We start from the raw sequence: 56,720 nt of genomic DNA on the forward strand, positions 1-56,720 counted from the left end.
GGCCGCCGCCAGCGGCCCGACGGCCCGTCGCCGATCGATGTCATCTCGGTCCAGTCGCAACTTGTCTACGGCCACGCCGGCAACAGCGCCGCCGTGCCGCCGATGCGCGCTCTCGGCGTGCGCGTAGCAGAAATTCCGACCGTGTTGCTCAGCAACGCGCCGTTCTACGACACCACGCGCGGTCGCGTGCTGCCCGCCGACTGGTTCGCCGACCTGCTGCTGGGCACCCACGAGCGCGGCCTGCCGCAGCGGGCGAAGATGCTGGTGTCCGGCTACTTCGGCAGCACCTCCAACGGTGCCGCCTTCGCCGACTGGCTGGATGACATCCTGCCGGCCTGCCCGCAGCTGCGTTACTGCCTGGATCCGGTGATTGGTGATACCCATACCGGCCCCTACGTGGAACCGGGCCTGGAAGCGATCTTCGCCGAGCGCCTGCTGCCGCATGCCTGGCTGGTGACCCCGAACGCCTTTGAACTCAATCGCCTCACCGGCATGCCGGCGCTCGCCGAGGCCGATGCCATCGCCGCCGCACGCACGCTGCTGGATCGTGGCCCGCACTGGGTGATCGCGCACAGCGTGGGCGGCACCCCGGGTGAACTGGTGACCCTGGCTGTCGGCCGCGAGGAGACCTGGCGCTGGACCTCGCCCCTGCTGCCGGTGGACGTGGCCGGTACGGGTGATGTGCTGATGTCGCTGGTGGTGTCGTTCCTGCTGCGCGACGAATCGATGCAGCAGGCGATCTCGCGTGCGATTGCCGGCACCCACGCGGCCCTGGAGGCGACCCTGGACAACGGCTTCGAAGAATTCGACGTGATCGCTGCAGCGCCTGCCGCGCTGGCCGAGGGGACGCGCTTCCGCGCCGAACGCGTGGCATGAGCGGCCTGCTCGAACGCACGCCGCGCACGGTCGGCATCGTCGGCAGTGCCGGCGCCTACGGGCGCTGGCTGACCCGCTTCTTCCAGCAGCACATGCAGCTGCGGGTCATCGGCCATGATCCGGCTGATCCGGGCTCGCATACGCCGGAACAGCTGCTCGCGCAGGCCGATGTGCTGGTGTTCTCAGCGCCGATCCGGCATACGCCCGCGTTGATCGCCGAGTACGTGCGGCAGTCGGCCGGCCGCGAGCAGGACCGGCTGTGGCTGGACGTGACCTCGGTGAAGGAGGCGCCGGTGCAGGCGATGCTGGCCTCGCAGGCCGAGGTGGTCGGGCTGCACCCGATGACCGCGCCACCGAAAGCGCCGACACTGAAGGGTCGGGTGATGGTGGTCTGCGAAGCGCGGCTGCGGCACTGGCAGCCATGGGTCGATTCGCTGTGCACGGCGCTGCAGGCTGAGTGCGTGCGGGCCACGCCGCAGCATCACGACCAGATGATGGCGCTGGTACAGGCGATGGTGCATGCCACCCACCTGGCCCAGGCCGGCGTGCTGCGCCAGTACCAGCCGCAGCTGGGCGACCTGGCCGCGATGATGCCGTACCGGTCGGCATCGTTCGAACTGGATACGGCGATCATCTCGCGCATCCTGTCGCTGAACCCCGCGATCTACGAGGACATCCAGTTCGGCAATCCGTACGTGGCGCCAATGCTGGAGCGCTTGATCGGCCAGCTGCAGGCCCTGCAGGCCCAGGTCGGACAGGGCAACGACACTGCACGCAGTGCATTCCGTGAGCAGCTGCTGTCGGCCAATCGCAGTGCCTTCGGCAAGCAGGCACTGGCCGAGGGCAACTACACCTTTGAACGCGTGGGCTATCTGCTGGCTGACCTGACCGAGCGCAATGCGTTGTCGGTGCACCTGCCGGAAGACCGGCCGGGCTCACTGCGTGAGCTGCTGAACGTGTTCGAGCAGCACCGCATCAGCCTGGCCTCGATCCATTCCTCGCGCACGCCTGGCGGCGAAGTGCATTTCCGGATCGGGTTCGTGGCCGGCAGCGACCCGGGGGCGATCAGTCGCGCGGCCGCTGAAGTGGACGCCAGCGGCATCGGGCGGGTGCTGGGCTGAGCACATTCATCCACAGGCGGTGTGGATGGTTTCTGAGCAAAGGTGTGGATAACCTCGCTCACCCCTTGGTAGCAAAGGCTGTCAAGATGGTTGGTCAAAAATTGATCAGGCTTTTTTGTAGGGTCGAGCCATGCTCGACCGCCTTTGGCAAAAAGCGTGTCGACCAAGGTCGACACCCACCAGAGCGGAGCGGTACGAAATCCGGTGGCGCCGGGCCATGCCCGGCGAACCTCAGATCGTCAGCCTCAGCTCACCGCCACTGGTGGTGAACTCGCGGCCGTCGCGTACCAGCGGCCGTCCATCATCCAGTTCGTAGCGTGGCGTGGCTTCGGAATGGTGCCCGCTGCCATTCGCCTCGGGCTTGAACTCGATGATGATGTGGCTTTCGCCGTTGCTGTCGACGGCGGGGAACTGACGGAACGACATCGTGCACCTCCTTCAGCGGATGCTGCTGTTGCGCGGCCAGCTTGGCCGCGCCGATGTTAGGCGGACGTCATCAATCGATGAACTGCAGGCGTGCAAGTTCAGCGTACAGTCCGCCTTCCGCCAGCAGCTGCGCGTGCGTGCCCTCGGCGACGATGCGGCCCTGGTCCATCACCACGATGCGGTTGGCCTTGAGCACGGTGGCCAGACGGTGGGCAATGACCAGCGTGGTGCGGCCGGCCATCAGCCGCTCCAGCGCCTGCTGCACGCTGTGCTCGCTCTGCGCGTCCAACGCGCTGGTGGCTTCGTCCAGCAGCAGGATCGGCGCGTCCTTCAGCAGTGCGCGGGCAATCGCCACACGCTGCTGCTGGCCACCGGACAGGCGGGCGCCGCGCTCGCCCAGCTCACTGTCATAGCCCTGCGGCAACGCGCGCAGGAATCCGTCCGCCTCGGCGGCGCGTGCGGCATCTTCCACCTCGCTGTCGCTGGCCTGCAGGCGGCCATAGCGGATGTTGTCGCGCGCGCTGGCGGCAAACAGCGTCGGCTGCTGCGGAACCAGCGCCAGCTGTCCGCGCAGTTCGGCCGGGTCGACCTGGCGCACGTCGATGCCATCCACGCAGATGCGGCCACTGGCCGGATCGTGGAAGCGCAGCAGCATCGACAGCACCGTGCTCTTGCCTGCGCCGGACGGGCCAACCAGGGCCACGGTCTCGCCCGGGCGCACGTGCAGGCTGAAATGGTCCAGCGCCGCCTGGTCTGGCCGCTGCGGGTAATGGAACACCACGTCGTCGAACCGGATCTCGCCCCGCAGCGGCTGCGGCAGCACGTGCGGCTGCGCCGGCGCGCGGATCTCGATGTCTTCCTGCAGCAGTTCGCCGATGCGGCCCATGCCGCCGGCCGCGCGCTGCAGTTCGTTCCAGACTTCGGCCAGCGCACCGACCGAGCCACCACCGATCAGCGCGTACAGCACGAACTGGCCAAGGGTGCCTGCGCTGAGGCGGCCGTCGATGACATCGTGCGCGCCCAGCCACAGCACGCCGACGATGGCGCCGAACACCAGCAGGATGGCGCTGGCGGTGACCAGCGACTGCGCACCGATGCGGCGGCGGGCGGCCTTGATGGCATCGCCCAGTGCATGGTCGAAGCGGCCGCGCTCGTAGGGTTCGCGTGCATGCGCCTGTACCGTCCTTACGGCGCCCAGGGTCTCGCTGGCCAGGCTGTTGGCATCGGCGATGCGGTCCTGGCTGCTGCGCGCGACGGTGCGCAGCTTGCGCGCACCGATGATGATCGGCAGTACCGCAAGCGGAATGCCCAGCAGCGACCACGCCGCCAGCCGCGGGCTGGTGACGAACAGCATCGCCAGGCTGCCGACCACCGTGACGCTGCTGCGCAATGCCACCGACATGGTCGAGCCCACCACGCTGCGCAGCAGCTCACTGTCGGCGGTCAGGCGCGAGACCAGCTCACCGCTGCGGCTGCGGTCATGGAAGCCGGCACCGAGCTGGATGAGGTGTGCGTAGAGGCGGCTGCGCAGGTCAGCCACGACCTTTTCGCCCAGCAGCGACACGAAGTAGAAGCGCGCGGCGGTGGCCAGGGCCAGCACCACGGCCACCAGCATCAGCAGGGCGAAGGCACGGTTGATCTGGCCGCCGCTGCTGAAGCCATGGTCGATCATCTGCTTGACCGCCGGCGGCAGGCTCAGCGTGGCCGCCGAAGACACCGCCAGGGCCATCAGCCAAGCGGTGAACAGGCCACTGTGGCGGCGCACGAACGGCCATAGCGTGCGCAGGCTGCCAAGGCGGCGCAGCGGCGGGGGCGAGGCGGGGGCGCCGTCCTTGTCAGTCATCCTGGTGGTCGTCTTCTATGCGGATACGGTCACGAGTGGCGTCGCGCAGGCGGATTTTCAATGCGTCGACCTGATCGGCCGGCAATTCGACCCGCAGGCACACCCCGTTCGCGTCGAACTGTTCATCGCGCTTCTCCGCGCCGAACCCCGGAAGGGCCGCATGCAGGGTGCCCAGGTCTTCGAAGCCGGCCTGCAGCTGCAGCCGTGCCATGGCGACCAGCGCCAGCCGCGGCGCGGTGCGCAGGCATTCTGCGGCGGCGCCACCGTACGCCCGGACCAGGCCGCCGGCGCCGAGCTTGATGCCACCGAACCAGCGCGTCACCACCACCATCACCCGGTCGAAGCCTTGCCCGTCGATCGCGGCCAGGATCGGCCGCCCGGCGGTGCCTGCCGGCTCGCCATCATCGCTGGAGCGGTAGTCCTGGCCATGCCGGTAGGCCCAGCAGTTGTGCGTGGCGTCGGCCACGGCAACCTGTTGCAGGAACGCCAGCGCTGCGGGGGCGCCGTCGATCGGCGCGGCATGGGCGATGAAGCGGCTGTGTTTGACTTCCAGCGTGTGGCTGACGGGCTGGGCGAGGGTATCGAGCATTCCCGCCATTCTACGGTGTTGCCGGGTACCCCCGCCCGTTTCAGTCGTCCAGCAGCGGGCGCAGGTCGCGCGGCAGGCGCGCTTCCGGATATTGCTGGATGTAGCGTTCCAGGCTGGCGCGGGCGAGGTCGCGCTGGTCCTGATCACGGCGCTCGCGGATTTTCTGCAGCCACTGCCGGCGTGGCAGGCGCGCGTCGGCGTCCACCTCGGCCTGTACGGTATCCGCGCTCAGGCCCGCATCGCTGCCGCGGCGCATGATGCCCGGAGCCGAACGGCTGGGGGCCTCACGCTTCATCGAGGTGATCTCCACCCGATCCAGCGCCTCCGCCCGCGCGACCTCGGCGGCATTGGCTGCCGGTGCCGGTGCAGGTGCAGGTGCCGCGGCCGTGCGTGCTTTCAGTGCCCCGGACGCTGCCGGCGCGAATGCCGGTGCAGGTGCCGGTGCCGAGTAGGCGGCGGATGCCGGTGGCGCAGGCGGCGCTGCGGCCGGTGCTGCCGTCGGCGCTGGCGGGAGGGCCGCAAAGGCGGTATCGGCGGCCGCATCCGCAGCCATTGATCGTGCAGCCTGGGCCGGCGCTTCAGCGGTCTCGGCCGGCGCCGGCTCGGGCGCGCGTGCGATGGCCGGTGCCGGGGCAGCGGCAACAGGGGCGGCCTCGGGTGCTGCGGGCGCAGCGTTTGGTTCGGCGGCCGCCACAGCGCTGTCGGCTGCACTGCGGTCAGCGGCCTGATCGGCAGCCGCAACGTCTTCTGCCGCTGCCGGTGCCGCAGCAACAGCGGCCTCACCGGCCGGAACCGGCGGAGGTTCCGGACGCAGCTGCCAGGCGATGCCGATGGCAAACACCATCGAGGCGGCGATGCCGAACACCGCCGGCCAACGCGAGCGTGTGCGCTGCGTGCGCGGCGCCTCGGGAGAGGCGACCGCATCGGCGGCCGGCGCGTCCACGGCAGCGCCGGCCGCGGCCAGGATGGCGGCGTCCAGTGCGGCGGGCGGAGCCTGCTCGGCGCGACGGCCGAGCAGCCGGGCCAGCTCGCGTTCTTCCGGCGTCAGCGGTTCGTCTCGGTTCATGCGTTCAATCCCGCACGCAGCTTGTCCATCGCATAGCGCAGCCGCGATTTCACGGTTTCCCGGCCTACGCCGGTGATCTGGCCGATCTCCTCCAGGCTCAGTTCCTGATCCAGCCGCAGTTGCAGCACTTCGCGCTGCTCAGGCGGCAGTTGTTCCATCGCCAGCTGGATGCGGCGACGTTGTTCGAATTCGGAAAGCTCGCCTTCCGGGGTCTGCCCATCCTCGATCGCGGCCAGGCGCAGATCGGCATCGGCCGGGGCAGCCGGGCGGTGGCGGGCGGCGCGCCAATGGTCGTTCAGGCGGTTGTGGGCGATGCGGAACAGCCAGGTGCTGAACGCCGCGTCCGGTTGCCACCCGGCACGGGCGCTGATCACCCGCTGCCAGACGTCCTGGAAGATCTCCTCGGCCAGCGCGGTGTCGCGCAGTTGCCGCAGCAGGAAGCCGAACAGGCGCTTGCGGTGGCGCCCATACAGGCTTTCGAACGCGCGCAGGTCGCCACCGGCCCAGGCCAGCATCAAGGCTTCATCGGTTGGCAGTGCGCTGGCTTCCACGGCGTACAGGGTAAGGCCTGCAGGCGGTGGCGCATAGCCGGTGGCAGGGGCGGGCAGGGCGAGGTTCATGGCATGGAAGCAGCTACGGACAGCACGAAAAACGTACGGGCGCACGATTCGGGGTTTACGGGCTTCCATTGCCCCCCGGGTGGCGCGCTATGCTCGGCGGCTCAGGGGAGGCGACGCACAGACGGCGCCAAGAGATTGTCATTTGTCCACGCATGCTGAATCGGCGGAAGAGCCACTACACGAGGCCGTGTTGAGCACGGCGCTGGTGCGCGCGTTGCATGCGCTTTTGCCGGAAACGGCCGTGGTCCGCGTTGGCTGGGACGACCCGCAGCTGGGGAGTGGCCGAGGGGGCTGGCCCTTGCCTGCGATTGACAGCGCTGCGTCCGTGGAGCCCGCCACCGGCGATGGCCAGCACGGCTGGGAGTATGACGGTGCGCGGCTGCTGCTGTCGGTTGCGGGCGCGGTGCCTTCACCCGCGTGGTGGGGGCTGGCCCGGCAGGCGATGGAGCTGGCGCTGCAGCGCGGCCGCCAGGCCGGCCAGATCAAGGCACTGGAAGAGGCCGAACGGCTGCAGCAGGCCCTGTTCCAGATTGCAGATCTGGCCGGTGCCGACCTGGAAATGCCCGAGATGCTGCGCCACGTGCATGGTGTGCTGGGCACGCTGATGTATGCCGAGAACTGCTACATCGTGGAATACGACGATGTGCGCGACCAGATACGCTTCCTGTACTTCGCCGATCAGGTCGATGACTTCGTCGCCGATCCCACGCAGAGCCATGACGCCAGCGAGATGCCGCGCAGCCTGACCGTGGCGCTGTTGCGCCATGGCAAGCCGCTCAGTGGTCCCTCGCGCAGGCTGCTGGCGCAGGTGATGGAACAGGAGCACGACCCGCAGCGTGGGCCCGAAAGCCTGGACTGGCTGGGCGTGCCGATGCTGCGGGACGGCCGCGTCTGCGGCGCCATCGTGGTTCAGAGCTATGAACAGGCAGCCCGCTATGGCGAGGCCGAGCGCGCATTGCTGGGCTTCGTTGCGCAGCACGTACAGACCGCGATGGACCGGCGCCAGGCGCAGGTGCGGCTGGAGCAGCAGGTGGCGCGGCGCACCCAGGAACTGCAGCGCGCCAACCGCAGCCTGCAGGATGAGGTGGCAGAGCGTCGCCGTGCCGAACAGTTGCAGACCGCGCTGTACAACATCGCCGAGATGGCGATGTCTGCCGACAGCCTGGACCAGTTCTATGGTCAGGTGCATGGGGTGGTCGGGCGCCTGCTCGACGCACGCAATTTCTACATCGCCCTGGTCAACCCGGCCGGCAACGGCCTGGACTTCGTGTATTCGGTGGACGAGCACAATGCCAGCCGCGCGCCACGGCCGTTCAGCCGGGGCCTGACCGAATACGTGGTGCGCAACCGGCGCCCGCTGCTGGCGTCACGCGCGCAGATCGATGCGCTGCTGGCCAGTGGTGAAGTGCGCGAGTCAGGTGCGCGCTCCCATTGCTGGCTGGGCGTGCCGTTGCTGCGCGACGATGAGGTGGTGGGTGCGATCGTGGTGCAGAGCTACAGCGAGAACAGCACGTTCAGCGTGCACGATCAGCGGCTGCTGACCTTCGTTGCGCAGAACATCGGAACCGGGCTTGCGCGCCAGCGCGACCAGCAGCGGCTGCGTTCGGCACATGCCGAGCTGGAAAAGCGCGTTGAGGAACGCACCCGCGAACTGGCCGAGGTCAACGAAAAGCTGCTTGGGCAGATCGGTGAGCGCCTGCGTGCCGAGCAGCGCCTGACCCACCAGGCCATGCACGATGCGCTGACCGGCCTGCCCAACCGCCTGCACCTGCTGGATCGCCTGCAGGATTCACTGGCGCTGGCCAAGCGTGAGGGCGGACCGGTGTTCGCCGTGCTGTTCCTCGATCTGGACCGCTTCAAGCTGGTCAACGACAGCATCGGCCATGCCGCCGGCGACCGCATGCTGGTGGAAGTGGCCAAGCGCATCGTGTCGATGGCAGGTGCCGAAGATGTGGTGGCCCGGCTCGGCGGTGATGAGTTCGCTGTGCTGCTGCAGTGCCCGCAGGGCCTGGCGCAGGCACTGGATTTCGGCCAGCGGCTGCTGCTGGCGTTGCAGGAATCGATGTGGATCGCCGGGCGCGAACTGTTTCCGTCCGGCAGCCTGGGCATTGCCCTGTGGAATCCGCGCTACCGCACCGGAGAAGAGCTGCTGCGCGATGCGGATGCGGCCATGTACCGGGCCAAGGCGCAGGGCCATGACCGCTGTGCGATCTTCGACGAGGACATGCGCGAAGAAGCCATGCGCAGCCTGGACCTGGAAGCCGACCTGCGCCGTGCGATCAACAACCGCGATTTCGTGCCGTTCTACCAGCCGATCGTGCGCTTGTCCGACGGCGAAGTGGTCGGTCACGAGGCGCTGCTGCGCTGGCAGCATGAGCGCCGTGGCCTGCTGCTGCCCGGCGCGTTCCTGGAGCTGGGTGAAGAGAGCGGCCTGATCGAACAGGTGGACTGGCTGATCTACGAGCAGGTCATCGCGGGGCTGGCACGGGGAGGCGAAGGCTACGTCTCGGTGAACGTATCGCCCCGGCATTTCCGCTCGGCAGAGTTCAGTGATCGCCTGTTCGGCCTGCTCGACAGCTGTGGTGCCGATCCGCGCCGGCTGCGCCTGGAAATCACCGAGGTGGCGTTGCTGGACGACGGCCCGCACACGCTGCGTATCCTGCAGGGCCTGCGCGAGCGCGGCATCCAGGTGCAGCTGGACGATTTCGGTACCGGGTTCTCCGCGCTGTCCTACCTCCACCGTTTCCCGATCAGCACGCTGAAGATCGACCAGAGCTTCATCGCTGGCCTGCACGGTCCGGAAGTGCAGAGTACGCGGGCGCTGGTGGAAGGCGTGCTGTCGCTGGCGCGCACGCTGGGCATTGAGACCATCGGCGAAGGCATCGAGACCGACGCGCAGCGGCAAACCCTGCGTGAACTGGGCTGCGACTACGGCCAGGGCTACCTGCTGGGGCGGCCCGCGCCGTGGGCGCACGCGGCGGGCTGAGCCACCGCGTGCAGCCGCATCATCGCAGGGCGGCGCGGCGCTTCTCGTCGATCCACTTCGAGGCCTGGGCCGGCTGGTAGTTCTTCATCCACTCCAGCATCTCTTCGATGTCCGAGCCGTACCACAGGTCCTGGCGCTGGTCCGGATGCAGGAAGCGTTCTTCCACCATGCGGTCGATCATGCCGATCAGCGGGGCGTAGAAGCCGTCCACATCGAGGAATGCGCATGGCTTGTTGCCGATGCCCAGCTGGCGCCAGGTCAGCATCTCGAAGATCTCTTCCATGGTGCCGAAGCCGCCGGGCAGGGCGACGAAACCGTCGGCAAGATCGAACATGCGCGACTTGCGCTCATGCATCGAACCGACGATCTCCAGTTCGGTCAGGCCACGGTGGGCCACTTCCCAGTCGGCCAGCTGGCGCGGGATCACGCCGGTCACCTCGCCGCCAGCGGCGAGCACGGCATTGGCCACGGTTCCCATCAGGCCGACGTTGCCGCCGCCATACACCAGGCGCAGGCCGTCGCGGGCGATGCGGTCACCCAGGGCAATGGCGCGTTCGGTGTAGGCCGGCTTGCTGCCAGCGTTGGAACCACAGTACACACAGATCGATTTCATGGATCTTCCTGTCTCTTGGCCGGAAACGAAAACGCCCCGTCGCCAACCGCAGGGCGGTCGGGGACGGGGTGTTCTTGGATTATGAGCCCTTCTGTAGAGCCGAGCCATGCTCGGCTGCTCTTCGTTCAGATCGCGGCAAAGGCCGAGTCGAGCACGGCTCGACTCTACAAACGCCAAGCAGACTTACGCGGCAGCGGCCTGCTCGCGGCGCGGGCCTTCACGCAGGGCGCGGCCGACCATGCCCACCAGCAGGTCCAGCTCCTCGCTGTCCATGCCGAAGTGCGGGGTGAAGCGCAGCGAGTTCTCGCCGCCGTGGATCACGTTGATGCCGTGCTGACGCAGCCATTCCTCGGTCGAGTTGGCACCGTAGCACTTGAACTGCGGGGCCAGCTCGCAGGAGAACAGCAGACCGGTGCCCTGCACCTTGGTGATCAGCCCGCCCAGCTCGTTCTTCAGCTGTTCCAGCTTGTGCACGGCCTCGGCACCGCGTTCGGCGATGTTGGCGCGCACCTGCGGGGTCAGCTGGGCCAGGGTGGCGCAGGCCACGTCCAGCGCACGCGGGTTGCTGGTCATGGTATTGCCATAGATGCCCTTGCGGTACAGCTGCGCGGCATGCTCGGTCACCGCCAGCACCGACAGCGGGTACTGCGCGGCGTTGAGGGCCTTGGAATAGGTCTCCATGTCCGGCGGGTCGAGGCCTTCGAAGCCCGGGTAATCGACCACCGACAGCACGCCATGCGCGCGCAGGCCGGCCTGGATCGAGTCGAGCAGCAGCAGGCTGCCGTGGGCACGGGTCAGTTCGCGGGCAACGGCATAGAACGACGGCGGCACCGAACGCCCCGGGTCGCCTTCGCCCATCACCGGTTCCAGGAACACCGCCTCGATGAACCACTGGTTGCGTGCGGCGTCCTCGAACACCTTGCGCAGGCCGGCTTCGTCGTACGGCGCCACGGTGATCACCGAGTCCTCACCGCGGTAGCTGGCCAGGTGCTGCATGTAGCTCTTGCGGCTGGAATCGGAATACAGGGCAGGGCGGTCGGTACGGCCATGGAAGCTGCCCTTGACCACCACGCGCTTGATCGCAGCGCCAGCGTGGCGCGCACCCGGGTCGGTCTGCAGCTTGGCGTTGACATCGGCGATGCGGGCGGCCAGGCCAACCGCTTCGGAACCGGAATTCAGGCACATGAAACGGGCGAACGGGCAGCCGCCACGGCGGTGGCCGATCTCGGCGCGCAGGGCGGTGATGAAGCGCTGCTGCGACAGGCTGGGGGTCATGATGTTGGCCATCACCTGCGGGCGGGCCATCGCCTCCAGCACGGCGTCAGGGGTGTGCCCGAAGCCGAGCATGCCGTAGCCGCCGGCGTCGTACAGCACGGCGCCCTTCAGGGTGACCACCCATGGGCCGCGCGCAGCCAGTGCCACGTACGGGGTCACCGCGTCATCGGCATAGAAATTGACGAAACCGTCCTGCATCGCGTCGATCTGCGCCTGTTCGTCCTGCGCCAGCAGCGGCCCCAGGTCGGCCTGCACGCGCGCGAATTCCTCGGCAGCGGCGTCCACCGCAGCGATCAGCTGCGGGTGGTTGGCGGACAGGGCGGTCAGGGTGGCATCGTCCAGCCCGGTGGTGAGACGGGTGCCGGGCTGGCTGCGCAGGGGGGCGAGGCGTTCGATGAAGCTCATTGCAGATCTCCTGAAACAATGGGTCGCACGGGTCTTCAAAAGCAAAACGCGCGTCATCACGCGCGCTTGGGGGCAGGCTCGTGCAGCGGACTTCCGGCTCGATGCTAGCACTTGTTTTTTTGCGCGATAACCCCGCAGAAACCTGTTGCATAGCAGCATTTTCCGCGACGTTCGCCGCGAAGCACGCCGGCTCGCAGACGCTGGACGTACAATGCGCGCCATTGTCGACCTGTTGCCGCCCACTGCCTTGAAGAAGTCCGATTTCCATTACGACCTGCCGGCTGAACTGATCGCGCAGGCCCCGCTGGCCGAACGTTCCGCAAGCCGCCTGCTGCTGGTACCGCCGGCGCCCGATGCCTTCACCGACCTGCAGGTGCGCGACCTGCCGTCGCTGCTGCAGCCGGGCGACCTGCTGGTGTTCAACGACACCCGGGTGATCCCGGCGCGCCTGTTCGGGCAGAAGGCCAGCGGTGGCCGCGTGGAGATACTGATCGAGCGCCTGCTGGGCGGCCAGCAGGCACGTGCCCAGGTGGGCGCCAGCAAGTCACCGAAGGCCGGCAGTCGCATCGCGCTGGATGCCGGCGGTGAAGCAGAAGTGCTGGGCCGCGATGGCGAGTTCTACGTACTGCAGTTCCATGTGCCGGAATCGCTGGAACAGTGGCTGCTGCACGCCGGCCGCCTGCCGCTGCCGCCGTACATCCAGCGCGAGCCGGGCGTGGACGACCGCGAGCGCTACCAGACCGTGTTCGCGCGCGAAGTGGGCGCGGTGGCGGCGCCGACCGCCGGCCTGCATTTCGACGAACCGCTGCTGGCCGCGCTGAAGGACAAGGGCGTGGAGTTCGGCCACGTCACCCTGCACGTGGGTGCAGGCACCTTCCAGCCGGTGCGTGCCGATGACCTGAAGGACCACGTGATGCACCGCGAGTGGCTGAACGTCGGCGCCGAGCTGGTGCAGCAGGTGCGGCGCACGCGCGCCGCCGGTGGCCGGGTGATCGGCGTCGGCACCACCGTGGTGCGCGCGCTGGAAAGCGCGATGCGTGATGGCGAACTGCTGCCGTTTGCCGGTGAAACGCAGATCTTCATCACCCCGGGCTACCGCATCCGCAGCGTCGACGCGATGGTGACCAACTTTCACCTGCCGGAAAGCACCCTGCTGATGATGATTTCCGCGTTTGCCGGCAAGGAGCGCGTGTTCGAGGCCTACCGGCACGCGATCGAGCAGCGCTACCGCTTCTTCAGCTACGGCGACGCGATGCTGCTGTTCCCGCAGGCGGGGTAGGGCGCTGACCTCTGCCTGCTTGTGGTGGGTGCGCACCGTTGGTGCGCACTTGCAGGTGCCTGGAGACCAGGAAAGCCACGCATGGCGTGGCTCTACTGCCGTGCCGTTCCGGCCTGAATGGGCGGCCGGCCCGGTTTTGGGAGACAATAGGCAACTATTTGCCTGAACGACCGCTCCATGTCCCGATTGCAGTTCCAGCTCCAGACCCGCGACGGCCGTGCCCGCCGTGGCCGCCTGACCTTCCCGCGTGGCACGGTGGAAACACCGGCCTTCATGCCGGTCGGGACCTATGGCTCGGTCAAGGGCATCCTGCCGGACCAGGTGCGTGCGCTGGGCGCCGAGATCATCCTCGGCAATACCTTCCACCTGTACCTGCGCCCGGGCCTGGACATCATCGCCGACCACGGCGGCCTGCACGGCTTCTGCCGCTGGGATGGCCCGATCCTGACCGACTCCGGTGGCTTCCAGGTGTTCTCGCTGGCCCACCGCCGCAAGATCACCGAGCAGGGCGTGACCTTTGCCTCGCCCACCGACGGCGCCCGTGTGTTCCTGGGCCCGGAAGAGAGCATGAAGATCCAGAAGGTGCTCGATTCGGACGTGGTGATGATCTTCGATGAGTGCACCCCGTACCCGGCCACCGAGGATGTGGCGCGCCGGTCGATGGAGCTGAGCCTGCGCTGGGCCCAGCGCAGCCGCAACGCGCATGACGAGCTGGGCAATGACGCGGCCCTGTTCGGCATCGTCCAGGGCGGCGTGCACACCGACCTGCGCAGCCGCTCGGCCGAGGCCCTGCAGGCGATCGGCTTCGACGGCTATGCCATCGGCGGCCTGGCTGTGGGCGAGCCGGAGCACGAGCGCAACGCCATGCTCGACCACCTGGACCCGGAGCTGCCAAGCGACCGTCCGCGCTACCTGATGGGTGTGGGCCGGCCGGAGGACCTGGTCGAGGGTGTCGCACGTGGCGTGGACATGTTCGACTGCGTGATGCCGACGCGGAACGCCCGCAACGGCCACTATTTCACCTCGTTCGGCACCGTTCGCATCCGAAATTCCCAGTACGCGCGGGACATGGACCCGATCGAGCCGGGCTGCGGCTGCGTGGCCTGCACCGGCGGTTACACGCGTTCCTACCTGCGCCACCTGGACCGCTGCAACGAGATGCTGGCGCCGATGCTCGGTACCCTGCACAACCTGTTCTATTACGAAAAGCTGATGGCCGACATCCGCGCGGCCATCGAGGCGGGAACCTTCCTGGCCTTCCGCGAGTCCTTCTACGCGGCACGCGGGGCGGTGGCCCCGCCCCTGTAACCCGAACGCCCCTGCCAAACGGCCCAAGGACGAACGCCCGGGGCCGTGGCATACTTCAAGGCTGACCCAGATCCGCGGTCGACACCTCGTGCCCGTGAAAGGGCCGAAGCGCCGCCCAACCAAAGGACCAACGATGAACCTGCTTGCTTTCCTGATTCCCGCCGCCCACGCCCAGGCCGCCGGCGGCCAACCGCAGGGCATGGGCCTGACCACGCTGCTGTTCCCGGTCATCCTGATCGCCATCATGTACTTCCTGATGATCCGCCCGCAGATGAAGCGGCAGAAGGAGCACAAGGCCATGCTGGAGAAGATCAAGCGTGGCGATGAAGTGCTGACCAACGGCGGCATCGCCGGCATCGTCACCGACATCGGCGACAACTTCATCACCATTGAAGTGGCTGACAACGTGCGCATCCGCGTGCAGAAGGGCGCTGTCGGCAACGTGCTGCCGGCCGGTACCCTGAAGTCGGCCCAGTAAGCCACTCCCTTTCCGATGCACAACCGCGGCGCCGGGGATGGCGCCGCGCGGGACCCAAGCAATGCTCGAATTTCCACGCTGGAAGTACGTCGTCATCCTGATCGTACTGGCGCTCAGCGCGCTGTACGCGCTGCCCAACATCTACCAGAAGGACCCGGCCCTCCAGATCACCGCCAACCGTGGCGGGCAGATCGACGATGCGCTGCGCGACCGTGTGCTGGCCGACCTGAAGACGGCCGGTGTCACCCCCGTCGGTGTCGAGAAGGAAGGGGAAAGCCTGATTGTCCGCCTGCCGGACCTGAAGGCGCAGTCCGCTGCCAGCGACGCCCTGCGCGACACCGTCGGCGAAAAGTACACCGTGGCCCTGAACCTGGCCTCGACCGTGCCGGACTGGCTGGCCAACCTCGGCGGTCGCCCGATGGTGCTGGGCCTGGACCTGCAGGGTGGTGTGCACTTCGTGCTGCAGGTCGACCAGAAGGCCGCCCTCGACAAGCGCCTGGACGCCTACACCGAAGACGTGCGCAGCACCCTGCGTGACGCGCGCATCGCGTACCAGTCGGTGGAGCGTCGCGCGGACAACAGCATCGTGGCCAACCTGAGCCCGTCCGCCGGTGATGACGCCGCACAGCGTGCCCGTGCGGCGCTGGTGAAGGCGCAGCCGACGCTCGGCTACGACGTCAGCGGCAACCGAATCACGGTGACCGTGCCGGAGACCGAGATCGCGCAGATCGCCAATGGCGCCATCGAGCAGAACATCAACACCCTGCGCAACCGCGTGAACCAGCTCGGCGTCGCCGAGCCGATCATCCAGCGCCAGGGTGCCGACCGCGTGGTCGTGCAGCTGCCCGGCGTGCAGGACACTGCCGAAGCCAAGCGCATGATCGGCGCCACCGCCACCCTGGAATACCGCGCGGTGGTCGAGGGCAATGCCCAGGACGCCATCGACTCCGGCCGCATTCCGCCGGAAGCGAAGGTCTATCAGCGCCGTGACGGCGGCGGTCCGATCCTGCTGAACAAGCGCGTGATCGTCACCGGCGACCAGATGGTCGGCGCGCAGGCGGTGACCGACTCCACCAGCGGTGCCCCGGCGGTCAGCGTGACGCTGAACAACGTCGGCGGCCAGCGCATGTTCGACTTCACCAGCGCCAACGTGAACAAGCCGATGGCGGTGGTGTATACCGAACGCGTGCCGACCGTGACCCTGGTTGACGGCCAGGAAGTGCGTGGCTTCAAGGTCAACGAGGAAGTGATCTCGGTGGCCAACATCAACGGCGTGTTCGGCAAGAACTTCCAGACCACCGGCCTGCAGAAGAAGGAAGCCGACGACCTGGCCAAGCTGCTGAAGTCCGGCTCGCTGGCCGCGCCGATGGACTTCGTCGAAGAGCGTGTGGTCGGCCCGAGCCTCGGCGCCGAGAACGTCAAGAACGGCATGCGCGCAGTGGTGTTCGCGTTCCTGTTCACCCTGGTGTTCTTCAGCGTGTACTACCGCATGTTCGGCGTGATCACCTCGGCAGCGATGCTGTTCAACCTGCTGATCGTGGTGGCGGTGATGTCGCTGTTTGGCGCGACCATGACCCTGCCGGGCTTCGCCGGCCTGGCGTTGTCGGTGGGCCTGTCAGTGGACGCCAACGTGCTGATCAACGAGCGTATCCGTGAAGAGCTGCGTGCCGGCGTGCCGGGCAAGACCGCGATCGTGACCGGTTACGAGCGTGCCTCGGGCACCATTCTCGACGCCAACCTGACCGGCCTGATCGTCGGTGTGGCGCTGTTCGCATTCGGTACCGGTCCGCTGAAGGGCTTCGCACTGACCATGATCATCGGTATTTTCGCCTCCATGTTCACCGCGATCACCGTGTCGCGTGCGCTGGCGACGCTGATCTACGGCCGTCGCAAGAAGCTCCAGAACGTGGCCATCTGACGGGACGACACGCACAATGAAACTGTTTCCGCTGCACATCCTCCCGAACGACACCAAGATCGACTTCATGCGCTGGCGCCATGTCGCCATGGCAGTCACCATCGTGGTGTTCCTGGCCTCGGTCGCCATCATCGGCATCAAGGGCTTCAACTACGCGCTGGACTTCACCGGCGGCACCCTGATCGAAGCCCGCTTCGACAAGCCGGTGGACGTCGAGCAGGTCCGCAACAAGCTCGAGCAGAGTGGCTTCGAAGGCGCCCAGGTCCAGAGCGTCGGTGGCAACACCGACCTGCTGATCCGCCTGGCCCCGCACGGTGAGCATGCGCCGGGTACCGGTGACGCCGCCGCCGAGGACAAGGCCACTGCTGCCGCAGTAGTGAAGGCGCTGTCTTCTGCCGACAACCAGGCCACCGTGCTGCGCAACGAGTTCGTCGGCCCGCAGATCGGCAAGGACCTGGCGATGAATGGCCTGTACGCGACCATCTTCATGCTGGCCGGCTTCCTGATCTACATCGCGGTGCGCTTCGAGTGGAAGTTCGCGGTCACCGCCAGCATCGTGGCGATGTTCGACCTGATCGTGACGGTCGCTTACGTGTCCCTGCTGGGTCGTGAGTTCGACCTGACCGTGCTGGCCGGCCTGCTGTCGGTGATGGGCTTTGCGATCAACGACATCATCGTGGTCTTCGACCGCGTCCGCGAGAACTTCCGCAGCCTGCGCGTGGACTCGATGGAAGTGCTGAACCGTTCGATCAACCAGACGCTGTCGCGTACGGTGATCACCGCGGTGATGTTCTTCCTGTCGGCGCTGGCCCTGTACCTGTACGGCGGCAGCTCGATGGAAGGCCTGGCCGAGACGCACATGATCGGTGCGGTGATTGTGGTGCTGTCCTCGATCCTGGTGGCGGTGCCGATGCTGACGATCGGTTTCCTGCGTGTCAGCAAGCAGGACCTGCTGCCGAAGGCGAAGGACGTCGAGGCCCTGGCCCGTCGCCCGTAAGCGTTCGCGCTGCACGCAATGCACAGAGAACCCCGCGCAAGCGGGGTTTTTTGTTGGCAGGGCTTGCAGCCCTGCACCTGCAGAGGCAGCAGCAACAGCAACAGCGGGCATTCCGTGGATTGGTGGGGCGGTGTCGGAGTGCGGGGGCGCCGCAAGTACGTCCCTGTAGGCTTGGCAGCCGCATCCATGCGGCTCACACCCCGCACTCCGACACCGCCCCACCTTTGACAGATTCCTGCGGCTGTCGGTAGGTGTCGACCTTGGTCGACACATCTGTCAGATATCGAATGAATTCAACCGTGTCGACCAAGGTCGACACCTACCAAGGCCGCACGCCGTTCCAACAGATCGCGGAAGTCTGTCGAAGGCGGGGTGGGTCCGGTTGAGGGGGCGTGAGCCGCATGGATGCGGCGACCGAGCTTACATGGACGTACTTGCAGCGTCCCCCGCAACCGGATCCACCCCGCCAACCCGCAGGAACCCAGCTTTTGACGTTGCTGTTGAGGTTGCCGGCCAGCGGCCGGCACTACCGCAGGTGCAGGGTGCAACCCTGCAAAACAAACCCCACCCTACGCCAGCGTCGGTTGTGCATTCGGCCCCCGCGCACTACGATCCTGCGGTTCGCGCGCGCAGGCGCGCACCCGTATTCCTGCTGAGCGCCCCGTGCGCCGCATCTGCCAACCCGAGGTATCCATGGTCATCAAACCGCGCGTCCGCGGCTTCATCTGCGTCACCACCCACCCGACCGGCTGCGAGGCCGCGGTCAAGCAGCAGATCGACTACATCCGCGCGCGTCCGCCGATCCAGAACGGCCCCAAGCGCGTGCTGGTGATCGGCGCCTCCACCGGCTACGGCCTGGCTGCGCGCATCACCGCTGCCTTCGGCAGCGGCGCCGCGACCCTGGGCATCTTCTTCGAGCGCCCGGGCAGCGAGAGCAAGCCGGGTACTGCGGGCTGGTACAACTCGGCTGCGTTCCACAAGTACGCCGACGAAGCCGGCCTGTACGCCAAGAGCATCAACGGCGATGCCTTCTCCGATGAAGTGAAGGCGAAGACCATCGAAATGATCAAGGCCGATCTCGGCCAGGTCGATCAGGTCGTCTACAGCCTGGCGGCGCCGCGTCGCAAGCACCCCAAGACCGGTGAAGTCATCAGCTCCACGCTGAAGCCGATCGGCGAGCCGATCACCCTGCGCGGCCTGGATACCGACAAGGAAGTAATCACGGAAACCACCCTGCAGCCGGCTACCCCGGAAGAGATCGCTGGCACCGTCGCGGTGATGGGTGGCGAAGACTGGCAGATGTGGATCGACGCGCTGGCCGACGCCGACGTGCTGGCCAACGGCTGCACCACCACGGCCTTCACCTACGTGGGCGAAGAGATCACCCAGGCGATTTACTGGAACGGCTCGATCGGCGCCGCCAAGAAGGACCTGGACACCAAGGTGCTGGGCCTGCGCGAGAAGCTGGCGAAAATCGGCGGCGACGCTCGCGTGTCGGTGCTGAAGGCCGTGGTCACCCAGGCCAGCTCGGCCATTCCGACCATGCCGCTCTACCTGTCGCTGCTGTTCAAGGTGATGAAGGAAAAGGGCACCCACGAAGGCTGCATCGAGCAGCTGGACGTGCTGTACGACATCCTCTACGGCGGCAAGGCCGACGGCGTGGCGATCAATCGCCTGCGCCACGATCTGGTCGATGGCGATGGCCATACCGTCGCGCTGGTCGACGAGGAAGGCCGCCTGCGTGCCGACTACAAGGAAATGGCGGCAGACGTGCAGGGCAAGGTAGTCGCGCTGTGGCCGCAGGTCACCAACGAGAACCTGTACGAGATCAGCGACCTGGCCGGCTACAAGGCCGACTTCCTGCGCCTGTTCGGTTTTGGCGTGGAGGGTGTCGACTACGAGGCCGACGTCAATCCGGACGTGAAGATCGATAATCTGGTCGACATGACCTGACCAATGAAAAGGCCGGCGAAAGCCGGCCTTCTCTTTTGGTGGGGCCGGCCGCTGGCCGGCAACCCTGGGTACCAAAGGCTGCCGGCCAGCGGCCGGCACTACCGCGGTCACCCGAACTCGAACCCCATCTCCGGCAGCGCCGGGCCGACGAAGTCGCCCTGCACGTAATCCACGCCGGCACTGAACAGCAGGGTCATCGAATTGGCGTCGCTGACGAACTCGGCGATGGTGCGGATGCCGGCCTCCTGCGCGCGTGCGGTGATCTGGCTGATGCGGTCGATGTTCTCGCGGGTGGCCGCCAGATCGCTGGTGAAACCGCGGTCCAGCTTGAGGAACTGCGGCTGGAAGTGGGCGAGCAGCTGGAACGAGTCCAATCCCGAACCGAACTGCTCTAGGCCGATGCGGCAGCCCAGTGGCGCCACTTCGGCAAGGAACTGTTGCGCACTGCGCAGGTGGGTGAACACCTTCGCTTCCGGCGCATGCAGCCACAGCCGTTCGCCGGGCACGCCCTGCGTCTGCAGCTCGCGCCGCAGGGTGGCGATCATCTCGGGGTCGTCGAACGATTCCGGCGTTACCTTCACCAGTACCTGGGTGGCGTGGCCCTGGCGTGCGCGCTGACCCAGTACGGCGATGGCCTGCGAAACCACCCAGCGGTTGATCTCCGCCAGCAGGCCGTACTCCTCGGCGATGCCCAGGAACGCGGTCGGGCTCAGCAGCTCGCCGTTGTGCTCCAGGCGCAGGTAGGCCTCGTACAGCTCCAGCGGCTCGCCCTGCAGGTTCAGCACCGGCTGGTAGTGCAGCTGGAAGCCGTCGCCGGCAAGTGCTTCACGGATACGGGTGACCCAGCGCAGCACGCGTTCTTCCTCGACGCGGTCGGCCGCAGCCGGGTCGAAGATGCGGCAGGTATTGCCCAGTTCGGCGGCGGCATGCGTGCACTCGCTGGCGCGTGCGAGCACCTGGCCGATGCTGGCGATCTTCTCGCCCACCTGCACGCCACCGATGCTGACCGTCACCGTGGCCGAGCGCGCGCCGATGCTGAACACATGCGCCGCATACGCTTCGCGGATGCGCTCGGCCAGTGCCACGGTCTGCGCGTAGGGCCCGGCCTGCAGTACGGCGAAATTGTGTTCGCCGAAGCGGGCCAGCTGCGCGTCCTCGCCAACGACCTCGGCCAGCAGGCCGGCAAGGGCGCCGATCAGCGCGTCGGCCGAGGCCAGGCCGATGTCCGGCAGCAGGCGCGCGTAGTGGTCCGGCTCGATCAGCAGCAGGCCGAACTGGCCTTCGCTGCGGCCGGCCTGTGCCACTGCGCTTTCCAGCTGCAGCATGAAGGTCGGGCGGTTGAGCAGGCCCGTGACCTGATCGCGCTGGCGCAGGTCCTCGACCTCGCGGGCCAGCTCCGGATCGAACTCCATGCGGCGGCGAAGCACCACCTGCAGGCAGGATTCGCCTTCGTAGGTGGCAGCGGTGAATTCCATGGTTGCCGCGAACGTACTGCCATCCTCGTGGCGGGCATCGAGCTGGTACTGCGGCGGCGGCGCCTCGCCACGGCTCAGGCCCTTCAGCAGCTGCTTGAAGCCTTCCACATGCTGCGCGGCGACCATGTCCAGCAGCGAAATGCCTTCGATGTCGTCGAACTGCTCGTAGCCGAACATTTCCAGGTAGGCATCGTTGGCGCGGATGTGCATGCCTTCGTGCACGTAGGCGATGGGATCGCGCGAAGAGGCGATCAGCGCATCGCAGCGGCGCTCGGTCTCGCGCATCTGCGCCTCGATGCGGCGCAGGCCGCGACGGGCCTGCAGGTCCACCCATTGGTCGCGGACCACGGCCAACAGATGCTCGGAGCGCTGGCGCAGGGCGAGGGCACGGATGCCGTGGCTGCTGGCCTGCACCAGCTCGTCCTCGTCGATGCGATCGGCCAGCAGCACCAGCGGAATGTCCTTGCCGCTGGCGGCGATGTGCTGGGCCACCAGCGGCAGCGGGATGCCCTGCGAGGGGGACGCCAGCACCAGGTCGATGGCCTGGCTGGACAGCACCTGGGACAGCTCGGCCGCATCCTGTGGACGCCAAGGGCGCACCGCGATGCCGCTGTTGCGCAGCGTGCTGACGATGGCTTCGGCATTCTCGCCGCTGTCATCGACGATCAGCAGGCGGATGGTGATGTCGTTCGCGTTCTGCATGCACTGCTCCCCAATCTGCGAATCTAGATACACGATGCGCGGCGAACCGTCCATGCGCGCGCCCCTTGCACGCATCGAACGGCGATCTGGTTCACACCACGCCACCGGCCGCGTGGCCGCTGGCCCAGGCCCACTGGAAGTTGTAGCCGCCCAGCCAGCCGGTCACATCCAGCACCTCGCCGACGAAATGCAGGCCGGGTACGCGCTTGGATTCCATCGTCGAGGACGACACCTCGGCGGTATCCACGCCGCCCAGGGTGACTTCGGCGGTGCGATAGCCCTCGGTGCCGCTGGCCACCAGCGGGAACGCGCCCAGCAGCTGCGCGGCCTGGCGCAGCACCGGCTCGTCCAGCTGGCGCACGGGCCGGTCGGGCAGCCAGTGCTCGCACAGGCGCTGCGCCAGCCGCTTCGGCAGTACTTCGGCCAGCACCGTGCGCAGCTCGGCGGCCGGGCGCTCGCGCTTCATCTGGCGCAGCCACTCGCCGGCATCCTGGCCGGGCAGCAGGTCCAGCTCCAGCACATCGCCGGGTTGCCAGAACGAGGAGATCTGCAGGATCGCCGGGCCGCTCACGCCGCGGTGGGTCAGCAGCATGAAGTTCTGGAAGCTCTTGCCGTTGCAGCGCGCCTCGATCGGCAGGGCGACACCACTCAGATCAGCCAGCCGTTCCTGGTGCTTGCCGCTGAGTGTCAGCGGCACCAGCCCGGCGCGGGTCGGCAGCACCTGATGGCCGAACTGGCGGGCAATCTCGTAGCCAAAGCCGGTGGCGCCCATGCTCGGAATCGACAGGCCGCCGGTGGCAACCACCAGCGAGGCGCAGTGGAACAGGCCCTGCGTGGTGTGCACGCGGAACCCGTCGCTGCTGTGCTCGATGCGCTGCACGCTGCATTCGGTGCGGATCTGGGCACCGGCCGCCTGGCATTCGTCCACCAGCATCTTCACGATCTGCTTGGACGAGATGTCGCAGAACAGCTGGCCAAGCTCCTTTTCGTGATAGGCGATGCCGTGCTTGCTGACCAGCTCGATGAAGTGCCAGGGCGTGTAGCGCGCCAGCGCCGATTTGCAGAAGTGCGGGTTGGCCGACAGGAAGTTGGCCGGGGTGGTGCCGGTGTTGGTGAAGTTGCAGCGGCCACCGCCGGACATCAGGATCTTCTTGCCGACCTTGTTGGCATGGTCGATCACCTGCACCTGGCGGCCGCGCTGGCCAGCCGTGATCGCGGTCATCAGCCCGGCCGCGCCGGCGCCGATGACCACCACGTCGCAACGGATCGTGCTCATGCCTTGGCGCGCTTGCGCCAGTTCGGGACCACGTCGAGCTGCATCTGATCGTTGAGCAGCTGCACTTCACCGTCCTGGATCAGCACGCTCCAGCGCATCGCGCGCTGGATCTGCTGGCCCCACAGTTCGACGAAGGCACCATCGAGGTCAACCACCGACAGGTTGTCGAAGCGCGCCAGGCCCTTGCCCTGCTTGCCCCACCAGATTTCCGAGGCGTTGCCGCCGTAATTGACCACCTGCACCTGTCGGCTGCGGTTGCTGGCCTTGCGGATGCGGGATTCGTCGGGATGGCCCAGGTCGATCCATTGCAGGATGTCGCCGGTGTAGTCGTGTTCCCACAGGTCCGGCTCATCGTCGGTACTGAGGCCGCGGCCGAATTCCAGGCGGTCGCCGGCGTTCAGCGCGAAGGCGAGCAGGCGCACCATCAATCGTTCGTCGGTCTCGGACGGGTGCTGGGCCAGGGTCAGGTTGTGGGTCGCGTAGTAGCCGCGATCCATGTCGCTGATCTGCAGTTCGGCCTTGCGGATGGTGGCGGTAAGAGCCATGGGGGATCCGTGGACTAAAGACGTCAATGATAGAGGTTTGCTCCAAGGGTGTCCGTTGCCGGGCTGTCTGCGCAGTGTCAACGGTGGCACTCTTGGCGCTCTTTCCCGTGGCCGGAATGGACGCCATGACCCTGCCCAGCCACCTGCAGCTGCCCCCCGGCCACTGGCCCAGCCTGCTCGATGGCCTGTGCGCGCGTTTCCCGCGCATCGGTCGCGCGCGATGGCAGGACCGCTTCGCCCGAGGCCGTGTGCAGGATGCGCAGGGCAGGGCACTGGCGCCGGACATGCCCTGGCAGGTGGGGCTTGAGATCCAGTACTTCCGCGAGGTTGCCGACGAGCCGGTGATTCCCTTCGCCGAGACCATCCTGCATCTGGATGCGCACCTGCTGGTGGCCGACAAGCCGCACTTCCTGCCGGTGACGCCGGCCGGTGGATATGTGCGCCAAACCCTGCTGTCGCGCCTGGTCACACGCACCGGCAACACCGAACTGGCGCCGTTGCACCGCCTGGACCGGCTGACCGCCGGCCTGGTGCTGTTCTCGACCCAGGCGGCCACGCGTGATGCCTATCAGCGGCTGTTCCGCGAGCGGCGCATCGAGAAGACCTATGAGGCGCTGGCACCGGCGCTGCCCGGGCTGGCGTTTCCGTTGCAGCGGGACAGCCGTCTGGTGCCGGGGGAGCCGTTCTTCCGCATGGCCGAAGTGCCGGGCGAGCCCAATGCGCGCAGCCTGATCGAGCCGATCGAAGCCGAAGGGCCGATCTGGCGCTACCGGCTGAAGCCGGAAACCGGTCGCAAGCACCAGCTGCGCGTGCATATGGCTGCGCTGGGCGCACCGATCGAGGGCGACGACCTTTACCCGCAGCTGAGGCCGCGCCGGGATGACACGTTCGAGTCGCCCCTGCAGCTGCTGGCGCAGGGGCTGGCCTTCGATGACCCATTGAGCGGGGAGCCACGGCGGTTCAGCAGCCAGCGCCGCCTGTGCCGAATGGAGCAGGGCGGCTAGCGCGGGTCAGCGGGCCGGGCGCCGCGCCAGCCAGCGGTCCAGCTCGGCGGCGAACAGCTGCCGGTCGCGCTGGCCCAGCGGCGGCGGGCCGCCGGTCTGGACCCCGGCGCCGCGCAGTTCTTCCATGAAATTGCGCATCGACAGCCGCTCGGCCATGTTGTTCGGCGTGTACAGCTGGCCGCGCGGGTTCAGCGCCACAGCCTTCTTCTCCAGCACCAGCGCGGCCAGCGGGATGTCCTGGGTGACGACCAGGTCTCCGGCAGCGACCCGTTCGACGATGGCGCTGTCGGCCACGTCCAGGCCCTGGGGCACCTGGATCGAACGCAGCCAGCGTGAGGGCGGGGTGCGAATCCACTGGTTGGCAACCAGGGTCAGTTCGATGCCAACGCGTTCAGCGGCACGGAACAGGATGTCGCGGATGACGGTGGGGCAGGCGTCCGCGTCCACCCAGATGCGGGGGAGCGCGGGTTCAGCTTGGGTTTCAGCTTCAGTCATTTACCCAGTGTAGGGTAGGAAAATCCTGAATGGGGACTCGGGGTTAGCCTCGATCGGCTGCCAGCCCTTGTCACGTCTAGCGGGCGGGGCCAGCCGATGAACGTCCGGGCTATCGCTTTTTGCAGAAAACACGCGTATCGTTCGTCCCACTGTGTTTGCTAGGGTCACCGTGAATCGTGGCCTGGTGCAGTTGATCTCACGATCCGCTCATCGATCCGCTTTACCAACGCCTGCAACTCAGTCTCGGCCCCGATACCCGGTGGCTGCGATTTTTTCAACATGTGTTTCAGGAGTTAGTCAAATGTCTGATCGTCAGACCGGCACCGTCAAGTGGTTCAACGACGCCAAGGGCTTCGGCTTCATCACCCCGGAAAGCGGCCCGGACCTGTTTGTGCACTTCCGTGCCATCCAGGGCACCGGCTTCAAGACCCTGCAGGAAGGCCAGAAGGTTACCTTCATCGCCGTCCAGGGCCAGAAGGGTATGCAGGCTGACCAGGTGCAGGCGGTCTAATCCGTCTGCTACCGTTTGGTAGCCAGAACGCCGGAAGCGAAAGCTTCCGGCGTTTTTTATTGCCTGCAGCTTTGTAGAGTCGAGCGTGCTCGACTGTCTCTGGAAAGCAGTCGAGCACGCTCGACTCTACAAGGGGCATGCAGCTGGCGCGGTACGATGTGGGCCTCCCCAAGGATCATCCCCATGCGCATCGTCCACCACCTGGAAAACTCCCGTTCCCTGCGTGTGCTGTGGATGCTGGAGGAGCTGGGGCTGGACTACGAACTGCGCCGTTATCCCCGCGATCCGAAGACGCTGCTGGCACCGCCCGAACTGCGTAACGTGCATCCGCTGGGCAAGTCGCCGGTGCTGCAGGATGGCGAGCTGGTACTGGCCGAGTCCGGTGCCATCCTCGACTACCTCGCGGATCGCTATGACACCCAACGCCAGCTGTCGCCGTCACCGATGCCGGCCGATGGCGCCGAGCGCATCGCCTACCGCTACTGGCTGCACTACGCCGAAGGCTCGGCGATGCCGCCGCTGCTGCTGACCCTGGTGATGGGCCGCATCCGCAACGCGCCGATGCCGTTCTTCGCCCGCCCGATTGCGCGCAGCATCGCCGACAAGGCCGAGCGTGGCTTCATCGGCCCGCAGCGACGACTGCACCTGGACTGGATGGAGCGCCGCCTGTCTGAAAGCCCATGGTTCGCCGGCGAACGCTTCAGTGCGGCCGACATCCAGATGAGCTTCCCGATCCAGGCGGCCGCCGCGCGCGGCGGTGGCCTCGACGACAAGCCGGCGCTGCGTGGCTTCCTCAAGCGTATCGGCGAGCGCCCGGCCTACCAGCGTGCCGAGGCCCACGGCGGTCATCTGCAGGCGCTCAGCGGCAATTGAGGCGGGCGGCGGTCGTCCCCATCTTCAGCACCATGGATACCGACAGCCCCCGTTTCGACAACCGCCTGCTGCACACCCTGCCGGGCGACCCCGAATCCGGCCCGCGCCGCCGCGAAGTGCTGGGCGCGGCCTGGTCGCCGGTGATGCCGACTCCAGTGGCGGCGCCCACGCTGCTGGCTTGGGCGCCGGACGTCGCCGCGATGCTTGGCTTCGATACGGCTGAAGTCGAAAGCGAAGGCTTCGCGCAGGTGTTCGGCGGCAATGCGCTGTACGCCGGCATGCAGCCGTGGGCGGCCAATTACGGTGGCCATCAGTTCGGCCACTGGGCGGGCCAGCTCGGCGACGGCCGCGCGATCTCGCTGGGCGAACTGGTCGCACCGGATGGCCGTCATTGGGAACTGCAGCTGAAGGGTGCCGGTCCCACGCCGTATTCGCGGGGTGCTGATGGCCGCGCAGTGCTGCGCTCATCCATCCGCGAATTCCTGTGCAGCGAAGCGATGCATCACCTGGGCGTGCCGACCACGCGCGCGTTGTCGCTGGTCGGCACCGGCGAAGACGTGGTACGCGACATGTTCTACGACGGCCACCCGCGTGCCGAGCCCGGCGCCATCGTGTGCCGGGTATCGCCCTCGTTCCTGCGCTTTGGTTCATTCGAACTGCCAGCGTCACGCGGCGAAACTGCCTTGTTGCGGCAGCTGGTCGACGCGTGCATCGCCCGCGACTTTCCGGAGCTTGAAGGGCAGGGTGAGGCGCTGTACGGCGACTGGTTCGCGCAGATCGCGGTGCGCACTGCCGAGATGATCGCGCACTGGATGCGCGTCGGTTTCGTGCATGGCGTGATGAACACCGACAACCTGTCCGTGCTCGGCCTCACGCTCGATTACGGTCCTTACGGCTGGGTCGAGGACTTCGACCCGGACTGGACGCCGAACACCACCGATGCGCAGGGCCGCCGTTATCGTTTCGGTACCCAGCCGCAGGTGGCGTACTGGAACCTGAGCCGGTTGGCGCAGGCGCTGTCGCCGTTGTTTGCCGATGTGGCGCCGCTGCAGGCCGGTCTGGCGGCCTACCAGTCCACCTTCGTGGCCTGCACGCGTCGCGATGCCGCAGCCAAGCTGGGCCTGGCCGCTGCCGACGATGACGACCTGGGGCTCTACCAGCGCTGGCAGCAGCTGATGCAGGACGGCGGCATGGACATGACCCTGGCCTGGCGTGCGCTGATGCGGGTTGATCCAGCGGCGCCAGACGTGGGCGTGCTGGACGCAGTGTACTACGACGAGTCGCGCCAGCAGGCGGTGCAGGCGCCGTTGCAGCAGTGGCTGCAGGACTACGCGGCGCGGTTGCAGGCCGATCCACTTTCGGCCAGTGAGCGCGCGGCGAAGATGGCCAAAGCCAATCCGCTGTATGTGCTGCGCAACTGGCTGGCCCAGGAGGCGATCGACCGCGCAGAGCAGGGTGACCTCGGCGGTGTTCACGCACTGCAGGACGTGCTGCGCGATCCATACACCGAGCGTGCGGGGCTGGAACACTTCGCCGGCAAGCGCCCGGCGTGGGCAGACAACCGCGCCGGTTGCTCGATGCTGTCCTGCAGTTCCTGAGGGTGGGTTTCGGCAGGGCTGCGCCCTGCACCTGCAGAGGCCACCGCGCAAGCAACGGCCAAAGCCAAAGCGGCTCTGGATTGCTGATGGTCTGGCGGGACGGTGCGGGGCTGCAGGACACGCCGTAAACCCGTCCATGGGGGCTCGATGGCGCCATCCATGGCGCCAACGGTCCTGCAGCCCCACACCGCCCCACCTCCGACAGATTCCCGCGGCTGTGGGTAGGTGTCGACCTTGGTCGACACGGTAGATCCACGCCATGCGTGGATGCTCTTCGTTCAATTCTCGAAATGTTCGATTTCGATAGAGATTCATCCACGCATGGCGTGGATCTACGACAGATCGCAGGAAACTGTCGAAGGCGGGGTGGGTCCGGTTGCGGGAGTGTCCGCGGCATGGGCCCGAGGCATGCCTCGGGCGGGTTGGGCAGGACGCCCAACCCCGGTCTTGCCGTGTGCGCAGGACAGCGCACACGAGCAAGCCGCGGCCAAGCCCCCACGGACGGGTTTACGGCGTCTCCCGCAACCGGACCCACCCCGTCATCCCACAGGAAACCCGCTGTTGCGCTTGCTGTTGCTGTTGCCCTTGCTGTTGCCCTTGCTGTTGCCGTTGAGGTTGCCGGCCAGCGGCCGGCACTACCGCAGGTGCCGGGCGCAGCCCGGCCGAACACCCCCAACAGGCAGCCGGCGCCCGGAACAGGTACCCTATGCCGCCATCAGATAGCCAACGTGACATGACCGACGCCCTCGTCGCTCCGCAGTGGGCCTCCCGCCTGCGCGACATCGCCGACTTCCCCAAGCCCGGCATCCTCTTCAAGGACATCATGCCGCTGCTCGCCCATGGCGAGGACTTCCGCGGTGCCATCACCGCGATGGCCGACCGTTGGCGCGACCAGAAGCTGGACGCGGTGATCGGTATCGAATCGCGTGGCTTCATCCTCGGCGCCGCGATGGCGCTGGAACTGGGCGTGGGCTTCGTGCCGGTGCGCAAGCCGGGCAAGCTGCCGGGACAGGTGCTGCGCGAGGAATACACGCTGGAATACCGCAGTGACTGCATCGAAGTGCACGCCGACGCCCTGCCGGCCGGGGCCCGCGTGGCGATCATCGACGACGTGCTGGCCACCGGCGGCACGCTGGTCGCTGCGCTGTCGCTGGTGCGCCGCCTGGGCGTTGACGTGGTCGGTGCCGGCGTACTGGTCGAACTGGACGGCCTGGGTGGTCGCGCCCGCTGGGAATCGGATCTGCCGCTGCACACCGAACTGGTGTTCTGATCGAAGGGCAGGTGCCAACCAAGGTTGGCATCTACCAGAGCGAATGGCCGGGAACCGGTAGTTGCCAACCTTGGTTGGCAGCGCTTTTCGCGATTGACGCCACGGATGGGCCAACCAAGGTTGGCCACTACCAGGTCAGATCATTGCCAACCGTGGTTGGCAACGCTGCTTCAATCACATCATCCGCACGCGGAAACGACGGCCCTTGATCTTGCCGGCTTCCAGTTTCGCCACGGCCTTGTTGGCCTGCTCGCGCGCGATCGCCACGTAGGAGCGGGTCGGGAAGATCGCGATCTTGCCGATGAACTTGCTCGACAGGCCGGCATCACCGGTCAGCGCACCGAGGATGTCGCCTGGGCGCAGCTTGTCGGTCTTGCCACCGTCGATCCGCAGCGTGCGCATCGCGGCCTGCGGCAGTTCGGCCGGGCGCGAGGTTGCCAGCGGCGTCTTCTGCCAGTCCAGCGGCTGCCCCATCTGCGCTTCGATGGCTTCGGCGCGGGTCTTCTCGCGGCCGGCCACCAGGCTGATCGCCAGGCCACTGGCACCGGCACGGCCGGTACGGCCGACGCGGTGCTGGTAGCTTTCCACGTCGGTCGGAAGCTCGTAATTGATCACTGCCGCCAGATCTTCCACGTCCAGGCCACGTGCGGCCACGTCGCTGGCCACCAGCACGTTGCAGCTGCGGTTGGCCAGCAGCAACAGCACTTCCTCGCGGTCGCGCTGTTCCATGTCGCCATGCAGGGCCAGCGCGGAGAAGCCGAACTGCTGCAGCGAGTTGGCTACTGCGTCCACGTCTTTGCGGGTGTTGCAGAACACCACCGCCGATTCCGGCGTGTACTTCAGCAGCAGGCCGGCCAGCGCCTTCTGGCGATGCGCCGGTTCCACCTCGCAGAACAGGTGGCGGATGGCCGGTGCCTGGTCGGCGCCTTCCACGGTCACTTCCACCGCATCGCGCAGCAGGTCACGCGCCATGGCGCGGATGCTGTCGGGGAAGGTGGCCGAGAACAGCAGGCTCTGGCGGTCCTTGTGGGTGCGGCCGGCGATCTCGCGGATCGGCTCCTCGAAGCCCATGTCGAGCATGCGGTCGGCCTCGTCCAGCACCAGCGTGCGCACCGCGCCAAGATTCAGCGCGCGCTTGCGTGCCAGCTCCTGCACGCGGCCGGGCGTGCCCACCACAACGTGTGGGTCATGGCCTTCCAGCGAGGCCAGCTGCGGGCCCAGCGGCACGCCGCCGACCAGCAGCAACAGCTTCAGGTTGGGGATGCCGGTGGCCAGCTTGCGGATCTGCTTGCCGACCTGGTCGGCCAGTTCGCGGGTCGGGCACAGCACCAGCGCCTGCACGCGGATCAGGCTGGGGTCGATGGACTGCAGCAGGCCCAGGCCGAAGGCGGCGGTCTTGCCGCTGCCGGTGGGTGCCTGTGCGATTACATCGCGGCCATCCAGGATGGCCGGCAGGCTCTGCGCCTGCACGGGGGTGAGGGTGGTATAGCCGAGGGCATCCAGGCCGGGCTGCAGGGCCGGGCTCAGCGGCAGGGTCGAGAAGTCAGTCATGGCGCATTGTACCTGCCTGCACGGCCGGTCCCGCCCAATGGGGTGGGGACGGATCCCTTTCCGCAGGAAAGGGCTCTGACCCCGTCGGAGTCGTCATCCACGCACGGCGTGAATCTACAGGTGCCGACCCTGGTCGGCACGCTCCTGATCAGCCCAGCACCGCCAGCACACCCTGGTGGATTGCCAGGCCACCGAACAGCAGCCAGGCGAACAGGATCAGCGCCAGCAGCAGCGGCTTCAGTCCTGCCTGGCGCAGCGCCGAGACGTGGGTGGTCAGGCCCAGCGCGGCCATCGCCATCGCCAACAGCACCGTGTCCAGCTGCACCAGCCCGGCCTGCAGGCCGGCCGGAAGCAGATGCAGCGAGTTGAAACCGGCCACGGCCACGAAACCGAACGCGAACCACGGCACCACGATGCGCGCCTTGCTGCCATCGGCGCTGGCCTTGCCGCCACGGGCCAGCCACAGTGACAGCGCGATCAGGAACGGCGCCAGCAGCATCACCCGCACCATCTTGGTGATCACCGCCGTGTCAGCTGCCGCTTCGTTGACCGCACGGCCGGCCGCCACCACCTGTGCCACTTCGTGCACCGTCGCACCGGTGAACAGGCCGTACTGCCGCGCGTCCATTGCCAGCCAGCCGTGCGACTGCACCAGTGCATACAGCGCCGGGTACAGGAACATCGCCAGCGTGCCGAACACCACCACCGTCGAGACCGCGACGGTGACATGCGCAGCGCGGCCACGCACCACCGGCTCGGCGGCCATCACCGCTGCCGCACCGCAGATCGCGCTGCCAGCGCCGATCAGCATGGCTGCCTCGCGCTCCATCTTGAACACGCGCACGCCCAGCCAGCAAGCCAGGCCGAAGGTGCTGGCAACCACCAGCACGTCCATCAGCACGCCAGTGACGCCGACATGGCCGATGTCCTGGAAGGTCAGGCGCAGCCCGTACAGCACGATGCCGGCGCGCAGCAGCCAGTGCTTGGAGAAGCCGACACCGGCCGCGCTGCCCGGTGCCAGCCGCGGGTAGAAGGTGTTGCCGACCACGATGCCGGCGACGATCGCCACGGTCAGCGCGCTCAAGCCATGTGCCTGCAGCCACGGAAGCTCGGCCAGATACAGCGACGCCGCCGCGATCAGGCCTACCAGCACGAGACCGGGCAGACGCGGCTGCCAGCGTTGGCGCAAGGCGGGCAGGGACCAGGGGGAGAGGGCAGGGGCATTCATGGCAGGGGCAAGGCTGGAGTGATGGGGCAAGCGTGCGCGTCTGTCGCTGACCTGTAAAACGAATAATATGGGTGAAACCTACCCATCAAGAAGGTAAGTGCCATGCGCCTGACCTTGCGCCAGCTGCAGGTCTTCGTCGCCATCGCCGACCATGGCAGCACCACCGCTGCCGGCCAGGCCATTGCGCTCTCGCAGTCGGCCAGCAGCGCCGCCCTGCAGGAGCTGGAGGCGCACTTCGGCACCCCGCTGTTCGACCGCATCGGCCGCCGTCTGGCGCTGAACGGGCATGGCCGCGCACTGCTGGAGCCGGCGCGCACCTTGCTGGTCAACGCCGCCGACCTGGAGCGTCAGCTGGCCGCCGGCGGCGACCCATCGCAGGGGGCACCGCTGCGGCTGGTGCTGGCCGCCAGTACCACCATCGGCAATTACCTGCTGCCGCCACGCATCGCCGAACTGCTGCGCCAGGCGCCGCAGGCCGAGGTCGACCTGCGCATCGACAACAGTGCCGGCGTGGTCGCTGCCGTGCAGCGCCTGGACGTGGACGCCGGCCTGATCGAAGGCCCGTGCCACGAGCGCGGCCTGCAGGTGACCGCCTGGCAGCAGGACCCGCTGGTGATCGTGGCTGCCGCCGATGCCCCCGCCAGCTGGTCGCTGGACGAACTGCGCCGCGCACGCTGGCTGCTGCGCGAGCCAGGCTCCGGCACCCGCGAAGCCGTCGAACAGGCGCTGCTGCCGCACCTGCGTGGCTTCGCCCAGACCCTGCAGCTGGGCAATACCGAAGCAATCAAGCAGGCCGCCATCGCCGGCCTCGGCCTGGCCTGTCTTTCGCGTCACGCGCTGGAAGAGCCATTGGCCCTGGGCCGCCTGCGCGTGCTCGAAACCCCGCTGCCGGCCCTGCAGCGCACGCTGTGGCTGGTACGGCATCCCGGCAAGCAGTGGCTGCCGGGGTTGCAGGCGCTGCTGGGGGACGTGGAATAAGCCATCAGATCCCCAGTCGATTCCAACCATCCCGCCATCCCACAGGAAACCAGCTTTTGACGTTGCCGTTGACGTTGCCGGCCAGCGGCCGGCACTACCGCGGGTGCCGGGTGCAACCCGGCCGACGCCCCCAACCCGTACAATATCCGGATGCCTCTGATTACTCTGCAGAACGTCGACTTCAGCGTCGGCGGCCCGTTGTTGCTGGAAAAGGCCGAACTGTCGATCGAGCCGGGCGAACGCATCGCCCTGATCGGCCGCAACGGCGCCGGCAAATCCACCCTGCTCAAGCTGCTGTCCGGCGACCACAAGCCCGATGACGGCGAAGTCCGCGTGCAGCAGGGCGTGCGCGTCACCCGCCTGGAGCAGGAAGTGCCGCACGGCGCGGCCGGCTCGGTGTTCGACGTCGTCGCCGACGGCCTTGGCGAGCTGGGCCAGTGGCTGGCCGAATTCCACCACCTCAGCCATGCCGAAGTCTTCGATGGCGAAGCCCTCGGCAACGTGCAGGCCAAGATCGATGCCGCCAACGGCTGGGGCCTGGACCAGCGCGTCAGCGAAACCCTGACCAAGCTCGACCTGGATGGCGAGGCCGAGTTCGGCCGCCTGTCCGGCGGCATGAAGCGCCGCGTGCTGCTCGCCCGCGCGCTGGTGTCCAGCCCCGATGTGCTGCTGCTGGACGAACCGACCAACCACCTGGACATCGAGGCCATCGACTGGCTCGAAGCGTTCCTGAAGGGCTGGAGCGGCAGCGTGGTGTTCGTCACCCATGACCGTCGCTTCCTGCGTGCCCTGGCCACCCGCATCGTCGAGATCGACCGCGGCCAAGTCACCAGCTGGCCAGGCGACTGGGCCAACTACGAGCGCCGCCGCGAAGAGCGCCTCAACGCGCAGGCGCAGGAGAACGCCCGCTTCGACAAGCTGCTGGCGCAGGAAGAAGTCTGGATCCGGCAGGGCATCAAGGCCCGTCGCACCCGCGACGAAGGCCGCGTGCGCCGCCTGAAGGCGATGCGCGTGGAGCGTTCGCAGCGTCGCGACCTCAGCGGCAACGTCAAGATGGAAGCCGCACAGGGCGTCAGTTCCGGCAAGAAGGTCATCGATGTCAAGGACATTTCGTTCGCCTTCGGCGAGCGCACCATGGTCCGCGATTTCACCACCACCATCATGCGCGGCGACCGCATCGGTCTGATCGGTCCCAACGGCAGCGGCAAGACCACGCTGCTCAAGCTGCTGCTGGGCGAACTGCAGCCGGCCAAGGGCGAAGTCAACGCCGGCACCAACCTGCAGATCGCGTATTTCGACCAGTACCGCGCGGTGCTGCGCGAAGACTGGAGCGCGATCGAGAACGTCGCCGAAGGCCGCGATTTCCTCGAGTTCAACGGCAAGCGCAAGCATGTGCATGCCTACCTGCAGGACTTCATGTTCACCCCGGAGCGCGCGCGTGCGCCGATTACCCGCCTGTCCGGTGGCGAGCGCAACCGCCTGCTGCTGGCCAAGCTGTTCGCGCAGCCGTCCAACCTGCTGGTGATGGACGAACCGACCAACGACCTGGACGTGGAAACGCTGGAGCTGCTGGAAGAGCTGCTGGGCGAATACACCGGCACCCTGCTGCTGGTCAGCCATGACCGTGACTTCATCGACAACGTGGTCACCTCCACGCTGGTGATGGAGGGCGATGGCGTGATCGGCGAGTACGTGGGCGGCTACAGCGACTGGCAGCGCTATGCGGCCAGCGTGGCGACGCCTGCCGCGGCTCCGGCAGCCAAACCGGCCGCCGCCGCACCGGCTGCAGCTGCGGCACCTGCCGCACCCAAGCGCAAGCTGGCCTACAAGGAAGCGCGCGAACTGGAGCAGCTGCCGAAGACCATCGAGAAGCTGGAAGGCGATGTCGAAGGCCTGACCTCGGCGATGAACGACCCGTCGTTCTACACCCGCAGCAGCGCCGAAGTGACCGCGCACACCCAGCAGCTGGCGAAGGTGCAGGCCGAGCTGGATGCCGCTTACGCGCGCTGGGAAGAGCTGGAAGGCTGAGTATCGGTCGGCGCCAGCAGTGCGCCGATTGATCGAGTCGAGAATCAGTAGATCCACGCCATGCGTGGATGGTGGCATCAGTGCGGACCAAGGTCCGCACCCACCGAAGCCGGTTACACCTCCGTACGGACCAACGGTCCGCACCTACCAATCAACGATCCGCACCCACCGGGGCCTGCGGTCATTTGACCCCGTGCAGATCCCGCAGCTGGCTCGGCCGGCTGCCGAAATACGCCGCCAGATCGGCGATGTCCTGATCACTCAGGTCCTTCGCCTGTGGCGTCATCAACATGTGCTGGCGGTCACCGGCGCGGTAGGCCTGCAGCGCATGCGCCAGGTAGTCACCGTACTGCCCACCCAGCTTCGGATAGGTCGGATCGATCGGCGCATTGCCATCGGCCCCGTGGCAGTCGATGCAGCTCTGGTTGGTGGCCTTGCCCTTCACCTTGGCGCGGGCTTCACCGGCGGCCTCGCGACCTGCAGGCAGGCCAGCCGAAGAAGAAGAGCCGTGTTCGCCACTGGCATGGCCCGGGTCGGCGGCGGATGTCTCGCTGTTTTCCACCTGCGACTGTGAACAGGCCGCCAGCAGCAGGGCAACGGACAGGGCGATGGCGTGACGCAGCGGATGCGCGGCTTTCGACATGGGCGGGCCTTACTTGACGGTGGACAGGTAAACAGAGAGATCGGCGATCTCCTGTTCGCTGAAACTCATCGACTGCGCCTGCATCGTCGGATGCCGGCGCTTGCCCTGGCGGTACTCGGTCAGGGCCTGGGCCAGGTACTGCTGGGTCTGGCCGCCGATCTTCGGCACCCGGTAGCTGGGGTAGGCGTTCTTGTAGCCGGTGATGCCGTGGCACCCCTGGCAGGTGTAGGCCAGCACGCGGCCATTGTCGAAGTTGCCGGTGGGCGCGGCAGGCGCCGGCGCGGCGGCAGGAGCCGGGGCCGGAGCGGGTGTGGCAGGAGCAGGAGCGGGCTGTGCGGCGGCCCCAAGGGGCAGGAGGACGGCCAGAGCGAGACAAGCGGCGAGCGGCTGCGGGCGCATGGTGTCGTTTCCGGGGATTCGGGTCTGGTCGTTCCGGCGTGGGGTACGGAACGCCCCGAGTATAGCCTCAGGTTTCATCTAGCTGAAATGGGGTCGGGCCGACCAGCGGCGTGAAGACACCATGACCTTTGGGATATGGTGTTGCCGTGAAGTGGTGCATTACTTTGCTACCACACCTGTCCACGCATCCTCCAGGGACCTGACGATGTCGCACCCAACCTTCCTGTCCGGCCGTCGCAGCGGAATCTGCGCTGCCGCACTGCTGATCTCCACCTCCCTGCTGCTGGGCGGTTGCGCCGCAGGGCCCAATTCCGAAGCCAAGGCCGCCGAGACCAAGGAGGAGAAGAAGGTCGATGCGGTCCCGGTCGAAGTGGCCGTGGCCAGCCATCGCGCGGTCGCGGCCAGTTACACAGGCACCGCCGCGCTGGAACCGCGCGCCGAGTCGCAGGTGGTGGCCAAGACCTCCGGTGTGGCGCTGGCGGTGCTGGTCGAGGAAGGCCAGCGGGTCACCGCCGGCCAGCCGCTGGTGCGCCTGGACCCGGACCGCGCACGCTTGGCCGTAGCCCAGAGCGAAGCGCAGATGCGCAAGCTGGAAAACAACTACCAGCGTGCACAGAAACTGGTTGGTCAGCAGATGGTCAGTGCTGCCGATGTCGACCAGCTGCGCTTTGATCTGGAAAACGTCCGTGCGCAGTACCGTCTGGCGACGCTGGAGCTGTCCTACACCACCGTCGTGGCGCCGATTTCCGGCGTGATCGCATCGCGCTCGATCAAGACCGGCAACTTCGTGCAGATCAACACGCCGATCTTCCGCATCGTCGACAACTCGCGCCTGGAAGCCACCCTCAACGTGCCCGAACGCGAGCTGGCCACGCTGCGTGCCGGCCAGCCGGTGACGTTGGCCGCCGATGCGCTGCCGGGCCAGAGCTTCACCGGCACCGTCGATCGCATCGCGCCGGTGGTGGATTCGGGCAGCGGCACGTTTCGCGTGGTCAGCGCCTTCGATGGCGCCGCGCACGCGCTGCAGCCCGGCATGTTCGGGCGCATCCGCATCGATTACGACCAGCGTGCCGATGCGCTCGTGGTGCCGCGCCTGGCGCTGCTCGACGACGGTGAGCCGGCGGTGTTCCGGGTGCGCGAAGGCAAGGTCGCACGTGTTCCGGTCAAGCTGGGTTACGCCGAGGGCCCGTGGGTGGAGATCCGTGATGGCCTGGCGGCCGGTGATCAGGTGGTCACCGCCGGCAAGGTCGCGCTGCGCGACGGTACCGCGGTGCAGGTGATCGCCGATCCGAAGGCAAAGGCGAAGACGGTCGCAGCGGCCGCCAAGCCGGCAGACAAGGCCGGGAGCAAGCAATGACCGCCCCGGGCCACGACCACGGTGCCTCGCCGGCGAGCGATGGCGCCGCCGCCGGCATGCGCGGCGGCCTGGTGGAATTCGCCACCCGCCGCCGCGTGACCATCGCCATGTGCACGGTCACCCTGCTGCTGTTCGGCCTGATCGCGCTGGGCAACCTCAAGGTCAACCTGTTGCCCGACCTGAGCTACCCGACGCTGACCGTGCGCACCGAGTACACCGGTTCGGCGCCGACCGAAATCGAAACCCTGATCACCCAGCCGGTCGAAGAGGCGGTCGGCGTGGTCAAGAACCTGCGCAAGCTGAAGTCGGTTTCGCGAACCGGCCAGAGCGACGTGGTGCTGGAGTTCGCCTGGGGCACCAACATGGACCAGGCCAGCCTGGAGGTGCGTGACAAGATGGAAGCGCTGAACCTGCCACTGGAGGCCAAGGCCCCGGTGCTGCTGCGCTTCAATCCGTCCACCGAGCCGATCATGCGCCTGGTGCTGTCGAACAAGGTGGCGCCGACCAGCGATGCCGATGCGGTCCGCGAGCTGACCGGCCTGCGCCGCTATGCCGATGAAGACCTGAAGAAGAAGCTGGAGCCGGTTGCCGGCGTGGCAGCGGTCAAGGTCGGCGGCGGCCTGGAAGACGAGATCCAGGTCGACATCGACCAGCAGAAGCTGGCCCAGCTGAACCTGCCGATCGACACCGTCATCAAGCGCCTGAAGGACGAGAACATCAACATCTCCGGCGGTCGCCTGGAGGAGGGGTCGCAGCGCTTCCTGGTGCGCACCGTCAACCAGTTCGCCGACCTGGAGGAGATCCGCAACCTGCTGGTCACCACCCAGGGCTCGAACGGAAGTGCAGCCGACTCGGCATTGCAGCAGATGTTCAACATCGCCGCGTCGACCGGTTCGGCCGCAGCCATCGCGGCGGCTTCGGCGGCGCAGAGCGCATCGTCCGGTGGTGGCTCCAGCGTGGTCGCCAATGGCGTGCCGGTGCGCCTGAAGGACGTGGCCACCGTTCGCCAGGGTTACAAGGAACGCGAAGCGGTGATCCGCCTGGGCGGCAAGGAATCGGTTGAACTGGCCATCTACAAGGAAGGCGACGCCAACACCGTCTCCACCGCCGAAGCGCTGCGCAAGCGCCTGGAGCAGATCAAGGGCACGTTCCCGTCCGACGTCGAGATGACCACCATCGAGGACCAGTCGCGCTTCATCGAGCACGCCATCGCCGACGTCAAGAAGGATGCGGTGATCGGTGGCCTGCTGGCGATCCTGATCATCTTCCTGTTCCTGCGTGATGGCTGGAGCACGTTCGTGATCAGCCTGTCCTTGCCGGTCTCGATCATCGCCACCTTCTTCTTCATGGGCCAGCTCGGCCTCAGCTTGAACGTGATGTCGCTGGGCGGCCTGGCATTGGCCACCGGCCTGGTGGTGGACGACTCGATCGTGGTGCTGGAGAGCATTGCCAAGGCCCGCGAGCGTGGCCTGGGCGTCCTGCAGGCAGCGATCGTCGGTACCCGCGAAGTGAGCATGGCGGTGGTCGCCTCGACCCTGACCACCATCGCCGTGTTCCTGCCGCTGGTGTTCGTCGATGGCATCGCCGGCCAGCTCTTCCGCGACCAGGCATTGACCGTGGCGATCGCCATTGCGATCTCGCTGCTGGTATCGATGACGCTGATTCCGATGCTGAGCTCGCTGAAGGGCCGGCCGCCGCTGGCATTCCCGGAAGAGGCGCCGAACGAACCGTGGCAGCCGCAGAACCGCTGGCAGAAGCCGGTGGCGCTGGGCCGTCGTGGTGCCGTCGCAACCGCGCGCTGGAGCTTCTATGCGCTGGCCTTGCTGGTCGTGCGTGCGTGGCGGGGCGTCGTGGCCGTGGTCGGCCCGGTGATGCGCAAGGCCAGCGACCTGGCAATGAAGCCCTACGCCGGTGCCGAGCGCGGCTATCTGCGCCTGTTGCCGAGCGCGCTGGCCCATCCGGGCAAGGTGCTCGGCGTGGCCACGATCATCTTCGTGGCGACCATGGCGCTGGTGCCGATGCTCGGTGCCGACCTGATCCCGCAGCTGGCGCAGGACCGTTTCGAGATGACGGTGAAGCTGCCGGCCGGCACACCGCTCAAGCAGACCGATGCGCTGGTGCGCGAGCTGCAGCTGGCCCACGGCAACGGCGAGGGCGTGGCCTCGCTGTACGGTGTCAGTGGCAGCGGCACCCGCCTGGATGCCAGCCCGACCGAGAGCGGCGAGAACATCGGCAAGCTGACCGTGGTGATGGAAGGCGGCGGCAATGCACGCACCGAAGCGGAGATCACCGAGCGCCTGCGCGACAGCATGGGCCAGCACGCGGGGGCACAGGTCGACTTCGCGCGGCCGGCGTTGTTCAGCTTCTCCACGCCGCTGGAAATCGAGCTGCGCGGGCAGGACATGGCGACGTTGGAAGTAGCTGGCCAGCGCCTGGCGGCGATGCTGCGTGGCAATGCGCACTACGCCGACGTGAAGTCCACGGTGGAAGAGGGCTTCCCGGAAATCCAGATCCGCTTCGACCAGGAACGTGCCGGTGCGCTGGGCCTGACCACCCGCCAGATCGCCGACGTGGTGGTGAAGAAGGTGCGTGGCGACGTGGCCACCCGCTACAGCTTCCGCGACCGCAAGATCGACGTGCTGGTGCGTGCCCAGGAAGGCGACCGCGCCAGCGTGGAGAGCATCCGCCGGTTGATCGTCAATCCGGGCAGCACCCGGCCGGTCACGCTGGATGCGGTGGCCGACGTGGTTGCCACCACTGGCCCCAGCGAGATCCATCGCGCCGACCAGACCCGCGTTGCGGTGGTCTCGGCCAACCTGCGCGACATCGACCTCGGCGCGGCCATGCGCGAAGTGCAGCAGATGGTGGCCGAACAGCCGCTGGGCGCGGGTGTCGGCCTGCACATCGGTGGCCAGGGCGAGGAGCTGGCGCAGGCGGCGAAGTCGTTGATCTTCGCCTTCGGCCTGGCGATCTTCCTGGTCTACCTGGTGATGGCCTCGCAGTTCGAATCGCTGCTGCATCCGTTCGTGATCCTGTTCACCATCCCGCTGGCGCTGGTCGGCGCGATCCTGGCACTGATGCTGACCGGCAAGCCCATCTCGGTGGTGGTGTTCATCGGCCTGATCCTGCTGGTCGGCCTGGTCACCAAGAACGCGATCATCCTGATCGACAAGGTCAACCAGCTGCGCGAGGCCGGCGTGGCCAAGCACGAGGCGCTGGTGGAAGGTGCACGCTCGCGCCTGCGGCCGATCATCATGACCACGCTGTGCACGCTGTTCGGCTTCCTGCCGCTGGCGGTGGCGATGGGCGAGGGCGCCGAAGTACGCGCGCCGATGGCGATCACCGTGATCGGTGGCCTGCTGGTGTCGACCCTGCTTACCCTGCTGGTGATCCCGGTGGTCTACGACCTGATGGACCGCCGTGGTGACGCCTACTACCGCGAGCGTGGCCGCAAGCACGCCGGCGAGATCGAGCCGGGCGCAGCAGGCAGCGCGGCGGGTGCGGAGGAGCCGGCATGAGTGTTGCCGAGTTCTCCATCCGCCGCCCGGTCACCACCATCATGTGCTTCGTGTCACTGGTGGTGATCGGCCTGATCGCCTCGTTCCGGTTGCCGCTGGAAGCGTTGCCGGACATTTCCGCGCCCTTCCTGTTCGTGCAGATTCCGTACACCGGTTCAACCCCGGAGGAAGTGGAGCGGACCATCATCCGCCCGGTGGAGGAATCGCTGGCGACGATGACCGGCATCAAGCGCATGCGCTCGTCGGCCACCTCCGAGGCGGCGCTGATCTTCATCGAGTTCAGCGACTGGGACCGCGACATCGCCATCGCCGCCTCCGATGCACGCGAACGCATCGATGCGATCCGCAGCGATCTGCCCGACGACCTGCAGCGCTACAACGTGTTCAAGTGGTCCAGCAGCGACCAGCCGGTGCTGAAGGTGCGCCTGGCCAGCACCAGCGACCTGACCACCGCTTACGACATGCTCGACCGCGAGTTCAAGCGGCGCATCGAGCGTATCCCCGGCGTGGCCCGCGTCGACATTACCGGCGCGCCGCCGAACGAGGTGGAGATCGCCATTGATCCGAACCGGCTCAACGCGCATGGGCTGAGCATCAACGAGCTGAGTGACCGCCTGCGCACGCTGAACTTCTCGATCTCGGCCGGGCAGATCGACGACAACGGCCAGCGCGTGCGCGTGCAGCCGGTGGGCGAGATCACCGACCTGCAGGAAATGCGCGACCTGGTGATCAACGCCAAGGGCCTGCGCCTGGGCGACATCGCCGACGTGCGCCTGAAGCCGGCGCGGATGAACTACGGGCGCCGCCTGGACGGCAACCCGGCGGTCGGGCTGGATATCTTCAAGGAGCGCAGTGCCAACATGGTGGAGGTGTCGCGCGCGGCGCTGGCCGAGGTTGAAGCGATCCGTGCCGAAGCGTCGATGCGCGACGTGCAGATCAAGGTGATCGACAACCAGGGCAAGGCGGTGACCTCCTCGCTGCTGGAACTGGCCGAGGCCGGTGCGGTCGGCCTGATCCTGTCGATCACGGTGCTGTTCTTCTTCCTGCGCCATTGGCCGTCCACGCTGATGGTGACCCTGGCCATTCCGATCTGCTTCACCATCACCCTGGGTTTCATGTACTTCGTCGGGGTGACGCTGAACATCCTGACCATGATGGGCCTGCTGTTGGCGGTGGGCATGCTGGTCGACAACGCCGTGGTGGTGGTGGAGAGCATCTACCAGGAGCGCGAGCGCATGCCGGGACAGCCGCGCCTGGCCTCGATCATCGGCACCCGCAACGTGGCCATCGCGCTCAGTGCTGGCACCTTGTGCCACTGCATCGTGTTCGTGCCGAACCTGTTTGGCGAGACCAACAACATCAGCATCTTCATGGCGCAGATCGCGATCACCATCTCGGTCTCGCTGCTGGCCTCCTGGCTGGTCGCGGTCAGCCTGATCCCGATGCTGTCCGCGCGCATGGCCACGCCCAAGCTGGTGCACTCGCAGACCGGACTGATCGCGCGGCTGCAGCGCCGCTACGCCATGCTGCTGGACTGGTCGCTGCACCATCGCGGCTGGAGCCTGCTCGGCATCGTGCTGGTGGTGCTGGTCAGCCTGGTGCCGATGAAGCTGACCAAGGTCGACATGTTCGGTGGGGATGGCGGCAAGGACATCTTCATCGGCTACATGTGGAAGGGCGCCTACACCTATCGGCAGATGTCCGAGGAGGTGGCGCGCGTGGAGAACTGGATCGACGCCAACCGCGAGCGCCTGCACGTCAAGCAGGTGTACTCCTGGTACAGCGAGCAGGAAGGCAGCTCGACCGTGGTCACCCTGGACGAGAAGTACGCCAAGGACATCAAGGCGCTGCAGGAAGAGCTGCGCAAGGGCCTGCCGAAGTCGGCCCGCACCGACTACTTCGTTGGCAACCAGGGCGGTGATGGCGGCGGTGGCGGCAACCAGGGCGTGCAGGTGCAGCTGGTGGGCGACTCCAGTTCGATGCTGCAGGAGATCGGCCAGGAAGTGGTGCCGCTGCTGGCCCAGCGTGCCGAGCTGCGCGACGTGCGCATCGACAATGGCGAGAAGGGCGGCGAGCTGAAGGTGCGCGTCGACCGCGAGCGCGCCGCGGCGTTCGGCTTCAATGCCGAGCAGGTCGCCAGCTTCGTCGGCCTGGCCCTGCGCGGTGCGCCGATGCGCGAGTTCCGCCGCGGCGACAATGAAGTACCGGTATGGGTGCGCTTCGCTGGCGCCGAGCAGAGCAGCCCGGAAGACCTGGCCGGCTTCAGCGTGCGCACCGGCGACGGTCGCAGCGTGCCACTGCTGAGCCTGGTCACCGTTGACGTCGGTTCATCGGCGACCCAGATCGGTCGTACCAACCGCCAGACCACGCTCACCATCAAGGCCAACCTGGCCGAGAAGGTCACCGCGCCCGATGGCCGCAAGGCGATGGAATCGGTGCTCAAGCCGATGAACTTCCCGGCCGGCTATGGCTTCACCTTCGATGGCGGCGACTACGGCAACGACGACGAAGCGATGCAGCAGATGGTGTTCAACCTGCTGATCGCGCTGATGATGATCTACGTGGTGATGGCGGCGGTGTTCGAGTCGCTGCTGTTCCCGGCGGCGATCATGAGCGGCGTGCTGTTCTCGATCTTCGGCGTGTTCTGGCTGTTCTGGATCACCGGTACCTCGTTCGGGATCATGTCCTTCATCGGCATCCTGGTGCTGATGGGCGTGGTGGTGAACAACGGCATCGTGATGATCGAGCACATCAACAACCTGCGGCGCGGCGGCATGGGACGCACGCAGGCGCTGGTGGAGGGTTCACGCGAGCGCCTGCGCCCGATCATGATGACGATGGGCACGGCGATCCTGGCGATGGTGCCGATCTCGCTGACCAATACGCAGATGTTCGGCAACGGCCCGGAGTACGCGCCGATGGCGCGCGCGATTGCCGGCGGCCTGGCGTTCTCCACGGTGGTCAGCCTGCTGTTCCTGCCGACCATCTATGCAGTGCTGGATGACCTGCGCAATGCCGTGACGCGGTTGATCCGCCGCGCGCGTGGAGTGGAAATGGTAGAGCCGGGCGCTGCCCGGCTGTAATGCACATCAACGTGTTGTGGTGTGGGGGAGGCCGGTCGTAGTGGGGCGGCCTCCCCCTTTTTTTGCCGGGCATGGCGTGCCAACCAAGGTTGGCACCTACCAGAGCGCAGTCGAGCTTGGCTCGACGCTACACGGAACAATCAACCCGCCACCTTGCCCCACACCTTGAAGGTGGTCAGCCACAGGCCGAGCATGCTGCCGATGTTGGTCAGCATGAACGTCAGCACCACGCGGGTGACGCGGTTGCGGTACCAGCCCTTCAGGCTCTGCGCGTCGTCGCGCAGCTTCAGGAAGTCCTCGTACGCCGGCTTGCGCAGGCGCGCTTCCACCAGCGCCGAGAATGCGCCGGTCGGGATGCTCAGGCGGAACGGCTTGAACGGGGCCACCGCGATCGCGGTGAGGATGCTCAGCGGGTGGCCGCCTGCCAGCAGGCAGCCCAGGCCCGCCAGGCCGCCGGTATACATCGCCCAGGTCGCCAGCAGTTCGGTACCCACGCCGAGGCCGCCGCGGTAGAAGCCCACGCCGATGCCGGTCGCCACGATGGCCAGGATGCCCAGCGTGAACCACGGAATGTTGCGCTTCTTCGGCACCGCCTCCAGCTCGGCGCGCAGCGGTGCCGGTGCCTCGGTGTCGGTTTCCAGGTAACGCGCCAAGCCTGCCAGATGACCCGCACCGACAACCGCCAGCACTTCACGCTGCTGCGGGTTGTGTTCCTCGCGCAGGCGCGTGGCCATGTAGCGGTCGCGCTCGCCGATGATGGTCTCGTACAGTGCCGGGCTCTCGCTGGCAAACTCGCCGAAGCTCGATTCCAGCATGTCGCCCTGCTTGAGCTTTTCGATCTCGTTCTCGCCCACTTCCTCGGACGAGAACAGGCCGGCGCCGAGACCGGCAACCAGCTTCAGCTTGCCGAAGAAGCCCAGCCGCTGCGAGGCGCGGCGGAAGGTCAGGCCGACCTCGCGGTCGATCAGGTGCACCGGCAGGTCGCGTTCGCGCGCCAGTTCCACCGCGCGTTTCAGTTCCGCGCCCGGCTCGATGTCCAGCTGTTCGGCCAGGCGACGCTGGTAGGCGGACAGGGCCAGGTTGGCGGCGAACAGGGCGACGCGGCCCTTGCGGATCACCTCGACCAGGTCGAGCTTGGCCAGCGTGTCCGGGTCGCTCAGCGCCTGCAGGCGCTGCGGGTCCAGTTCAACGGCCACGGCATCGAAGCGGCCGCTGTCGATGGCCTTTTCCACCGCCTCGACGCTGGCGCGTGAGACATGGGCGGTGCCCAGCAGGGTGTAGCGCACGCCGTCGCGTTCAACAACGCGTACCGGCTGGCCGGCGAACAGGTCGTCGCCGGTCTCGGGAAGGGTTTCGGTCATGGGTTCATTCATTGGAAGGTGCAGTGTCGGCGCCATCGCCGAGCGCGCGCTGCATCTGCACGGTATCCAGCCAGCGGCCATGCTTGCGGCCGAGGCCACGGAACACGCCGACCAGCTCGAAGCCGAAGCGTTCGTGCAGCTTGATTGAAGCGGTATTGGTCGGTTCGCCGATCACCGCCACCATCTGCCGGTAGCCACGCGCCACGCAGGCGTCGATCAACGCCTGCAGCAGGCCGGTGCCAACGCCCTTGCCCTGGAACGCAGCATCGACGTAGACCGAGTTTTCCACGGTCCACTGGTAGGCAACGCGGGTGCGGTAGGTGTTGGCGTAGGCATAGCCGGCCACCTGGCCGTCAATCTCGGCGACCAGGTAGGGGAAGCCGCGGTCGATGATGTCGCGCATGCGGCGCAGCATCTCGGACGCGTCCGGGATGTCGTACTCGTAAGTGTTGACGAAGTCGGTCACTTCCACCGCGTAGATCGCGGTGATCGCGGCGATGTCGGCCGGGCCGGCATCACGGATGAGGACGGCCATGCGCGGGCTCCGGCTCAGTCGATGTAGCGCTTGAGCAGGTCGCCGTAGGCATCGATGCGGCGGTCGCGCAGGAACGGCCAGATGCGGCGCACATGCTCGCTGCGCTGCAGGTCGACATCGCACAGCAGAACCGTGGCATCGGTGCCGGCTTCGGCCAGGAATTCGCCCTGCGGGCCCAGCACGTGGCTGTTGCCCCAGAACTGGATGCCGGAGGCGCCCAGCGGCGAGGCCTCGTGGCCGACGCGGTTGCAGCTCAGCACCGGCAGGCCGTTGGCCACGGCGTGGCCGCGGTGGCTCAGCACCCAGGCGTCGCGCTGGCGGGTCTTCTCGTCCTGCACGTCGTCCGGGTCCCAGCCGATCGCGGTCGGGTAGAGCAGCAGTTCGGCACCGGCCAGCGCCATCAGGCGCGCCGCTTCCGGGTACCACTGGTCCCAGCACACCAGCACGCCAAGGCGACCCACCGAGGTATCGATCGGCTCGAAGCCGATGTCGCCCGGGGTGAAGTAGAACTTCTCGTAGAAGCCCGGATCGTCCGGAATATGCATCTTGCGGTACTTGCCGAGCAGCGTACCGTCCTTCTCGAACACCACGGCGGTGTTGTGGTACAGGCCGGCGGCGCGGCGTTCGAACAGCGAGCCGACCAGCACCACGCCGTGCTGCTTCGCCAGTGCGCCCAGGCGCTCGGTGCTGGGGCCCGGAATCGGCTCGGCCAGGTCGAATTCGTCCACCGATTCGTGCTGGCAGAAGTACGGACCGTTATGCAGTTCCTGCAGCAGCACCAGCTTGGCACCCTGCGCAGCCGCCTCGGCCACGCGTGCTTCGATCACCGCCAGGTTGGCGGCGGCATCACCGTGGTTGCGCTCCTGGATCAGGGCGACGGTAAGGGGGCTGCGCGAGTTCATGCGGGGCGTTCCTGCGGGGGAAAACCAGCATGTTAGCGCGGATGGGCGGCGACGGCGTGTCGCGCGCTGAATGGGTGCGCTCGGTAGTGCCGGCCGCTGGCCGGCAATCCCGTGGATCCATCAGGCGGTGCAGGGTTGCCGGCCAGCGGCCGGCACCACCGTCAGACCTTCAACAGCCCTTCCGGCAGCTGCATGGTGATGCAGTGCAGGCTGCCGTTCTGCCAGATCAGCGAGCGGCAGGGCACCTGCACGATCTCGCGGCCCGGGTGCGCCTGGGCCAGCACATCGCGGGCCAGGTCGTCGGCCGGGTCGCCATAGGCCGGCATCAGCACTGCACCATTGACGATCAGGTAGTTGGCGTACGACGCAGCCAGGCGGCGGCCTTCGTCGATCACCGGCTGTGCCCACGGCAGCGGGAACAGGCGGTACGGCTGCCCATCCTTGGTGCGCAGTGCGGCCAGCTCGTTGCCCATCGCCTGCAGTTCGGCGTAGTGCGAGTCGCTCTCGTCGTCACAGGCCTGGTAGACGATGCTGTCGGTCGAGGCGAAGCGGGCGAGGGTGTCGATGTGCGCGTCGGTGTCGTCGCCTTCCAGGTAGCCGTGGTCCAGCCACAGCACGCGGTCCTGCTGCAGCCAGTCGGCCAGGTCGGCACTCAGGCTGGCGCGGTCGCGGTCCGGATGGCGCTCGTGCAGGCACTTCCAGGTGGTCAGCAGGGTGCCTTCGCCATCGGTCTCGATGCCGCCGCCTTCCAGCGCGAACGGGATGCTGCGCACCGGCGCGTCGTTGAACACGCCGGCGTGGTCCAGCACGCCCACCAGCTGGTCATCCAGGGTGGCGTCGAACTTGCCGCCCCAACCGGTGAAGCGGAAATCCAGCAGCTGGAAACCGCCGTCGGCACGGCGCAGGGTGATCGGGCCGGAGTCGCGCAGCCAGGTATCGTCGTAGGCGGCCGTGGTGAAGTGGACCTTGTCCATGTCGATGCGGTTGGAGCGCAGTCGCATTTCGGCATAGGTCTCCACATCGTCGTCGGCCACGCAGATCAGCACCGGCTGGAAGCGGGTGATGGCCGCGACCAGGGCGATGTAGGTCTCTTCCACCTGGCCCAGGCGATCGGCCCAGTCGGTGTCGGCGGTGGGCCAGGCAATCAGGACGCCGCTCTGGGCTTCCCACTCGGCAGGAAAACGAAGGGTCTGGTTCATGGTCTCGCTACACAGGCCCGCCCACGGCGGGTAAAGGGATCAACGGATCGGCGGTTTCGGGCCGATTTCGTTCGGGTCCGCCTGGTTGGCCACCACGTCGATCACCTTCTGCTTCTCGAAGTAGACGGTGAACTGCGGGTACACCCAGCGGTTGATGGTCGGCCATTGCCGCTTCTGCCCACCACGCGGCTGCAGCTGTTCGCTCGGCGCGCCGAACTGCGCCTGTACCTGCTGCATGCTCTGGCCGCTCACGGGCAGGGCACCGGCCGGCTTCTCGCGGGCGCGGTCGACAAGCAGGGTATCGGCCAGCGCCGGTGTGGCGGCGGCCAGGGTGGCCATCACGGCCAGGGCGGACAGGTAACGCTTCATCTCGATCTACTCCCCAGTGGTCAAGAAAGGCGATTACAGCAAAATCAGCAGGAAAAAGCCGCATAAACAAAAAACCGCCCGAAGGCGGTTTCTTGCATCGGGTCGGCCCCGCGTAGGGCCAGCCGCAGCCGTGAAGGCTGTTGGGCTTAGCGCTGACGCGCCTTGAAACGCGGGTTCGACTTGCAGATGACGAAGATCTTGCCGCGACGACGGACGACCTTGCAGTCGCGGTGACGGGCCTTCGCCGACTTCAGGGAGGACAGGACTTTCATGGCATACCTCGGCGTAAACAGTAGTTGTTCGGGTGGAGCGTGGCCGCGATATGCGAAAGACAATCGGCAGTTGACGCTCGTTCAAGCCCGCCATTCTACCGGGCTTTTCCTCGTGGTTTCAAGTGGTTGCACAAAAGATCCCGCTGGGGGCGTCTGGCAGGGGCTAGAATGGCCCCTTCACACGCTCTGGGAACCCCATGAATCCACTCGCTCCCGTCCTGACCATCGACGGCCCTTCCGGGGCCGGCAAGGGTACCATCAGCCGCATCATCGCGCGCCGGATGGGCTGGCATTACCTGGATTCGGGGGCGCTGTACCGCGCGGTGGGCGTGGCCGCGAGCTGGGCCGACATCGACACCTCCGACGCCTCGGCGCTGGTGCGCTGCACCTTCGACACCCATGTTCAGTTTGTTGAACAGGGCGAGTCGATGCGGGTCATGGTCAACGGCACCGATGCCACCGACGAGCTGCGCCTGGAGACCACCGGCGCGCTGGCCTCGGCCATTGCCGCAATTCCTGAGGTCCGGGCCGCGCTGAAGGAGCGCCAGCGCGCATTCAGGGAGCTGCCCGGCCTGGTTGCCGACGGCCGCGACATGGGCACGGTGATCTTCAAGGACGCCCCCTACAAGGTCTTCCTGACCGCCAGTGCCGAGGAGCGCGCCGAGCGCCGGCATAAGCAGTTGAAAGACAAGGGGGTTTCTGTTAACTTTGATGACCTCCTGCGCGAGATCATGGCCCGCGACGCCCGTGATGCCCAGCGTACCGTGGCGCCCCTGAAGCCGGCAGACGATGCTGTCCTCATCGACACCACAGGCATCGGCATCGATGATGTCGTTGCCCGAGTGATGGATCTGCTTCCGGTTCCGGCTGCCTGATCCGTTCGCGCGGGAGCACTGCCAGCTGCATCGGTGGTGGTCGCGCAAAGCAGTGCTGTACCAGCTCCGTCGCGCAATGATGCGTGGCGGTTTTCCTACTACACACGACCTGCGTTTCCGGGGTCGACCAACAGGCGGGCGGTCGCCATTCCCCTGAAGGGGACGCCACCGACCCATGTGTCCAACAGAGTAAATCTAATGACCGAATCATTTGCCGAACTGTTTGAAGCCAGCCAGGCCAATCTGGCCAAGCTGAAGCCGGGCGCCATCGTCAGCGGTACCGTTGTTGAAGTCCGCGGCGACGTCGTGGTGATCAACGCTGGCCTGAAGTCCGAAGGCATCGTGCCGATCGAACAGTTCCGTAACGACGCTGGCGAAATCGACGTCGCCGAAGGCGACATCGTCAAGGTCGCCCTCGACTCGATCGAGAACGGCTTCGGCGAAACCGTCCTGTCGCGCGAGAAGGCCAAGCGCGCGATGGTGTGGGACGAGCTGGAAGAAGCGTTGGAAAAGAACGAAACCATCACCGGCCGCATCAGCGGCAAGGTCAAGGGTGGTTTCACCGTGGACATCAAGGATGTCCGCGCCTTCCTGCCGGGTTCCCTGGTCGATGTGCGCCCGGTGCGCGATCCGGCCTACCTGGAAGGCAAGGAACTCGAGTTCAAGCTCATCAAGCTGGACCGCAAGCGTAACAACGTCGTGGTCTCGCGCCGCGCTGTCGTCGAAAGCGAGCACTCGGAAGAGCGCGAGCAGCTGATGGACAAGCTGCAGGAAGGCGCGATCCTGAAGGGTGTCGTCAAGAACCTGACCGATTACGGCGCGTTCGTGGACCTGGGCGGCATCGACGGCCTGCTGCACATCACCGACATGGCGTGGAAGCGCGTGCGTCACCCGTCGGAAGTCGTGAACGTCGGCGACGAGCTGGACGTCCGCGTGCTGAAGTTCGACCGCGAGCGCAACCGCGTTTCGCTGGGCCTGAAGCAGCTGGGCGAGGATCCGTGGGACAACATCGGCCGTCGTTACCCGGCCAACAGCCGCGTCTTCGGCAAGGTCTCCAACGTCACCGATTACGGTGCGTTCGTTGAGATCGAGCCGGGCGTCGAAGGCCTGGTGCACGTCTCCGAGATGGATTGGACCAACAAGAACGTCAACCCGTCCAAGGTTGTGCAGGTTGGTGACGAAGTCGAAGTGATGGTGCTGGACGTCGATGAAGAGCGTCGCCGTATCTCGCTGGGCATGAAGCAGGTTGCCGCCAATCCGTGGGAAACCTTCGCTGCCACCCACAAGAAGGGTGACAAGGTGTCGGGCCAGATCAAGTCGATCACCGACTTCGGCATCTTCATCGGCCTGGACGGCGGCATCGACGGCCTGGTCCACCTGTCCGACATCAGCTGGAACACCACCGGCGAAGACGTCGTTCGCAACTTCAAGAAGGGCGATACCCTGGACGCCGTCGTCCTGGCTGTCGATCCGGAGCGCGAGCGCATCTCCCTGGGCGTGAAGCAGCTGGAGCAGGATCCGTTCGGCCAGTACATGGCTGCCAATCCGAAGGGCTCCAAGGTCGAAGGCGTGGTGAAGGAAGTCGACGCCAAGGGCGCGATCATCGAGCTGGCTGACGGCATCGAGGGTTACGTTTCGGCTCGCGACATCGCCAACGAGCGCGTTGACGACGCCACCCAGCACCTGAAGGTCGGCGACAAGATCGAAGCCAAGTTCGTGGGCATGGACCGCAAGGGCCGCACCCTGCAGCTGTCGATCAAGGCCAAGGACGACGCGGAAATGCGCGAAGTGCTGGAGGAATACCAGTCCTCTTCGGCTTCCAGCGGCACCACCCAGCTGGGCGCGCTGCTGCGTGCACAGCTGAACGGCAACAAGTCCGAGTAATCGGCCTTACGCTGTTTGTTGTTTCCTGGACGGCCCGGGCTTCTGCCCGGGCCGTTTCAGGCTGAGATGCCCCTGATGTGAGCCGGTAATGACCAAATCCGAACTGATCGAAATCCTTGCGCGCCGCCAGGCGCACCTGAAGGCCGATGATGTCGATCTGGCGGTGAAGTCGTTGCTGGAGATGATGGGCGGATCGCTGTCCGCCGGGGATCGCATCGAAATCCGTGGTTTTGGCAGCTTCTCGCTGCACTATCGTCCGCCGCGCCTGGGTCGCAACCCGAAGACCGGCGAATCGGTTGCCCTGCCGGGCAAGCACGTCCCCCATTTCAAGCCGGGCAAGGAACTGCGCGAGCGGGTCAGCAGTGTGCTGCCGCTGGACGCCGATCCGGCCTGAGCCCCGTCGCGCCACCGCGTGCGAATCCAGCCGCGGGTCGGATAAGCTACGGACTCCTGCCACTGGAGCTGTCGCATGAAGGTCTTTCGTCTGCTGGTCCTGCTGGCGGTCCTGATCCTTGGGCTGATCATTGGTGCGGTCAACATGACCGCGATGTCGATCAACCTGCTTTTCACTCAATTGCACACCTCGGTGGGCGTGGCGCTGATCGCTGCACTGCTGGTGGGTGTCGTGGTCGGTGCCGGCCTGGTACTGGTGAGCGTGGTCATTCCGCTCTACAGCCAGCTGCGCCGTGCCAACAAGTCCGTGGCGGCAACGCCGGCCGCGGGTGTTTCCCCCCAATCTTTTGATGGACGCTGATCGAAGATGGATTTCGTCACCGAGTGGCTTTGGTTTTTCCTGTTCGTTCCGCTGGCCGCACTGGCCGGGTGGGTGATCGGCCGGCGCGGTGGGCAGCGCCACGGTGACAACCAGGTCAGCCGCCTGTCCAGCACCTACTTCCGTGGCCTGAACTACCTGCTCAACGAGCAGCCGGACAAGGCCATCGAACTGTTCCTGCACATCGCCGAACTGGACAAGGAAACCTTCGAGACCCAGGTCGCGCTGGGCCACCTGTTCCGCCGCCGCGGTGAAGTCGACCGCGCCATCCGCCTGCACCAGGGGCTGGTCAACCGCCACGACCTGAGCGACGCGCAGCGCGTGCAGGCCCTGCTGGCGCTGGGCGAGGACTATATGAAGTCCGGCCTGCTGGACCGTGCAGAGACCGTGTTCACCGAGCTGGCGCATCTGGACCAGCGTGCCCCGCAGGCGCTCAAGCACCTGATCGGCATCTACCAGGCCGAGCGCGACTGGGAAAAGGCGATCGACAACGCCACCCGCTTCGAAGACGTCACCGGCGAGCCGATGGGCAAGCTGATCGGGCAGTTCGAGTGCGAAGTGGCCGAACGCTTCCGCGGCGCCGGCAAGCTGGAAGAGGCGAGGGCAGCGATTGCCCGGGCCTACCAGGCCGATGCGATGTCGGTGCGCGCCGGCATCATCGAAGGTCGCCTTGAGACCGATGCCGGCAACGCTGAAGCCGCCGTGCGTGCATTCGAGCGCGCCGCGCGCAACGACCCGGAGTACCTGCCGGAGCTGCTGCCGGCGTTGATGGAAAACTACCGCAAGGTAGGCGATCTGGCAGGCGCACGTGCGTTCCTGTCGGAAATGACCGAGCACTACCGTGGCATCGCCCCGGTGCTGGCCCTGACCCGGCTGATGGAAGAGCAGGAGGGCGTGGCTCCGGCCCGAGCCTACCTTGGCCGCCAGCTCAAGGATCGTCCGTCGGTGCGTGGCGAATCGGCGCTGATCGACCTGACCCTGGCCGAGGGCGCCGATTCGACGGCGACCCTGCATGACCTCAAGCACATCACCGACCAGCTGCTGGTGCGCAATCCCGCTTACCGCTGCACCCGTTGCGGGTTCGGTGCACGCACCCACCACTGGCAGTGCCCGAGCTGCAAGGAGTGGGGCACGGTCAAGCCACTGCTGAACTACGCGGTGCTCTGATCCATGCCGTGGCTCGTGATGGGCGCGCTGCTGGGGCTGGCCCTGCTGAGTGCGGGGTTGACCTGGGCGGCACGGGGTTATGCCCTGCGCCAGCAACTGCTGGACCAGCCCGGCGAGCGTCGCAGCCATAGCGTGGCAACGCCGCGCGGTGGTGGCATCGCCATCGTCATCAGCCTGCTGGTCACCGCCGGTGCAGCGATGTGGGTCTGGCCTGAATCGACACCGAGCCTGCTGGTGGCCAGCGTGGGCCTGGTGCTGGTGGCGGGCATCGGCTGGTGGGACGACCACCGGCCGTTGCCGGCCATGCGCCGCCTGCTGGTGCACTTCATTGCCGCCGCGCTGCTGGCCGCCCTGGTCAAGGTGCATGGTGGAAGCTGGTTGCTGGCCGGGCTGGTGCTGGTATTCACCGCCTCGTTGATCAACATCTGGAACTTCATGGATGGCATCAACGGTATTGCCGCCAGCCAGTCCATTGTTGTTGCGCTGGGCCTGGCGCCGGTGCTGCCCTGGCCGTATTCGCTGGCCGCGGTGGCGCTGGGCCTGGCCTGCCTGGGCTTCCTGCCGTTCAATTTCCCACGGGCCCGGATCTTCATGGGTGATGTCGGAAGTGGCGCGCTGGGCTATGCAGTCGCCGTCGTCCTGGCGATCGCTGCGGTGCGTACCGATATCAACTGGATCCTGCTGCTGGTGCCGGCTTCGGCGTTCCTCGTGGACGCGGGCTTCACACTGGCGGCGCGCATCATCTCCGGACAACGCTGGATGGAACCCCATACCCAGCACGTCTACCAGCGGGCGGTGCAGGCAGGAGCCAGCCACGCGCAGGTGACAGGGATGTACTTTGCTTTGGGCCTGTTCAGTATTACAGTGCTTAATGTCTGCTCCAATTTGCAGCCGAGGTGGGAGGCTGTCCTGGCGGTCGCGTGGTTTCTCGCGCTGAGCGTCCTCTGGATCCTCCTGCGCAATGGATTGCGTCACCGACAAGGAAATACCTGACTTATGGCTTCACCCTGGCGGGACAGAATCCTCGGCCTGATGCCGCGTTCGGCCATCGTCTGCCACGACCTGTTCATGGTCTGGGCATGCTGGCAGCTGCTCCACGCCGGGCGGTACTCGATCCTCCCCAACGCGCCTTCGCTTCCGCTCTGGAATGTCGACACCACCCTGGTGCTGCTGCTGCAGGGCCTGGTGTTCTGGCGCGTGGGCCTGTATCGCGGGCTGTGGCGTTTCGCCAGCGTCAGCGACCTGCTGAACATCTTCAAGGCCAGCTTCATCGGCCTGGTCGGCATCGTGCTGGTGCTGATGTGGAAGCGTTTCGACGGCGTGCCGATGTCGGTGCTGGTGATCTATCCGTTCGCGCTGTCGGCGCTGCTGGGCGCGCCGCGCCTGCTGTACCGGGCCTGGAAGGATTACCAGGCACTGCAGTCGGATTCGAGCGCGCGCCGCGTGCTGATCCTCGGTGCGGGGCAAGCCGCCGAGACGCTGGTCCGCGATCTGCGCCGCTCCGGCAACTTCGAACCGGTCGGCCTGCTGGACGACGCACCGCACCTGCGCGGCGCCAAGCTGCAGGGCCTGCCGATCCTGGGCAGCCTCGATGATGCCCCGGCCGTGGTCCGCGAGACTGCGGCCAAGTTGCTGGTGATCGCCATGCCCTCGCTGGATGCCGCAGGCATGCAGCGGGTGGTCGCCATCTGCGAAAGCACCGGCGTGCCGTTCCGCACCGTGCCCAAGCTGAGCGACATCCTGCAGGGGCAGTCGCTGCCCGGCCAACTGAAGGAAGTGGCGATCGAGGACCTGCTCGGCCGCAAGCCGATCACCCCGGACTGGAACCTGATCCGTGGCTGGTTGGGCGGGCGCACCGTGATGGTTACCGGTGCCGGTGGCTCGATCGGCTCGGAGCTGTGCCGCCAGTGCGCGCGCCACGGTGCCGGCCGCATCATCCTGCTGGAGATCAGCGAACTGCTGCTGCTGACCATCGAGGGTGAGCTGCGTCGCAGCTTCCCCGATATCGAGATCGAAGCGGTGCTGGGCGACTGTGGCGATCCTGCGGTGATCCGCCATGCGCTGTCGCTGCATCCGGTCGACACCGCGTTCCATGCCGCAGCGTACAAGCATGTACCGGTGCTGGAACGGCAGCTGCGCGAAGCTGTGCGCAACAACATCCTGGCGACCGAGAACGTGGCCCGCGCCTGCCTGGAAGCGCGCGTCGAGCATTTCGTGTTCATCTCCACCGACAAGGCGGTCGATCCGGTCAACGCGCTGGGTGCCAGCAAGCGCTATGCCGAGATGATCTGCCAGAGCCTGGACCAGAAGTCCACGCACACCCGTTTCGTTACCGTGCGCTTCGGCAACGTGCTGGCCTCGGCCGGCAGCGTGGTGCCGCTGTTCCGCGAGCAGATCCTGCGCGGTGGTCCGGTCACGGTCACCGATCCGGAAGTCACCCGCTACTTCATGACCATCCCCGAGGCCTGCCAGTTGATCCTGCAGGCCGCGGCCTCGGCCTCGCACGGTGCGATCTACACGCTCGACATGGGCGAGCCGGTGCCGATCCGGCTGCTGGCCGAGCAGATGATCCGTCTGGCGGGCAAGCAGCCGTACAAGGATGTGCAGATCATCTATACCGGCCTGCGTCCGGGCGAGAAGCTGCACGAGACGCTGTTCTATTCGGACGAGGACTACCGCGCAACCGCGCATCCGAAGGTCCTCGAGGCCGGCGTGCGCATGTTCTCGCGCGATCTGGTGCTGGGCAACGTCCCGCGCCTGCGCGAGGCGGTGTGCAGCTACGACACCGAAACCATCAAGGAAGTCCTGTTCGCGACGATGCCCGAGTTCTCGCCAATCGAACAGGATGCTTACATTTCATCCGCTAAAGTCGTGCCCTTTCCCGCACGCGAGGCCAACAGGCACCAATGAGCAAGCGAATTCGCAAAGCAGTTTTCCCCGTAGCGGGTTTGGGGACGCGTTTTTTGCCAGCAACCAAGACCGTGCCGAAGGAGATGCTGCCGATCATTGACCGGCCGCTGATCCAGTACGCAGTGGACGAAGCAATCGAGGCCGGCTGTGACACGCTGGTGTTCATCACCAACCGCTACAAGCACGC

At 66.8% G+C, this 56,720-nt stretch carries 48 protein-coding genes (2 of these 48 running past the window's edge); 27 read left to right on the forward strand and 21 right to left on the reverse strand.

Annotation, left to right across the window (positions count from 1 at the left end):
* Window positions 1–876: the 3' portion of a pyridoxal kinase gene (pdxY, locus tag AC5P5R_RS10090; protein ID WP_099481072.1), read on the forward strand. 33 nt of this gene lie to the left of the window's left edge; the window shows 876 of its 909 coding nt (coding positions 34–909); its start codon lies off the left edge, out of view; its stop codon occupies window positions 874–876.
* Window positions 873–1,997, forward strand: a complete 1,125-nt coding sequence (locus AC5P5R_RS10095) for a prephenate dehydrogenase (protein WP_100438407.1) — start codon at window positions 873–875, stop codon at window positions 1,995–1,997. Before pdxY ends, AC5P5R_RS10095 begins: the two co-directional genes overlap by 4 nt.
* Window positions 1,998–2,228: 231 nt before the next feature.
* On the opposite strand, the gene AC5P5R_RS10100 is transcribed toward AC5P5R_RS10095, so the two are convergent.
* The 5 genes from AC5P5R_RS10100 to AC5P5R_RS10120 all read right to left on the reverse strand — a co-directional run bounded on the left by AC5P5R_RS10100 (window position 2,229) and on the right by AC5P5R_RS10120 (window position 6,436).
* Window positions 2,229–2,423: a hypothetical protein gene (locus tag AC5P5R_RS10100; RefSeq protein WP_005409247.1), complete on the reverse strand. Its 195-nt coding sequence runs from the start codon at window positions 2,421–2,423 to the stop codon at window positions 2,229–2,231.
* 70 nt (window positions 2,424–2,493) lie between these two features.
* Window positions 2,494–4,266, reverse strand: coding sequence for an ABC transporter transmembrane domain-containing protein (locus tag AC5P5R_RS10105; RefSeq protein ID WP_100438408.1), 1,773 nt, complete (start codon window positions 4,264–4,266; stop codon window positions 2,494–2,496).
* Window positions 4,259–4,855, reverse strand: a complete 597-nt coding sequence (locus AC5P5R_RS10110; RefSeq protein WP_005409249.1) for an IMPACT family protein — start codon at window positions 4,853–4,855, stop codon at window positions 4,259–4,261. The genes AC5P5R_RS10105 and AC5P5R_RS10110 overlap by 8 nt, the downstream gene beginning before the upstream one ends.
* Window positions 4,856–4,895: 40 nt before the next feature.
* Window positions 4,896–5,921, reverse strand: coding sequence for a hypothetical protein (locus tag AC5P5R_RS10115; protein WP_164281508.1), 1,026 nt, complete (start codon window positions 5,919–5,921; stop codon window positions 4,896–4,898).
* The gene (locus AC5P5R_RS10120; RefSeq protein WP_229295586.1) at window positions 5,918–6,436 is read right to left on the reverse strand and encodes an RNA polymerase sigma factor; all 519 of its coding nucleotides are present in this window, start codon (window positions 6,434–6,436) and stop codon (window positions 5,918–5,920) included. Before AC5P5R_RS10120 ends, AC5P5R_RS10115 begins: the two co-directional genes overlap by 4 nt.
* Before the next feature lie 292 nt (window positions 6,437–6,728).
* Here AC5P5R_RS10120 and AC5P5R_RS10125 point away from each other — a divergent pair, with 292 nt between their 5' ends.
* A complete protein-coding gene (locus AC5P5R_RS10125) occupies window positions 6,729–9,527 on the forward strand; it encodes a bifunctional diguanylate cyclase/phosphodiesterase (protein ID WP_224119423.1) in 2,799 nt (932 codons plus the stop codon).
* 19 nt (window positions 9,528–9,546) lie between these two features.
* On the opposite strand, the gene AC5P5R_RS10130 is transcribed toward AC5P5R_RS10125, so the two are convergent.
* Window positions 9,547–10,140: an LOG family protein gene (locus AC5P5R_RS10130; RefSeq protein ID WP_005409253.1), complete on the reverse strand. Its 594-nt coding sequence runs from the start codon at window positions 10,138–10,140 to the stop codon at window positions 9,547–9,549.
* Window positions 10,141–10,323: 183 nt separating this feature from the next.
* A complete protein-coding gene (locus tag AC5P5R_RS10135; protein ID WP_049395739.1) occupies window positions 10,324–11,820 on the reverse strand; it encodes an aminotransferase class III-fold pyridoxal phosphate-dependent enzyme in 1,497 nt (498 codons plus the stop codon).
* Window positions 11,821–12,031: 211 nt separating this feature from the next.
* Here AC5P5R_RS10135 and queA point away from each other — a divergent pair, with 211 nt between their 5' ends.
* The 6 genes from queA to fabV all read left to right on the forward strand — a co-directional run bounded on the left by queA (window position 12,032) and on the right by fabV (window position 19,753).
* Window positions 12,032–13,099 carry a tRNA preQ1(34) S-adenosylmethionine ribosyltransferase-isomerase QueA gene (queA, locus tag AC5P5R_RS10140; protein WP_012479927.1) on the forward strand — a complete coding sequence of 356 codons (1,068 nt, stop codon included), beginning with the start codon at window positions 12,032–12,034 and terminating at the stop codon, window positions 13,097–13,099.
* Between the two features lie 177 nt (window positions 13,100–13,276).
* Entirely contained in the window at window positions 13,277–14,407 is a 1,131-nt protein-coding gene (gene tgt / locus AC5P5R_RS10145; protein ID WP_005409256.1) for a tRNA guanosine(34) transglycosylase Tgt, read from the forward strand.
* Window positions 14,408–14,540: 133 nt separating this feature from the next.
* Window positions 14,541–14,885, forward strand: a complete 345-nt coding sequence (gene yajC, locus AC5P5R_RS10150) for a preprotein translocase subunit YajC (RefSeq protein ID WP_005409257.1) — start codon at window positions 14,541–14,543, stop codon at window positions 14,883–14,885.
* 61 nt (window positions 14,886–14,946) lie between these two features.
* Window positions 14,947–16,803 carry a protein translocase subunit SecD gene (gene secD / locus AC5P5R_RS10155; RefSeq protein ID WP_005409258.1) on the forward strand — a complete coding sequence of 619 codons (1,857 nt, stop codon included), beginning with the start codon at window positions 14,947–14,949 and terminating at the stop codon, window positions 16,801–16,803.
* Window positions 16,804–16,819: 16 nt separating this feature from the next.
* Complete coding sequence (gene secF, locus AC5P5R_RS10160) at window positions 16,820–17,800, forward strand: protein translocase subunit SecF (protein WP_005413022.1); 981 nt, start codon at window positions 16,820–16,822, stop codon at window positions 17,798–17,800.
* 693 nt (window positions 17,801–18,493) lie between these two features.
* Window positions 18,494–19,753: an enoyl-ACP reductase FabV gene (gene fabV, locus AC5P5R_RS10165; RefSeq protein WP_100438412.1), complete on the forward strand. Its 1,260-nt coding sequence runs from the start codon at window positions 18,494–18,496 to the stop codon at window positions 19,751–19,753.
* A 107-nt stretch (window positions 19,754–19,860) separates the two neighbouring features.
* Here fabV and AC5P5R_RS10170 read toward each other — a convergent pair whose 3' ends face one another.
* The 3 genes from AC5P5R_RS10170 to AC5P5R_RS10180 all read right to left on the reverse strand — a co-directional run bounded on the left by AC5P5R_RS10170 (window position 19,861) and on the right by AC5P5R_RS10180 (window position 23,751).
* Window positions 19,861–21,930 carry an EAL domain-containing response regulator gene (locus AC5P5R_RS10170; RefSeq protein WP_099481541.1) on the reverse strand — a complete coding sequence of 690 codons (2,070 nt, stop codon included), beginning with the start codon at window positions 21,928–21,930 and terminating at the stop codon, window positions 19,861–19,863.
* Window positions 21,931–22,021: 91 nt separating this feature from the next.
* Entirely contained in the window at window positions 22,022–23,206 is a 1,185-nt protein-coding gene (locus AC5P5R_RS10175; protein ID WP_495226372.1) for a BaiN/RdsA family NAD(P)/FAD-dependent oxidoreductase, read from the reverse strand.
* Window positions 23,203–23,751 carry a YaeQ family protein gene (locus AC5P5R_RS10180; RefSeq protein ID WP_005409263.1) on the reverse strand — a complete coding sequence of 183 codons (549 nt, stop codon included), beginning with the start codon at window positions 23,749–23,751 and terminating at the stop codon, window positions 23,203–23,205. Before AC5P5R_RS10180 ends, AC5P5R_RS10175 begins: the two co-directional genes overlap by 4 nt.
* 125 nt (window positions 23,752–23,876) lie before the next feature.
* Between AC5P5R_RS10180 and AC5P5R_RS10185 the strand changes: the two genes are divergently transcribed.
* The gene (locus AC5P5R_RS10185) at window positions 23,877–24,755 is read left to right on the forward strand and encodes a pseudouridine synthase (protein WP_100438414.1); all 879 of its coding nucleotides are present in this window, start codon (window positions 23,877–23,879) and stop codon (window positions 24,753–24,755) included.
* A 6-nt stretch (window positions 24,756–24,761) separates the two neighbouring features.
* On the opposite strand, the gene AC5P5R_RS10190 is transcribed toward AC5P5R_RS10185, so the two are convergent.
* A complete protein-coding gene (locus tag AC5P5R_RS10190; RefSeq protein WP_024958678.1) occupies window positions 24,762–25,250 on the reverse strand; it encodes a YaiI/YqxD family protein in 489 nt (162 codons plus the stop codon).
* 301 nt (window positions 25,251–25,551) lie between these two features.
* Here AC5P5R_RS10190 and AC5P5R_RS10195 point away from each other — a divergent pair, with 301 nt between their 5' ends.
* The 4 genes from AC5P5R_RS10195 to AC5P5R_RS10210 all read left to right on the forward strand — a co-directional run bounded on the left by AC5P5R_RS10195 (window position 25,552) and on the right by AC5P5R_RS10210 (window position 29,502).
* Window positions 25,552–25,761 carry a cold-shock protein gene (locus AC5P5R_RS10195; RefSeq protein WP_004153307.1) on the forward strand — a complete coding sequence of 70 codons (210 nt, stop codon included), beginning with the start codon at window positions 25,552–25,554 and terminating at the stop codon, window positions 25,759–25,761.
* Window positions 25,762–25,944: 183 nt separating this feature from the next.
* Window positions 25,945–26,634 (forward strand): glutathione S-transferase family protein, encoded by a 690-nt coding sequence (locus AC5P5R_RS10200; RefSeq protein ID WP_005409266.1) that lies wholly within the window; start codon window positions 25,945–25,947, stop codon window positions 26,632–26,634.
* 32 nt (window positions 26,635–26,666) lie between these two features.
* Entirely contained in the window at window positions 26,667–28,232 is a 1,566-nt protein-coding gene (locus tag AC5P5R_RS10205) for a protein adenylyltransferase SelO (protein ID WP_100438415.1), read from the forward strand.
* A 733-nt stretch (window positions 28,233–28,965) separates the two neighbouring features.
* Entirely contained in the window at window positions 28,966–29,502 is a 537-nt protein-coding gene (locus AC5P5R_RS10210) for an adenine phosphoribosyltransferase (protein ID WP_005413028.1), read from the forward strand.
* A 174-nt stretch (window positions 29,503–29,676) separates the two neighbouring features.
* Here the strand turns inward: AC5P5R_RS10210 and dbpA are convergent, their stop codons facing one another.
* Window positions 29,677–31,053, reverse strand: coding sequence for an ATP-dependent RNA helicase DbpA (gene dbpA, locus AC5P5R_RS10215; RefSeq protein WP_329751579.1), 1,377 nt, complete (start codon window positions 31,051–31,053; stop codon window positions 29,677–29,679).
* A gap of 148 nt (window positions 31,054–31,201) precedes the next feature.
* Window positions 31,202–32,281, reverse strand: coding sequence for a YeiH family protein (locus AC5P5R_RS10220; protein WP_012479937.1), 1,080 nt, complete (start codon window positions 32,279–32,281; stop codon window positions 31,202–31,204).
* A gap of 102 nt (window positions 32,282–32,383) precedes the next feature.
* Between AC5P5R_RS10220 and AC5P5R_RS10225 the strand changes: the two genes are divergently transcribed.
* Window positions 32,384–33,259 carry a LysR family transcriptional regulator gene (locus AC5P5R_RS10225; protein ID WP_038645894.1) on the forward strand — a complete coding sequence of 292 codons (876 nt, stop codon included), beginning with the start codon at window positions 32,384–32,386 and terminating at the stop codon, window positions 33,257–33,259.
* A gap of 150 nt (window positions 33,260–33,409) precedes the next feature.
* The gene (locus AC5P5R_RS10230; protein WP_049397764.1) at window positions 33,410–35,287 is read left to right on the forward strand and encodes an ATP-binding cassette domain-containing protein; all 1,878 of its coding nucleotides are present in this window, start codon (window positions 33,410–33,412) and stop codon (window positions 35,285–35,287) included.
* A gap of 181 nt (window positions 35,288–35,468) precedes the next feature.
* On the opposite strand, the gene AC5P5R_RS10235 is transcribed toward AC5P5R_RS10230, so the two are convergent.
* Both AC5P5R_RS10235 and AC5P5R_RS10240 read right to left on the reverse strand, forming a co-directional pair.
* A complete protein-coding gene (locus tag AC5P5R_RS10235) occupies window positions 35,469–35,930 on the reverse strand; it encodes a c-type cytochrome (protein ID WP_012479939.1) in 462 nt (153 codons plus the stop codon).
* Between the two features lie 9 nt (window positions 35,931–35,939).
* The gene (locus AC5P5R_RS10240) at window positions 35,940–36,329 is read right to left on the reverse strand and encodes a c-type cytochrome (protein ID WP_005413034.1); all 390 of its coding nucleotides are present in this window, start codon (window positions 36,327–36,329) and stop codon (window positions 35,940–35,942) included.
* 205 nt (window positions 36,330–36,534) lie between these two features.
* On the opposite strand from AC5P5R_RS10240, the gene AC5P5R_RS10245 reads away from it, so the two are divergent.
* Genes AC5P5R_RS10245 through AC5P5R_RS10255 form a run of 3 tightly spaced genes read left to right on the forward strand, consistent with a single transcriptional unit; the run spans window position 36,535 to window position 44,287 of the window.
* Entirely contained in the window at window positions 36,535–37,686 is a 1,152-nt protein-coding gene (locus AC5P5R_RS10245) for an efflux RND transporter periplasmic adaptor subunit (RefSeq protein WP_021204157.1), read from the forward strand.
* Window positions 37,683–41,204, forward strand: coding sequence for an efflux RND transporter permease subunit (locus AC5P5R_RS10250; RefSeq protein ID WP_164281507.1), 3,522 nt, complete (start codon window positions 37,683–37,685; stop codon window positions 41,202–41,204). The genes AC5P5R_RS10245 and AC5P5R_RS10250 overlap by 4 nt, the downstream gene beginning before the upstream one ends.
* On the forward strand, window positions 41,201–44,287 hold the full coding sequence (locus tag AC5P5R_RS10255) for an efflux RND transporter permease subunit (RefSeq protein ID WP_495226373.1): 3,087 nt from the start codon (window positions 41,201–41,203) through the stop codon (window positions 44,285–44,287). Before AC5P5R_RS10250 ends, AC5P5R_RS10255 begins: the two co-directional genes overlap by 4 nt.
* A 140-nt stretch (window positions 44,288–44,427) precedes the next feature.
* Here AC5P5R_RS10255 and AC5P5R_RS10260 read toward each other — a convergent pair whose 3' ends face one another.
* The 6 genes from AC5P5R_RS10260 to ykgO all read right to left on the reverse strand — a co-directional run bounded on the left by AC5P5R_RS10260 (window position 44,428) and on the right by ykgO (window position 48,925).
* The gene (locus AC5P5R_RS10260; protein WP_005409278.1) at window positions 44,428–45,648 is read right to left on the reverse strand and encodes a TraB/GumN family protein; all 1,221 of its coding nucleotides are present in this window, start codon (window positions 45,646–45,648) and stop codon (window positions 44,428–44,430) included.
* 4 nt (window positions 45,649–45,652) lie between these two features.
* Window positions 45,653–46,183: a GNAT family N-acetyltransferase gene (locus AC5P5R_RS10265; protein ID WP_005409279.1), complete on the reverse strand. Its 531-nt coding sequence runs from the start codon at window positions 46,181–46,183 to the stop codon at window positions 45,653–45,655.
* A 14-nt stretch (window positions 46,184–46,197) separates the two neighbouring features.
* Window positions 46,198–47,085: a carbon-nitrogen hydrolase gene (locus AC5P5R_RS10270; protein ID WP_099497433.1), complete on the reverse strand. Its 888-nt coding sequence runs from the start codon at window positions 47,083–47,085 to the stop codon at window positions 46,198–46,200.
* A gap of 161 nt (window positions 47,086–47,246) precedes the next feature.
* Window positions 47,247–48,284 (reverse strand): agmatine deiminase family protein, encoded by a 1,038-nt coding sequence (locus AC5P5R_RS10275; RefSeq protein WP_005409281.1) that lies wholly within the window; start codon window positions 48,282–48,284, stop codon window positions 47,247–47,249.
* Window positions 48,285–48,323: 39 nt separating this feature from the next.
* Entirely contained in the window at window positions 48,324–48,623 is a 300-nt protein-coding gene (locus tag AC5P5R_RS10280; protein WP_394253865.1) for a hypothetical protein, read from the reverse strand.
* Between the two features lie 176 nt (window positions 48,624–48,799).
* Window positions 48,800–48,925 carry a type B 50S ribosomal protein L36 gene (gene ykgO, locus AC5P5R_RS10285; RefSeq protein WP_005409283.1) on the reverse strand — a complete coding sequence of 42 codons (126 nt, stop codon included), beginning with the start codon at window positions 48,923–48,925 and terminating at the stop codon, window positions 48,800–48,802.
* Between the two features lie 197 nt (window positions 48,926–49,122).
* On the opposite strand from ykgO, the gene cmk reads away from it, so the two are divergent.
* From cmk to galU, 8 genes are all read left to right on the forward strand, one after another.
* Window positions 49,123–49,800 carry a (d)CMP kinase gene (cmk, locus tag AC5P5R_RS10290; protein WP_005409284.1) on the forward strand — a complete coding sequence of 226 codons (678 nt, stop codon included), beginning with the start codon at window positions 49,123–49,125 and terminating at the stop codon, window positions 49,798–49,800.
* 198 nt (window positions 49,801–49,998) lie between these two features.
* Complete coding sequence (rpsA, locus tag AC5P5R_RS10295) at window positions 49,999–51,684, forward strand: 30S ribosomal protein S1 (RefSeq protein ID WP_005409285.1); 1,686 nt, start codon at window positions 49,999–50,001, stop codon at window positions 51,682–51,684.
* A gap of 88 nt (window positions 51,685–51,772) precedes the next feature.
* Complete coding sequence (locus tag AC5P5R_RS10300) at window positions 51,773–52,078, forward strand: integration host factor subunit beta (protein WP_005409286.1); 306 nt, start codon at window positions 51,773–51,775, stop codon at window positions 52,076–52,078.
* Window positions 52,079–52,153: 75 nt separating this feature from the next.
* On the forward strand, window positions 52,154–52,438 hold the full coding sequence (locus AC5P5R_RS10305; protein WP_005409287.1) for a lipopolysaccharide assembly protein LapA domain-containing protein: 285 nt from the start codon (window positions 52,154–52,156) through the stop codon (window positions 52,436–52,438).
* Window positions 52,439–52,444: 6 nt separating this feature from the next.
* Entirely contained in the window at window positions 52,445–53,623 is a 1,179-nt protein-coding gene (gene lapB / locus AC5P5R_RS10310) for a lipopolysaccharide assembly protein LapB (RefSeq protein ID WP_100438418.1), read from the forward strand.
* A 3-nt stretch (window positions 53,624–53,626) separates the two neighbouring features.
* Window positions 53,627–54,616 carry an MraY family glycosyltransferase gene (locus AC5P5R_RS10315; RefSeq protein ID WP_062606279.1) on the forward strand — a complete coding sequence of 330 codons (990 nt, stop codon included), beginning with the start codon at window positions 53,627–53,629 and terminating at the stop codon, window positions 54,614–54,616.
* A 3-nt stretch (window positions 54,617–54,619) separates the two neighbouring features.
* The gene (locus AC5P5R_RS10320; RefSeq protein WP_005413043.1) at window positions 54,620–56,533 is read left to right on the forward strand and encodes a polysaccharide biosynthesis protein; all 1,914 of its coding nucleotides are present in this window, start codon (window positions 54,620–54,622) and stop codon (window positions 56,531–56,533) included.
* Window positions 56,530–56,720 carry the 5' end (the start) of a UTP--glucose-1-phosphate uridylyltransferase GalU gene (gene galU / locus AC5P5R_RS10325; protein ID WP_005409291.1) on the forward strand. The gene runs 688 nt beyond the window's last position, so the window shows 191 of its 879 coding nt (coding positions 1–191); the start codon lies at window positions 56,530–56,532; its stop codon lies off the right edge, out of view. Before AC5P5R_RS10320 ends, galU begins: the two co-directional genes overlap by 4 nt.

It is taken from the genome of Stenotrophomonas sp. YJH_SMC_19 (genome assembly GCF_059367915.1).

Coding starts and splice junctions, on each gene's coding strand:
- AC5P5R_RS10095 (WP_100438407.1), top strand. CDS start 873: ATGAGCGGCCTGCTCGAACGCACGCCGCGCACGGTCGGCATCGTCGGC.
- AC5P5R_RS10100 (WP_005409247.1), bottom strand. CDS start 2,423: ATGTCGTTCCGTCAGTTCCCCGCCGTCGACAGCAACGGCGAAAGCCAC.
- AC5P5R_RS10105 (WP_100438408.1), bottom strand. CDS start 4,266: ATGACTGACAAGGACGGCGCCCCCGCCTCGCCCCCGCCGCTGCGCCGC.
- AC5P5R_RS10110 (WP_005409249.1), bottom strand. CDS start 4,855: ATGCTCGATACCCTCGCCCAGCCCGTCAGCCACACGCTGGAAGTCAAA.
- AC5P5R_RS10115 (WP_164281508.1), bottom strand. CDS start 5,921: ATGAACCGAGACGAACCGCTGACGCCGGAAGAACGCGAGCTGGCCCGG.
- AC5P5R_RS10120 (WP_229295586.1), bottom strand. CDS start 6,436: ATGCTGGCCTGGGCCGGTGGCGACCTGCGCGCGTTCGAAAGCCTGTAT.
- AC5P5R_RS10130 (WP_005409253.1), bottom strand. CDS start 10,140: ATGAAATCGATCTGTGTGTACTGTGGTTCCAACGCTGGCAGCAAGCCG.
- AC5P5R_RS10135 (WP_049395739.1), bottom strand. CDS start 11,820: ATGAGCTTCATCGAACGCCTCGCCCCCCTGCGCAGCCAGCCCGGCACC.
- queA (WP_012479927.1), top strand. CDS start 12,032: ATGCGCGCCATTGTCGACCTGTTGCCGCCCACTGCCTTGAAGAAGTCC.
- tgt (WP_005409256.1), top strand. CDS start 13,277: ATGTCCCGATTGCAGTTCCAGCTCCAGACCCGCGACGGCCGTGCCCGC.
- yajC (WP_005409257.1), top strand. CDS start 14,541: ATGAACCTGCTTGCTTTCCTGATTCCCGCCGCCCACGCCCAGGCCGCC.
- secD (WP_005409258.1), top strand. CDS start 14,947: ATGCTCGAATTTCCACGCTGGAAGTACGTCGTCATCCTGATCGTACTG.
- secF (WP_005413022.1), top strand. CDS start 16,820: ATGAAACTGTTTCCGCTGCACATCCTCCCGAACGACACCAAGATCGAC.
- fabV (WP_100438412.1), top strand. CDS start 18,494: ATGGTCATCAAACCGCGCGTCCGCGGCTTCATCTGCGTCACCACCCAC.
- AC5P5R_RS10170 (WP_099481541.1), bottom strand. CDS start 21,930: ATGCAGAACGCGAACGACATCACCATCCGCCTGCTGATCGTCGATGAC.
- AC5P5R_RS10175 (WP_495226372.1), bottom strand. CDS start 23,206: ATGAGCACGATCCGTTGCGACGTGGTGGTCATCGGCGCCGGCGCGGCC.
- AC5P5R_RS10180 (WP_005409263.1), bottom strand. CDS start 23,751: ATGGCTCTTACCGCCACCATCCGCAAGGCCGAACTGCAGATCAGCGAC.
- AC5P5R_RS10185 (WP_100438414.1), top strand. CDS start 23,877: ATGACCCTGCCCAGCCACCTGCAGCTGCCCCCCGGCCACTGGCCCAGC.
- AC5P5R_RS10190 (WP_024958678.1), bottom strand. CDS start 25,250: ATGACTGAAGCTGAAACCCAAGCTGAACCCGCGCTCCCCCGCATCTGG.
- AC5P5R_RS10195 (WP_004153307.1), top strand. CDS start 25,552: ATGTCTGATCGTCAGACCGGCACCGTCAAGTGGTTCAACGACGCCAAG.
- AC5P5R_RS10200 (WP_005409266.1), top strand. CDS start 25,945: ATGCGCATCGTCCACCACCTGGAAAACTCCCGTTCCCTGCGTGTGCTG.
- AC5P5R_RS10205 (WP_100438415.1), top strand. CDS start 26,667: ATGGATACCGACAGCCCCCGTTTCGACAACCGCCTGCTGCACACCCTG.
- AC5P5R_RS10210 (WP_005413028.1), top strand. CDS start 28,966: ATGACCGACGCCCTCGTCGCTCCGCAGTGGGCCTCCCGCCTGCGCGAC.
- dbpA (WP_329751579.1), bottom strand. CDS start 31,053: ATGACTGACTTCTCGACCCTGCCGCTGAGCCCGGCCCTGCAGCCCGGC.
- AC5P5R_RS10220 (WP_012479937.1), bottom strand. CDS start 32,281: ATGAATGCCCCTGCCCTCTCCCCCTGGTCCCTGCCCGCCTTGCGCCAA.
- AC5P5R_RS10225 (WP_038645894.1), top strand. CDS start 32,384: ATGCGCCTGACCTTGCGCCAGCTGCAGGTCTTCGTCGCCATCGCCGAC.
- AC5P5R_RS10230 (WP_049397764.1), top strand. CDS start 33,410: ATGCCTCTGATTACTCTGCAGAACGTCGACTTCAGCGTCGGCGGCCCG.
- AC5P5R_RS10235 (WP_012479939.1), bottom strand. CDS start 35,930: ATGTCGAAAGCCGCGCATCCGCTGCGTCACGCCATCGCCCTGTCCGTT.
- AC5P5R_RS10240 (WP_005413034.1), bottom strand. CDS start 36,329: ATGCGCCCGCAGCCGCTCGCCGCTTGTCTCGCTCTGGCCGTCCTCCTG.
- AC5P5R_RS10245 (WP_021204157.1), top strand. CDS start 36,535: ATGTCGCACCCAACCTTCCTGTCCGGCCGTCGCAGCGGAATCTGCGCT.
- AC5P5R_RS10250 (WP_164281507.1), top strand. CDS start 37,683: ATGACCGCCCCGGGCCACGACCACGGTGCCTCGCCGGCGAGCGATGGC.
- AC5P5R_RS10255 (WP_495226373.1), top strand. CDS start 41,201: ATGAGTGTTGCCGAGTTCTCCATCCGCCGCCCGGTCACCACCATCATG.
- AC5P5R_RS10260 (WP_005409278.1), bottom strand. CDS start 45,648: ATGACCGAAACCCTTCCCGAGACCGGCGACGACCTGTTCGCCGGCCAG.
- AC5P5R_RS10265 (WP_005409279.1), bottom strand. CDS start 46,183: ATGGCCGTCCTCATCCGTGATGCCGGCCCGGCCGACATCGCCGCGATC.
- AC5P5R_RS10270 (WP_099497433.1), bottom strand. CDS start 47,085: ATGAACTCGCGCAGCCCCCTTACCGTCGCCCTGATCCAGGAGCGCAAC.
- AC5P5R_RS10275 (WP_005409281.1), bottom strand. CDS start 48,284: ATGAACCAGACCCTTCGTTTTCCTGCCGAGTGGGAAGCCCAGAGCGGC.
- AC5P5R_RS10280 (WP_394253865.1), bottom strand. CDS start 48,623: ATGGCCACCCTGGCCGCCGCCACACCGGCGCTGGCCGATACCCTGCTT.
- ykgO (WP_005409283.1), bottom strand. CDS start 48,925: ATGAAAGTCCTGTCCTCCCTGAAGTCGGCGAAGGCCCGTCACCGCGAC.
- cmk (WP_005409284.1), top strand. CDS start 49,123: ATGAATCCACTCGCTCCCGTCCTGACCATCGACGGCCCTTCCGGGGCC.
- rpsA (WP_005409285.1), top strand. CDS start 49,999: ATGACCGAATCATTTGCCGAACTGTTTGAAGCCAGCCAGGCCAATCTG.
- AC5P5R_RS10300 (WP_005409286.1), top strand. CDS start 51,773: ATGACCAAATCCGAACTGATCGAAATCCTTGCGCGCCGCCAGGCGCAC.
- AC5P5R_RS10305 (WP_005409287.1), top strand. CDS start 52,154: ATGAAGGTCTTTCGTCTGCTGGTCCTGCTGGCGGTCCTGATCCTTGGG.
- lapB (WP_100438418.1), top strand. CDS start 52,445: ATGGATTTCGTCACCGAGTGGCTTTGGTTTTTCCTGTTCGTTCCGCTG.
- AC5P5R_RS10315 (WP_062606279.1), top strand. CDS start 53,627: ATGCCGTGGCTCGTGATGGGCGCGCTGCTGGGGCTGGCCCTGCTGAGT.
- AC5P5R_RS10320 (WP_005413043.1), top strand. CDS start 54,620: ATGGCTTCACCCTGGCGGGACAGAATCCTCGGCCTGATGCCGCGTTCG.